The 53,480-nt window shown below is 53.5% G+C and carries 68 protein-coding genes, 1 tRNA gene, 3 rRNA genes and 1 pseudogene (2 of these 73 cut by a window edge); 12 read left to right on the top strand and 61 right to left on the bottom strand.

Annotated elements, in window-relative coordinates; genetic code table 11:
• From aceK to metA, 4 genes are all read right to left on the bottom strand, one after another.
• A protein-coding gene (gene aceK / locus AFK63_RS00640; protein ID WP_050568201.1) for a bifunctional isocitrate dehydrogenase kinase/phosphatase crosses the window boundary here: on the bottom strand, positions 1-441 show its start. It extends 1,398 nt beyond the left edge of the window; 441 of the gene's 1,839 nt are visible here — the first part of the coding sequence; the start codon lies at positions 439-441; its stop codon lies off the left edge, out of view.
• A gap of 146 nt (positions 442-587) precedes the next feature.
• Positions 588-1,895 carry an isocitrate lyase gene (aceA, locus tag AFK63_RS00635; RefSeq protein ID WP_038867264.1) on the bottom strand — a complete coding sequence of 436 codons (1,308 nt, stop codon included), beginning with the start codon at positions 1,893-1,895 and terminating at the stop codon, positions 588-590.
• Between the two features lie 31 nt (positions 1,896-1,926).
• Positions 1,927-3,525 (bottom strand): malate synthase A, encoded by a 1,599-nt coding sequence (gene aceB, locus AFK63_RS00630; protein ID WP_038867263.1) that lies wholly within the window; start codon positions 3,523-3,525, stop codon positions 1,927-1,929.
• A 272-nt stretch (positions 3,526-3,797) separates the two neighbouring features.
• A complete protein-coding gene (gene metA / locus AFK63_RS00625) occupies positions 3,798-4,727 on the bottom strand; it encodes a homoserine O-acetyltransferase MetA (RefSeq protein ID WP_038867261.1) in 930 nt (309 codons plus the stop codon).
• Between the two features lie 206 nt (positions 4,728-4,933).
• On the opposite strand from metA, the pseudogene AFK63_RS19960 reads away from it, so the two are divergent.
• Positions 4,934-5,089: pseudogene (locus tag AFK63_RS19960) on the top strand (amino acid ABC transporter ATP-binding protein); the annotation flags it as partial.
• 193 nt (positions 5,090-5,282) lie between these two features.
• Here AFK63_RS19960 and rrf read toward each other — a convergent pair.
• From rrf to AFK63_RS00605, 4 genes are all read right to left on the bottom strand, one after another.
• Positions 5,283-5,398 (bottom strand): 5S ribosomal RNA (rrf, locus tag AFK63_RS00620).
• A gap of 93 nt (positions 5,399-5,491) precedes the next feature.
• Positions 5,492-8,395: ribosomal RNA gene (locus tag AFK63_RS00615) — 23S ribosomal RNA — on the bottom strand.
• A 202-nt stretch (positions 8,396-8,597) separates the two neighbouring features.
• Positions 8,598-8,672: transfer RNA gene (locus tag AFK63_RS00610), tRNA-Glu, on the bottom strand.
• A gap of 86 nt (positions 8,673-8,758) precedes the next feature.
• Positions 8,759-10,301 (bottom strand): 16S ribosomal RNA (locus tag AFK63_RS00605).
• The 16S, 23S and 5S rRNA genes sit together here with 1 tRNA gene alongside, the layout of an rRNA operon.
• Positions 10,302-10,778: 477 nt before the next feature.
• Here AFK63_RS00605 and AFK63_RS00595 point away from each other — a divergent pair.
• A complete protein-coding gene (locus AFK63_RS00595; RefSeq protein ID WP_038867252.1) occupies positions 10,779-11,333 on the top strand; it encodes a gamma carbonic anhydrase family protein in 555 nt (184 codons plus the stop codon).
• Here the strand turns inward: AFK63_RS00595 and AFK63_RS00590 are convergent.
• Genes AFK63_RS00590 through dprA form a run of 6 tightly spaced genes read right to left on the bottom strand, consistent with a single transcriptional unit; the run spans position 11,309 to position 15,085 of the window.
• Positions 11,309-11,566 carry a DUF1488 family protein gene (locus tag AFK63_RS00590; RefSeq protein ID WP_038867250.1) on the bottom strand — a complete coding sequence of 86 codons (258 nt, stop codon included), beginning with the start codon at positions 11,564-11,566 and terminating at the stop codon, positions 11,309-11,311. The genes AFK63_RS00595 and AFK63_RS00590 overlap by 25 nt on opposite strands.
• Positions 11,563-12,381, bottom strand: coding sequence for a shikimate dehydrogenase (gene aroE / locus AFK63_RS00585; RefSeq protein WP_038867241.1), 819 nt, complete (start codon positions 12,379-12,381; stop codon positions 11,563-11,565). The genes AFK63_RS00590 and aroE overlap by 4 nt, the downstream gene beginning before the upstream one ends.
• A gap of 3 nt (positions 12,382-12,384) precedes the next feature.
• The gene (gene tsaC, locus AFK63_RS00580; RefSeq protein ID WP_038867239.1) at positions 12,385-12,957 is read right to left on the bottom strand and encodes an L-threonylcarbamoyladenylate synthase type 1 TsaC; all 573 of its coding nucleotides are present in this window, start codon (positions 12,955-12,957) and stop codon (positions 12,385-12,387) included.
• Positions 12,947-13,504, bottom strand: a complete 558-nt coding sequence (locus AFK63_RS19955) for a DNA topoisomerase family protein (protein ID WP_071603778.1) — start codon at positions 13,502-13,504, stop codon at positions 12,947-12,949. The genes tsaC and AFK63_RS19955 overlap by 11 nt, the downstream gene beginning before the upstream one ends.
• 23 nt (positions 13,505-13,527) lie before the next feature.
• A complete protein-coding gene (gene smg / locus AFK63_RS00570; protein WP_038867234.1) occupies positions 13,528-14,001 on the bottom strand; it encodes a DUF494 family protein Smg in 474 nt (157 codons plus the stop codon).
• Positions 13,973-15,085 (bottom strand): DNA-protecting protein DprA, encoded by a 1,113-nt coding sequence (gene dprA / locus AFK63_RS00565; protein ID WP_038867232.1) that lies wholly within the window; start codon positions 15,083-15,085, stop codon positions 13,973-13,975. The genes smg and dprA overlap by 29 nt, the downstream gene beginning before the upstream one ends.
• A 129-nt stretch (positions 15,086-15,214) precedes the next feature.
• On the opposite strand from dprA, the gene def reads away from it, so the two are divergent.
• The 5 genes from def (at position 15,215) to mscL (ending at position 20,029) form a co-directional block, all read left to right on the top strand.
• Positions 15,215-15,730, top strand: a complete 516-nt coding sequence (gene def / locus AFK63_RS00560) for a peptide deformylase (protein ID WP_038867230.1) — start codon at positions 15,215-15,217, stop codon at positions 15,728-15,730.
• 18 nt (positions 15,731-15,748) lie between these two features.
• Positions 15,749-16,696, top strand: a complete 948-nt coding sequence (gene fmt / locus AFK63_RS00555; protein WP_038867228.1) for a methionyl-tRNA formyltransferase — start codon at positions 15,749-15,751, stop codon at positions 16,694-16,696.
• A gap of 68 nt (positions 16,697-16,764) precedes the next feature.
• Positions 16,765-18,054 carry a 16S rRNA (cytosine(967)-C(5))-methyltransferase RsmB gene (gene rsmB, locus AFK63_RS00550; protein WP_038867226.1) on the top strand — a complete coding sequence of 430 codons (1,290 nt, stop codon included), beginning with the start codon at positions 16,765-16,767 and terminating at the stop codon, positions 18,052-18,054.
• A 40-nt stretch (positions 18,055-18,094) separates the two neighbouring features.
• Positions 18,095-19,471: a Trk system potassium transporter TrkA gene (gene trkA, locus AFK63_RS00545; protein ID WP_038867224.1), complete on the top strand. Its 1,377-nt coding sequence runs from the start codon at positions 18,095-18,097 to the stop codon at positions 19,469-19,471.
• Between the two features lie 153 nt (positions 19,472-19,624).
• Positions 19,625-20,029, top strand: coding sequence for a large-conductance mechanosensitive channel protein MscL (mscL, locus tag AFK63_RS00540; RefSeq protein ID WP_038867220.1), 405 nt, complete (start codon positions 19,625-19,627; stop codon positions 20,027-20,029).
• Here the strand turns inward: mscL and AFK63_RS00535 are convergent.
• The 31 genes from AFK63_RS00535 to rpsJ form a co-directional block, all read right to left on the bottom strand.
• A complete protein-coding gene (locus AFK63_RS00535; RefSeq protein ID WP_038867218.1) occupies positions 19,983-20,243 on the bottom strand; it encodes an alternative ribosome-rescue factor A in 261 nt (86 codons plus the stop codon). The two genes, mscL and AFK63_RS00535, sit on opposite strands and share 47 nt — an antisense overlap.
• 52 nt (positions 20,244-20,295) lie before the next feature.
• The gene (gene zntR, locus AFK63_RS00530) at positions 20,296-20,721 is read right to left on the bottom strand and encodes a Zn(2+)-responsive transcriptional regulator (protein ID WP_038867217.1); all 426 of its coding nucleotides are present in this window, start codon (positions 20,719-20,721) and stop codon (positions 20,296-20,298) included.
• Positions 20,722-20,723: 2 nt separating this feature from the next.
• Positions 20,724-21,089, bottom strand: a complete 366-nt coding sequence (locus AFK63_RS00525; protein WP_038867215.1) for a DnaJ family domain-containing protein — start codon at positions 21,087-21,089, stop codon at positions 20,724-20,726.
• Positions 21,090-21,199: 110 nt separating this feature from the next.
• The gene (rplQ, locus tag AFK63_RS00520; protein WP_004388624.1) at positions 21,200-21,586 is read right to left on the bottom strand and encodes a 50S ribosomal protein L17; all 387 of its coding nucleotides are present in this window, start codon (positions 21,584-21,586) and stop codon (positions 21,200-21,202) included.
• Between the two features lie 40 nt (positions 21,587-21,626).
• The gene (locus tag AFK63_RS00515) at positions 21,627-22,616 is read right to left on the bottom strand and encodes a DNA-directed RNA polymerase subunit alpha (RefSeq protein WP_004388623.1); all 990 of its coding nucleotides are present in this window, start codon (positions 22,614-22,616) and stop codon (positions 21,627-21,629) included.
• Positions 22,617-22,641: 25 nt separating this feature from the next.
• The gene (gene rpsD / locus AFK63_RS00510) at positions 22,642-23,262 is read right to left on the bottom strand and encodes a 30S ribosomal protein S4 (RefSeq protein WP_004388622.1); all 621 of its coding nucleotides are present in this window, start codon (positions 23,260-23,262) and stop codon (positions 22,642-22,644) included.
• Between the two features lie 31 nt (positions 23,263-23,293).
• Positions 23,294-23,683, bottom strand: coding sequence for a 30S ribosomal protein S11 (rpsK, locus tag AFK63_RS00505; protein WP_004388621.1), 390 nt, complete (start codon positions 23,681-23,683; stop codon positions 23,294-23,296).
• A 16-nt stretch (positions 23,684-23,699) separates the two neighbouring features.
• Positions 23,700-24,056, bottom strand: a complete 357-nt coding sequence (gene rpsM, locus AFK63_RS00500) for a 30S ribosomal protein S13 (RefSeq protein WP_004388620.1) — start codon at positions 24,054-24,056, stop codon at positions 23,700-23,702.
• 146 nt (positions 24,057-24,202) lie between these two features.
• Positions 24,203-24,319: a 50S ribosomal protein L36 gene (rpmJ, locus tag AFK63_RS19950; protein WP_000868187.1), complete on the bottom strand. Its 117-nt coding sequence runs from the start codon at positions 24,317-24,319 to the stop codon at positions 24,203-24,205.
• A 30-nt stretch (positions 24,320-24,349) separates the two neighbouring features.
• A complete protein-coding gene (gene secY / locus AFK63_RS00495) occupies positions 24,350-25,681 on the bottom strand; it encodes a preprotein translocase subunit SecY (protein WP_004388619.1) in 1,332 nt (443 codons plus the stop codon).
• Positions 25,682-25,688: 7 nt separating this feature from the next.
• Positions 25,689-26,123, bottom strand: a complete 435-nt coding sequence (rplO, locus tag AFK63_RS00490) for a 50S ribosomal protein L15 (protein ID WP_004388618.1) — start codon at positions 26,121-26,123, stop codon at positions 25,689-25,691.
• A 3-nt stretch (positions 26,124-26,126) separates the two neighbouring features.
• On the bottom strand, positions 26,127-26,306 hold the full coding sequence (rpmD, locus tag AFK63_RS00485) for a 50S ribosomal protein L30 (RefSeq protein ID WP_001140434.1): 180 nt from the start codon (positions 26,304-26,306) through the stop codon (positions 26,127-26,129).
• A gap of 6 nt (positions 26,307-26,312) precedes the next feature.
• Complete coding sequence (gene rpsE, locus AFK63_RS00480; protein ID WP_004388617.1) at positions 26,313-26,813, bottom strand: 30S ribosomal protein S5; 501 nt, start codon at positions 26,811-26,813, stop codon at positions 26,313-26,315.
• Positions 26,814-26,827: 14 nt separating this feature from the next.
• Complete coding sequence (gene rplR, locus AFK63_RS00475; protein WP_000358956.1) at positions 26,828-27,181, bottom strand: 50S ribosomal protein L18; 354 nt, start codon at positions 27,179-27,181, stop codon at positions 26,828-26,830.
• A 9-nt stretch (positions 27,182-27,190) separates the two neighbouring features.
• Complete coding sequence (gene rplF / locus AFK63_RS00470; protein ID WP_038867213.1) at positions 27,191-27,724, bottom strand: 50S ribosomal protein L6; 534 nt, start codon at positions 27,722-27,724, stop codon at positions 27,191-27,193.
• Between the two features lie 12 nt (positions 27,725-27,736).
• Entirely contained in the window at positions 27,737-28,129 is a 393-nt protein-coding gene (gene rpsH, locus AFK63_RS00465) for a 30S ribosomal protein S8 (protein ID WP_007702493.1), read from the bottom strand.
• 33 nt (positions 28,130-28,162) lie between these two features.
• Positions 28,163-28,468, bottom strand: a complete 306-nt coding sequence (gene rpsN, locus AFK63_RS00460) for a 30S ribosomal protein S14 (protein ID WP_004388614.1) — start codon at positions 28,466-28,468, stop codon at positions 28,163-28,165.
• Between the two features lie 14 nt (positions 28,469-28,482).
• Positions 28,483-29,022: a 50S ribosomal protein L5 gene (rplE, locus tag AFK63_RS00455; protein WP_007670001.1), complete on the bottom strand. Its 540-nt coding sequence runs from the start codon at positions 29,020-29,022 to the stop codon at positions 28,483-28,485.
• Between the two features lie 14 nt (positions 29,023-29,036).
• Entirely contained in the window at positions 29,037-29,351 is a 315-nt protein-coding gene (gene rplX / locus AFK63_RS00450) for a 50S ribosomal protein L24 (RefSeq protein WP_000729185.1), read from the bottom strand.
• Positions 29,352-29,361: 10 nt separating this feature from the next.
• Positions 29,362-29,733 carry a 50S ribosomal protein L14 gene (gene rplN, locus AFK63_RS00445; protein WP_004388611.1) on the bottom strand — a complete coding sequence of 124 codons (372 nt, stop codon included), beginning with the start codon at positions 29,731-29,733 and terminating at the stop codon, positions 29,362-29,364.
• 166 nt (positions 29,734-29,899) lie between these two features.
• Positions 29,900-30,154 carry a 30S ribosomal protein S17 gene (rpsQ, locus tag AFK63_RS00440; RefSeq protein ID WP_000130100.1) on the bottom strand — a complete coding sequence of 85 codons (255 nt, stop codon included), beginning with the start codon at positions 30,152-30,154 and terminating at the stop codon, positions 29,900-29,902.
• On the bottom strand, positions 30,154-30,345 hold the full coding sequence (gene rpmC / locus AFK63_RS00435; protein ID WP_004388609.1) for a 50S ribosomal protein L29: 192 nt from the start codon (positions 30,343-30,345) through the stop codon (positions 30,154-30,156). The genes rpsQ and rpmC overlap by 1 nt, the downstream gene beginning before the upstream one ends.
• The gene (rplP, locus tag AFK63_RS00430) at positions 30,345-30,755 is read right to left on the bottom strand and encodes a 50S ribosomal protein L16 (protein ID WP_004388608.1); all 411 of its coding nucleotides are present in this window, start codon (positions 30,753-30,755) and stop codon (positions 30,345-30,347) included. Before rplP ends, rpmC begins: the two co-directional genes overlap by 1 nt.
• 12 nt (positions 30,756-30,767) lie before the next feature.
• A complete protein-coding gene (gene rpsC, locus AFK63_RS00425) occupies positions 30,768-31,469 on the bottom strand; it encodes a 30S ribosomal protein S3 (RefSeq protein WP_004388607.1) in 702 nt (233 codons plus the stop codon).
• A 17-nt stretch (positions 31,470-31,486) separates the two neighbouring features.
• A complete protein-coding gene (rplV, locus tag AFK63_RS00420; protein ID WP_000447529.1) occupies positions 31,487-31,819 on the bottom strand; it encodes a 50S ribosomal protein L22 in 333 nt (110 codons plus the stop codon).
• A 13-nt stretch (positions 31,820-31,832) separates the two neighbouring features.
• On the bottom strand, positions 31,833-32,111 hold the full coding sequence (gene rpsS, locus AFK63_RS00415; RefSeq protein ID WP_001138115.1) for a 30S ribosomal protein S19: 279 nt from the start codon (positions 32,109-32,111) through the stop codon (positions 31,833-31,835).
• Positions 32,112-32,127: 16 nt separating this feature from the next.
• Complete coding sequence (gene rplB / locus AFK63_RS00410) at positions 32,128-32,949, bottom strand: 50S ribosomal protein L2 (protein WP_000301864.1); 822 nt, start codon at positions 32,947-32,949, stop codon at positions 32,128-32,130.
• Positions 32,950-32,966: 17 nt separating this feature from the next.
• Positions 32,967-33,269: a 50S ribosomal protein L23 gene (gene rplW / locus AFK63_RS00405; RefSeq protein ID WP_004388606.1), complete on the bottom strand. Its 303-nt coding sequence runs from the start codon at positions 33,267-33,269 to the stop codon at positions 32,967-32,969.
• On the bottom strand, positions 33,266-33,871 hold the full coding sequence (gene rplD / locus AFK63_RS00400; protein ID WP_000424395.1) for a 50S ribosomal protein L4: 606 nt from the start codon (positions 33,869-33,871) through the stop codon (positions 33,266-33,268). Before rplD ends, rplW begins: the two co-directional genes overlap by 4 nt.
• A gap of 10 nt (positions 33,872-33,881) precedes the next feature.
• A complete protein-coding gene (gene rplC, locus AFK63_RS00395; protein ID WP_007681261.1) occupies positions 33,882-34,511 on the bottom strand; it encodes a 50S ribosomal protein L3 in 630 nt (209 codons plus the stop codon).
• 32 nt (positions 34,512-34,543) lie between these two features.
• Complete coding sequence (rpsJ, locus tag AFK63_RS00390) at positions 34,544-34,855, bottom strand: 30S ribosomal protein S10 (RefSeq protein ID WP_001181005.1); 312 nt, start codon at positions 34,853-34,855, stop codon at positions 34,544-34,546.
• Between the two features lie 379 nt (positions 34,856-35,234).
• Here rpsJ and AFK63_RS00385 point away from each other — a divergent pair, with 379 nt between their 5' ends.
• A complete protein-coding gene (locus AFK63_RS00385; protein WP_038867211.1) occupies positions 35,235-35,702 on the top strand; it encodes a prepilin peptidase in 468 nt (155 codons plus the stop codon).
• Between the two features lie 3 nt (positions 35,703-35,705).
• On the opposite strand, the gene bfr is transcribed toward AFK63_RS00385, so the two are convergent.
• From bfr to fkpA, 11 genes are all read right to left on the bottom strand, one after another.
• Positions 35,706-36,182 carry a bacterioferritin gene (gene bfr, locus AFK63_RS00380; RefSeq protein WP_038867210.1) on the bottom strand — a complete coding sequence of 159 codons (477 nt, stop codon included), beginning with the start codon at positions 36,180-36,182 and terminating at the stop codon, positions 35,706-35,708.
• Between the two features lie 65 nt (positions 36,183-36,247).
• On the bottom strand, positions 36,248-36,442 hold the full coding sequence (gene bfd / locus AFK63_RS19945) for a bacterioferritin-associated ferredoxin (RefSeq protein ID WP_007702510.1): 195 nt from the start codon (positions 36,440-36,442) through the stop codon (positions 36,248-36,250).
• A 176-nt stretch (positions 36,443-36,618) separates the two neighbouring features.
• Complete coding sequence (tuf, locus tag AFK63_RS00370) at positions 36,619-37,803, bottom strand: elongation factor Tu (protein ID WP_038869252.1); 1,185 nt, start codon at positions 37,801-37,803, stop codon at positions 36,619-36,621.
• A 67-nt stretch (positions 37,804-37,870) separates the two neighbouring features.
• Entirely contained in the window at positions 37,871-39,985 is a 2,115-nt protein-coding gene (gene fusA / locus AFK63_RS00365; RefSeq protein WP_038867180.1) for an elongation factor G, read from the bottom strand.
• Between the two features lie 97 nt (positions 39,986-40,082).
• Positions 40,083-40,553 (bottom strand): 30S ribosomal protein S7, encoded by a 471-nt coding sequence (gene rpsG, locus AFK63_RS00360; protein WP_007720812.1) that lies wholly within the window; start codon positions 40,551-40,553, stop codon positions 40,083-40,085.
• 95 nt (positions 40,554-40,648) lie between these two features.
• Positions 40,649-41,023 carry a 30S ribosomal protein S12 gene (rpsL, locus tag AFK63_RS00355; RefSeq protein WP_002436309.1) on the bottom strand — a complete coding sequence of 125 codons (375 nt, stop codon included), beginning with the start codon at positions 41,021-41,023 and terminating at the stop codon, positions 40,649-40,651.
• A gap of 124 nt (positions 41,024-41,147) precedes the next feature.
• Entirely contained in the window at positions 41,148-41,435 is a 288-nt protein-coding gene (gene tusB, locus AFK63_RS00350) for a sulfurtransferase complex subunit TusB (protein WP_038867179.1), read from the bottom strand.
• 8 nt (positions 41,436-41,443) lie between these two features.
• A complete protein-coding gene (tusC, locus tag AFK63_RS00345) occupies positions 41,444-41,803 on the bottom strand; it encodes a sulfurtransferase complex subunit TusC (protein WP_038867178.1) in 360 nt (119 codons plus the stop codon).
• Positions 41,803-42,189 carry a sulfurtransferase complex subunit TusD gene (tusD, locus tag AFK63_RS00340; protein WP_038867177.1) on the bottom strand — a complete coding sequence of 129 codons (387 nt, stop codon included), beginning with the start codon at positions 42,187-42,189 and terminating at the stop codon, positions 41,803-41,805. The genes tusC and tusD overlap by 1 nt, the downstream gene beginning before the upstream one ends.
• A complete protein-coding gene (locus tag AFK63_RS00335; protein WP_038867175.1) occupies positions 42,189-42,911 on the bottom strand; it encodes a helix-turn-helix transcriptional regulator in 723 nt (240 codons plus the stop codon). The genes tusD and AFK63_RS00335 overlap by 1 nt, the downstream gene beginning before the upstream one ends.
• Positions 42,912-43,086: 175 nt before the next feature.
• Positions 43,087-43,914, bottom strand: a complete 828-nt coding sequence (gene fkpA, locus AFK63_RS00330) for an FKBP-type peptidyl-prolyl cis-trans isomerase (protein ID WP_038867174.1) — start codon at positions 43,912-43,914, stop codon at positions 43,087-43,089.
• A gap of 215 nt (positions 43,915-44,129) precedes the next feature.
• Here fkpA and AFK63_RS00325 point away from each other — a divergent pair, with 215 nt between their 5' ends.
• Positions 44,130-44,348 carry a SlyX family protein gene (locus tag AFK63_RS00325; RefSeq protein ID WP_007720801.1) on the top strand — a complete coding sequence of 73 codons (219 nt, stop codon included), beginning with the start codon at positions 44,130-44,132 and terminating at the stop codon, positions 44,346-44,348.
• 54 nt (positions 44,349-44,402) lie between these two features.
• On the opposite strand, the gene slyD is transcribed toward AFK63_RS00325, so the two are convergent.
• From slyD to kefG, 4 genes are all read right to left on the bottom strand, one after another.
• Positions 44,403-44,987, bottom strand: a complete 585-nt coding sequence (slyD, locus tag AFK63_RS00320; protein WP_038867172.1) for a peptidylprolyl isomerase — start codon at positions 44,985-44,987, stop codon at positions 44,403-44,405.
• Positions 44,988-45,081: 94 nt separating this feature from the next.
• Entirely contained in the window at positions 45,082-45,282 is a 201-nt protein-coding gene (locus tag AFK63_RS00315; protein WP_004386608.1) for a YheV family putative zinc ribbon protein, read from the bottom strand.
• Between the two features lie 10 nt (positions 45,283-45,292).
• The gene (gene kefB / locus AFK63_RS00310) at positions 45,293-47,098 is read right to left on the bottom strand and encodes a glutathione-regulated potassium-efflux system protein KefB (protein ID WP_038867170.1); all 1,806 of its coding nucleotides are present in this window, start codon (positions 47,096-47,098) and stop codon (positions 45,293-45,295) included.
• Entirely contained in the window at positions 47,098-47,652 is a 555-nt protein-coding gene (gene kefG, locus AFK63_RS00305) for a glutathione-regulated potassium-efflux system ancillary protein KefG (protein ID WP_071603777.1), read from the bottom strand. The genes kefB and kefG overlap by 1 nt, the downstream gene beginning before the upstream one ends.
• Before the next feature lie 124 nt (positions 47,653-47,776).
• Here kefG and AFK63_RS00300 point away from each other — a divergent pair, with 124 nt between their 5' ends.
• From AFK63_RS00300 to AFK63_RS00290, 3 genes are all read left to right on the top strand, one after another.
• On the top strand, positions 47,777-49,687 hold the full coding sequence (locus AFK63_RS00300) for an ABC transporter ATP-binding protein (RefSeq protein ID WP_038867168.1): 1,911 nt from the start codon (positions 47,777-47,779) through the stop codon (positions 49,685-49,687).
• Positions 49,688-50,098: 411 nt separating this feature from the next.
• Entirely contained in the window at positions 50,099-51,220 is a 1,122-nt protein-coding gene (locus AFK63_RS00295) for a toxic anion resistance protein (protein WP_038867166.1), read from the top strand.
• Positions 51,221-51,279: 59 nt separating this feature from the next.
• Positions 51,280-52,254 carry a 5-bromo-4-chloroindolyl phosphate hydrolysis family protein gene (locus tag AFK63_RS00290; protein ID WP_038867164.1) on the top strand — a complete coding sequence of 325 codons (975 nt, stop codon included), beginning with the start codon at positions 51,280-51,282 and terminating at the stop codon, positions 52,252-52,254.
• Between the two features lie 89 nt (positions 52,255-52,343).
• On the opposite strand, the gene AFK63_RS00285 is transcribed toward AFK63_RS00290, so the two are convergent.
• Positions 52,344-53,480: the 3' portion of a nicotinate phosphoribosyltransferase gene (locus tag AFK63_RS00285; protein ID WP_038867162.1), read on the bottom strand. Its footprint extends 354 nt past the window's final position; only the last 1,137 of its 1,491 coding nucleotides appear in the window; its start codon lies beyond the right edge, outside the window — the gene reads right to left on this strand; its stop codon occupies positions 52,344-52,346.

Here is a 53,480-nt window from a genome sequence, read left to right as displayed (position 1 = left end):
CTCCGGGAAAAACGTTTTGGCGAGCGGACGCGGAATGGTGCGAAAACGTCGCGCCGGCTGAGAGCTGAAAATAAACAGCCGCTCCGGTGTGAGCGAGCGGTGATCGTAAAGCCGGCAGTAAACCGAGTTGAAAAAGCTTTCGGCGATTTCAAAACGCGGGTAATCAGGGAGCAGCTCGGTGTAATGGCGCTTTACGCGCAGCAGAAAGTCCGCGTCGGTGGCCTTTCCTTCCATGATGCAGCGCAGTTGCTCCACTACCAGCCCGACGTGGTGGTCATAAAGGTGGATGCGGCTTTTCATCGCCTGCTGGACGGCATGCCAGTCGGCCTGCTCGAAGCGGTGCTGCGCGCCCGCAGTGATCTCCAGAAAGCGGCCATATTGCGCGTCAAAACCCTGCAGGATGGTTTGGGCGATAAGGAGTTCGAGTCCACGCGACGGCATAGGCAGGCTCCGTGTGTGAAAGGGGAAAGAGTGTCAGCCATTACGGTGGGGGCGCTTCGCTTACCCGCCCTACAGTGCTTCATGGCGATAACGCCTTACCGACAAACGTAGGGCGGGTAAGCTTAACGCCACCCGCCATAACGCCGTCAGAACTGCGCTTCTTCCGTCGACCCCGTCAGCGCCGTGACGGACGACGCGCCGCCCTGAATAATGGTCGTCACGTTGTCGAAATAGCCGGTGCCCACTTCCTGCTGGTGCGAGACGAAGGTATAGCCCTCTTTGCCTGCGGCAAACTCAGGCTGCTGCACTTTCTCGACGTAATGCTTCATCCCTTCGCCCTGCGCGTAGGCATGGGCGAGATCAAACATGTTGAACCACATGCTGTGGATGCCTGCGAGCGTGATGAACTGGTATTTGTAACCCATCGCCGACAGCTCCTCCTGGAAAGACGCGATGGTTTTGTCATCGAGTTTTTTCTTCCAGTTGAATGAGGGCGAGCAGTTATATGCCAGCAGCTTGCCGGGGAAACGCGCGTGGATAGCTTCGGCGAAGCGGCGTGCCTGGTCGAGGTCCGGCGTGGAGGTTTCACACCATACCAGATCCGCATAAGGCGCATAGGCGAGCCCGCGGCTGATGGCCTGCTCAACGCCCGCACGTGTGCGGAAGAAGCCTTCGCTGGTGCGCTCGCCGGTAATAAATTCACTGTCATAAGGATCGCAGTCGGAGGTGATGAGATCTGCCGCGTCGGCGTCGGTGCGCGCAATCAGCAGCGTCGGTACGCCCATGACATCCGCCGCCAGTCGTGCTGCCACCAGCTTCTGGATGGCCTCCTGCGTCGGCACCAGCACTTTACCGCCCATATGACCGCACTTTTTCACCGAGGCGAGCTGATCTTCAAAATGCACCGCCGCCGCCCCGGCTTCAATCATCGCTTTCATGAGTTCGAACGCATTAAGCACGCCGCCAAACCCCGCCTCGGCATCGGCCACGATCGGCAGGAAATAGTCGACATAGCGCGGATCGCCCGGCTCAATGCCCGCCGCCCACTGGATCTGATCGGCGCGACGAAACGTATTGTTGATCCGCTCAACGACCGCTGGCACGGAGTTGGCCGGATAGAGGGATTGATCCGGATACATGCTGGCCGCGAGGTTAGCGTCCGCCGCCACCTGCCAGCCGGAAAGATAGACCGCCTCAATCCCTGCCTTCGCCTGTTGCAGCGCCTGGCCGCCGGTCAGCGCGCCGAGGCTGTTGACGTAACCTTTTTTCGACTCGCCGTGCAGCAGGCGCCACATCCGGGCAGCGCCAAGCTTCGCCAGCGTACATTCCGGGTTAACCGACCCGCGTAATTTCACCACGTCCTGCGCGCTATAGGGACGGCGAATGCCTTCCCAGCGCGGGTGTGTCCATTCCTGCTCTAACTGCTGAATTTGTTGGGTACGTGTTGTCGTCATGGCAGATGCTCCATTTTGTTGTGGTGTAGGATCAGGCCAGCAGGCGATAGCCGGGCAGCGTCAGGAAGTCGATCAGTTCATCAGAGGTGGTGATTTGCTCCATCAGTCGAGCGGCCTCGTCAAAGCGGCCATGGCTGTAGCGCTGCTCGCCAAGCTCCTCCTGAATCACGCGCATCTCTTCAGCAAGCATCTGGCGGAACAGGTCTTTGGTCACCTGTTTGCCGTTGCTGAGCGTTTTCTGATGATGGATCCACTGCCAGATGGAGGTGCGCGAGATCTCCGCCGTCGCGGCATCTTCCATCAGGCCATAAATCGGCACGCAGCCGTTGCCGGAGATCCAGGCTTCAATGTATTGCACCGCCACGCGGATATTGGCGCGCATGCCCTCTTCAGTGCGCTCGCCGGGGCACGGCTCAAGGAGTTGTTCTGCGGTAATGGGCGCATCATCGTCGCGCAGCACATGGAGCTGGTTTTTATACTCGCCGAGCGCGCGGTCGAACACGGCCATCACCGTATCGCCGAGGCCCGGATGGGCAATCCAGGTGCCGTCATGACCGTTAGCGGCTTCAAGCTCTTTATCGGCTTTCACTTTGTTGAGCACCCAGGTGTTGCGCTCGCTCTCTTTACTGGGAATGAATGCCGCCATGCCGCCCATCGCGAAGGCGCCGCGGCGATGGCAGGTTTTAATCAGCAGACGGGAGTAGGCGTTCAGGAAAGGTTTATCCATCGTCACGGATTGTCTGTCCGGCAGGACGCGATCCGGATGGTTTTTAAGGGTTTTGATGTAGCTAAAGATGTAATCCCAGCGGCCACAGTTTAACCCGACGATATGATCACGCAGCGCGTGCAGGATTTCATCCATCTGGAAAACGGCGGGCAGCGTCTCGATAAGCAAGGTGGCTTTAATGGTGCCGCGTGGCAGGCTGAACCTGTCTTCCGCATAGCTGAACACGTCGCTCCACCAGGCGGCTTCGCGCCAGGACTGGGTTTTCGGCAGGTAGAAGTAAGGGCCGCTGCCCTTGGCCAGCAGATTTTTATGGTTATGGAAGAAGTAGAGCGCGAAATCAAACAGGCTGCCGGGAATGGGCTCGGCGCGCCAGGTAACATGTTTTTCGGGCAGATGCAGGCCGCGCACACGGCAAACCAGAACGGCCGGGTCGGGCTTGAGCTGATAAATTTTACCCGCTTCGTTGGTCCAGGTGATGGTGCCTTTTATCGCATCGCGCAGGTTTATCTGCCCCTCGATCACTTTGCTCCATGCGGGGGCCAGTGAATCCTCGAAATCTGCCATAAAAACTTTGACGTTCGCGTTGAGCGCGTTGATCACCATTTTGCGATCGACCGGGCCTGTTATCTCGACGCGCCTGTCGAGGAGATCGTCAGGAATACCGCGGATTTTCCATTCCCCATTTCTTATGGAAGCCGTTTCCGAAAGAAAGTCTGGCAGCTTCCCGCTGTCGATATCATGCTGCACCTGCTGGCGCGCCGCGAGCAGGCTGTTACGCTGCGGCGTAAAACGGGCCACCAGTTCAGTAAGAAACTCGACGGCTTCGGGCGTCAGGATCTGTCGTTCCTGTTCGCCAAATGGCTGACTAAAAGCCAGTTCTGCGGTAATGACCTGTTGATTCATAGCAGCGCTCCTCGGTTTTGATCCAAAAGATTCCTCATTGCTGCCGTACGCGATCTCTTACGTTCAGATTTCGTACAGTACCATTAAGACTACTCAATATAATTTCAAAATCAAAAACAATTTCCATTTTTATCATTTAATAGATGCAACCTTTTGAATTTGAATAAAATAAAGGGAAAGCGGAGAGTGAATTGATTTTCAAAAACAAAAAAGGCACCCGAGGGTGCCTTCTGAAGCGTGCTGAAACGCTTAAGGATCTTGTGCGTGGAATTTTATTCGAGCGTAGGGTTCATATGGCGCAGATCGTATGGAGTGATCTGGTACACGTAATAGTTGAGCCAGTTGGTGAAAAGCAGGTTGCCATGGCTCCGCCAGGTAGCGCGCGGCGTCCTGGTGGGATCGTCATTCGGGAAGTAGTTGTAGGGGACGCGTGGCGCAAGACCTGCTTCAACATCGCGAAAATATTCGCCTGCGAGCGTCAAAGCGTCATATTCCGGATGGCCGGTGACAAACGCGATACGCTTATCCTTACTGGCAAACAGGTAAGCATCGCCCTCTTCTGATTCGGCAAGAATATCAAGGTCGGTATAATCGCGGATCAACGCTGCCGGGAAATCGGCATAGCGTGAATGCGGCGCCAGGAAAGAGTCGTCAAAACCTTTAGTCAGCAACGCGTGTGGCTGCGTGATGTGATGCTCATAGACCCCGGAGATTTTCTCTTGTCGCGTCTGTTTAGGAATGCCATACAGGATATTCAGTGCAGCCTGCACAGCCCAACAGACAAAAAGCGTCGAGGTGACGTGCTCTTTCGCCCACTCAAGCACCTGCTTGATTTGCGGCCAGTAAGCGACATCATTGAACTCCACCAGGCCCAGCGGGGCGCCAGTAACGATTAAGCCGTCATAGTTCTCATTACAGATATCGTCGAAGTTGCAGTAGAAGTTATTGAGATGCTCCGCAGGCGTATTGCGCGATTCACGGCTGTCGATACGCAGCAAGCGGATATCGACCTGCAAAGGTGAGTTAGACAGGAGCCGCAGGAACTGATTTTCCGTTTCGATTTTCTTGGGCATCAGATTCAGGATCAGCACCTTAAGCGGACGGATCTCCTGAACGCTGGCGCGTGATGTTGTCATCACGAAGACATTTTCCTGACGCAGAAAGTTTACGGCTGGTAACTCATCAGGCACCCGAATCGGCATAACCTTTTCCTCACAACACACGTTTATACGTTTAGACATCCAGACAGCCAACAATAACCAGGAATAGCGTGAATGTCGAGCGTACCAGCATAAGGTGAAAATGTTTCACGGGAAGGGTGAATGCGGGGATCTTCAGTCAGGAAAGTGGGCTGGTATGGGGGACAGAGGATGGCGGGATGTGTCATAAAAGGTTACCGGAGAGATGCGGCATGGTCCGGCTGTGCGTGACGCACGAAATGGGGTTTGCGCGAACGGTTGCCGGCCGGGTTAGCTTTATGGATCGCGGCGAGAGTGTGGAAGCGGCGCCGCCACAGGAGTACTTTTTCAGCCCGCGTTCAGAACGTGCCCGCGCGTTTCTCTCTGGTTATTCACTGATAAGAACTCTTTTACCGATAAACCCCGCCTGCCTGAGCGCTTTTCCAGGCTCAGCACAGTACGAAAAGCAGGGCGCGGCAGCATGAAAGAAAGCGCCGGCGAGGGAAGTGATGCGGAGTGCTGGCGGGAGAAAACAAAAAAGCCCCATGCTTTCGCATGAGGCTTTTCTGTTTGTTTGATGCCTGGCAGTTCCCTACTCTCGCATGGGGAGGCCCCACACTACCATCGGCGCTACGGCGTTTCACTTCTGAGTTCGGCATGGGGTCAGGTGGGACCACCGCGCTACAGCCGCCAGGCAAATTCTGTCCGTTCACCGCATACCGCCATGAACGTTTATCCGTCACAAGCTGAATATCATCTCTCAACACGCCAGACTTCTTTGGCGTTGTAAGGTTAAGCCTCACGGTTCATTAGTACCGGTTAGCTCAACGCATCGCTGCGCTTACACACCCGGCCTATCAACGTCGTCGTCTTCAACGTTCCTTCAGGAGACTTAAAGTCTCAGGGAGAACTCATCTCGGGGCAAGTTTCGTGCTTAGATGCTTTCAGCACTTATCTCTTCCGCATTTAGCTACCGGGCAGTGCCATTGGCATGACAACCCGAACACCAGTGATGCGTCCACTCCGGTCCTCTCGTACTGGGAGCAGCCCCCCTCAATTCTCCAGCGCCCACGGCAGATAGGGACCGAACTGTCTCACGACGTTCTAAACCCAGCTCGCGTACCACTTTAAATGGCGAACAGCCATACCCTTGGGACCTACTTCAGCCCCAGGATGTGATGAGCCGACATCGAGGTGCCAAACACCGCCGTCGATATGAACTCTTGGGCGGTATCAGCCTGTTATCCCCGGAGTACCTTTTATCCGTTGAGCGATGGCCCTTCCATACAGAACCACCGGATCACTATGACCTGCTTTCGCACCTGCTCGAGCCGTCACTCTCGCAGTCAAGCCAGCTTATGCCATTGCACTAACCTCCTGATGTCCGACCAGGATTAGCTGACCTTCGTGCTCCTCCGTTACACTTTGGGAGGAGACCGCCCCAGTCAAACTACCCACCAGACACTGTCCCCACGCCAGATTATGGCGCCAGGTTAGAACATCAAACATTAAAGGGTGGTATTTCAAGGTTGGCTCCACGCAGACTGGCGTCCACGCTTCAAAGCCTCCCACCTATCCTACACATCAAGGCTCAATGTTCAGTGTCAAGCTGTAGTAAAGGTTCACGGGGTCTTTCCGTCTTGCCGCGGGTACACTGCATCTTCACAGCGAGTTCAATTTCACTGAGTCTCGGGTGGAGACAGCCTGGCCATCATTACGCCATTCGTGCAGGTCGGAACTTACCCGACAAGGAATTTCGCTACCTTAGGACCGTTATAGTTACGGCCGCCGTTTACCGGGGCTTCGATCAGGAGCTTCTCTTGCGATAACCCCATCAATTAACCTTCCGGCACCGGGCAGGCGTCACACCGTATACGTCCACTTTCGTGTTTGCACAGTGCTGTGTTTTTAATAAACAGTTGCAGCCAGCTGGTATCTTCGACTGACTTCAGCTCCACCCGCAGGGGCTTCACCTACATGTCAGCGTGCCTTCTCCCGAAGTTACGGCACCATTTTGCCTAGTTCCTTCACCCGAGTTCTCTCAAGCGCCTTGGTATTCTCTACCTGACCACCTGTGTCGGTTTGGGGTACGATTTCGTGTTACCTGATGCTTAGAGGCTTTTCCTGGAAGCAGGGCATTTATTGCTTCAGCACCGTAGTGCCTCGTCATCACGCCTCAGTGTTAAAGACAACCGGATTTGCCTGGTCATCACACCTACACGCTTAAACCGGGACAACCGTCGCCCGGCCAACATAGCCTTCTCCGTCCCCCCTTCGCAGTAACACCAAGTACAGGAATATTAACCTGTTTCCCATCGACTACGCCTTTCGGCCTCGCCTTAGGGGTCGACTCACCCTGCCCCGATTAACGTTGGACAGGAACCCTTGGTCTTCCGGCGAGCGGGCTTTTCACCCGCTTTATCGTTACTTATGTCAGCATTCGCACTTCTGATACCTCCAGCATGCCTCACAGCACACCTTCGCAGGCTTACAGAACGCTCCCCTACCCAACAACACATAGTGTCGCTGCCGCAGCTTCGGTGCATGGTTTAGCCCCGTTACATCTTCCGCGCAGGCCGACTCGACCAGTGAGCTATTACGCTTTCTTTAAATGATGGCTGCTTCTAAGCCAACATCCTGGCTGTCTGGGCCTTCCCACATCGTTTCCCACTTAACCATGACTTTGGGACCTTAGCTGGCGGTCTGGGTTGTTTCCCTCTTCACGACGGACGTTAGCACCCGCCGTGTGTCTCCCGTGATAACATTCTTCGGTATTCGCAGTTTGCATCGGGTTGGTAAGCCGGGATGGCCCCCTAGCCGAAACAGTGCTCTACCCCCGAAGATGAGTTCACGAGGCGCTACCTAAATAGCTTTCGGGGAGAACCAGCTATCTCCCGGTTTGATTGGCCTTTCACCCCCAGCCACAGGTCATCCGCTAATTTTTCAACATTAGTCGGTTCGGTCCTCCAGTTAGTGTTACCCAACCTTCAACCTGCCCATGGCTAGATCACCGGGTTTCGGGTCTATACCCTGCAACTTAACGCCCAATTAAGACTCGGTTTCCCTTCGGCTCCCCTATACGGTTAACCTTGCTACAGAATATAAGTCGCTGACCCATTATACAAAAGGTACGCAGTCACCCTCTTACGAAGGCTCCCACTGCTTGTACGTACACGGTTTCAGGTTCTGTTTCACTCCCCTCGCCGGGGTTCTTTTCGCCTTTCCCTCACGGTACTGGTTCACTATCGGTCAGTCAGGAGTATTTAGCCTTGGAGGATGGTCCCCCCATCTTCAGACAGGATATCACGTGTCCCGCCCTACTCATCGAGCTCACAGCCTGTGTGCCTTCGTGTACGGGGCTGTCACCCTGTATCGCCGGCCTTTCCAGACCGTTCCACTGACACACAAGCTGATTCAGGCTCTGGGCTGTTCCCCGTTCGCTCGCCGCTACTGGGGGAATCTCGGTTGATTTCTTTTCCTCGGGGTACTTAGATGTTTCAGTTCCCCCGGTTCGCCTCACAGCACTATGTATTCATGCTGAGATAGTGTGACGAATCACACTGGGTTTCCCCATTCGGACATCGCCGGTTATAACGGTTCATATCACCTTACCGGCGCTTTTCGCAGATTAGCACGTCCTTCATCGCCTCTGACTGCCAGGGCATCCACCGTGTACGCTTGTTCGCTTAACCTCACAACCCGAAGAAGTCTTCGTGCTGCGAGTTTGAGAGACTCTGACACACCGCGCATTCCCTGTTTACGGAAGAATGCAGCAGCATGTCTGTTTCAATTTTCAGCTTGTTCCGGATTGTTAAAGAGCAAATATCTCAAACGTGACTTAACAGTCAGTTTTGAGATATCGGTTGGTTGTGTCTTTCACCCACACCCAGCAAGTGGCGTCCCCTAGGGGATTCGAACCCCTGTTGCCGCCGTGAAAGGGCGGAGTCCTAACCGCTAGACGAAGGGGACACAGCGTGTCACGACTTCGCAGCCGTCTTGCTTCTTTACTTTCTATCAGACAATCTGTGTGAGCACGCGAGGTTGTATCTTGCAGGTAAGGAGGTGATCCAACCGCAGGTTCCCCTACGGTTACCTTGTTACGACTTCACCCCAGTCATGAATCACAAAGTGGTAAGCGCCCTCCCGAAGGTTAAGCTACCTACTTCTTTTGCAACCCACTCCCATGGTGTGACGGGCGGTGTGTACAAGGCCCGGGAACGTATTCACCGTGGCATTCTGATCCACGATTACTAGCGATTCCGACTTCATGGAGTCGAGTTGCAGACTCCAATCCGGACTACGACGCACTTTATGAGGTCCGCTTGCTCTCGCGAGGTCGCTTCTCTTTGTATGCGCCATTGTAGCACGTGTGTAGCCCTGGTCGTAAGGGCCATGATGACTTGACGTCATCCCCACCTTCCTCCGGTTTATCACCGGCAGTCTCCTTTGAGTTCCCACCATGATGTGCTGGCAACAAAGGATAAGGGTTGCGCTCGTTGCGGGACTTAACCCAACATTTCACAACACGAGCTGACGACAGCCATGCAGCACCTGTCTCAGAGTTCCCGAAGGCACTCCCGCATCTCTGCAGGATTCTCTGGATGTCAAGACCAGGTAAGGTTCTTCGCGTTGCATCGAATTAAACCACATGCTCCACCGCTTGTGCGGGCCCCCGTCAATTCATTTGAGTTTTAACCTTGCGGCCGTACTCCCCAGGCGGTCGACTTAACGCGTTAGCTCCGGAAGCCACGCCTCAAGGGCACAACCTCCAAGTCGACATCGTTTACGGCGTGGACTACCAGGGTATCTAATCCTGTTTGCTCCCCACGCTTTCGCACCTGAGCGTCAGTCTTCGTCCAGGGGGCCGCCTTCGCCACCGGTATTCCTCCAGATCTCTACGCATTTCACCGCTACACCTGGAATTCTACCCCCCTCTACGAGACTCAAGCCTGCCAGTTTCGGATGCAGTTCCCAGGTTGAGCCCGGGGATTTCACATCCGACTTGACAGACCGCCTGCGTGCGCTTTACGCCCAGTAATTCCGATTAACGCTTGCACCCTCCGTATTACCGCGGCTGCTGGCACGGAGTTAGCCGGTGCTTCTTCTGCGAGTAACGTCAATGGCCAAGGTTATTAACCTTAACCCCTTCCTCCTCGCTGAAAGTACTTTACAACCCGAAGGCCTTCTTCATACACGCGGCATGGCTGCATCAGGCTTGCGCCCATTGTGCAATATTCCCCACTGCTGCCTCCCGTAGGAGTCTGGACCGTGTCTCAGTTCCAGTGTGGCTGGTCATCCTCTCAGACCAGCTAGGGATCGTCGCCTAGGTGAGCCGTTACCCCACCTACTAGCTAATCCCATCTGGGCACATCTGATGGCATGAGGCCCGAAGGTCCCCCACTTTGGTCTTGCGACGTTATGCGGTATTAGCTACCGTTTCCAGTAGTTATCCCCCTCCATCAGGCAGTTTCCCAGACATTACTCACCCGTCCGCCACTCGTCAGCAAAGCAGCAAGCTGCTTCCTGTTACCGTTCGACTTGCATGTGTTAGGCCTGCCGCCAGCGTTCAATCTGAGCCATGATCAAACTCTTCAATTAAAAGTTTGATGCTCAAAGAATTAAACTGTTAGTTCGTAATGAATTAACTGTTGTTCACTTGAGACTTGATATTCATTTATCGTCCGAAGACGTTAAGATATCAGTGCCCCGAGTGCCCACACAGATTGTCTGATAAATTGTTAAAGAGCGGTGCGACGCGGCCTTCAGCCTGCTGTCGCGAGGTGGCGTATATTACGCTTTCCTCTTTCAGAGTCAACCCTTAATTTCAGGATTTTTCTCTCATCGCTTCGGCTATTTCGTGAAGTGCTTCACATTGCCGTCTCGATGGAGGCGCATTATAGGGATCTCAGTTTTCAGCACAACCCTTTTTTCGATCTTTTCTTTCAACTGCCGTTTTTTCACGCGCATTGCTGCGATCCCGCTCGATCTGCTCAACGAATACACGCATTTGCCCTTGCGCAGCGCCTTAAATCCAACCAAAGTCTTCATATCGATTGATACGAAACCGAGGCGATCATGTCTTCTGTATTGCGTTCTTATAAAAATACGTTCCCCCAAACCGGCCAGCGCGTAATGCTGGATAGCTCAAGCGTAGTGATTGGCGATGTGAGAATGGCTGATGATGTTGGCGTCTGGCCTCTGGTGGTTATCCGTGGCGATGTTAATTATGTCTCGATTGGCGCGCGCACCAATATTCAGGATGGCAGCATACTGCACGTCACGCATAAGTCTTCTTATAACCCTGAAGGTAATCCGCTGCGCATTGGCGAAGATGTTACCGTTGGGCATAAAGTTATGCTGCACGGCTGCACGATCGGTAATCGCGTGCTGGTTGGTATGGGATCGATCGTCCTCGACGGCGCCATTATAGAAGACGACGTGATGATAGGCGCCGGCAGCCTGGTGCCACAGAATAAACGACTGGAAAGCGGCTACCTGTATCTCGGCAGCCCGGTAAAACAGATTCGTCCTTTAAAAGACTCGGAGCGGGAAGGACTGCGCTATTCCGCCAATAATTATGTGAAGTGGAAAGATGAGTATCTGGCTCAGGAGAGCCAGACCCAACCCTGATCATCCTCTTGCTGGGCAGCGATAAGCTGCTCAGCTTCCTCTTCCAGATCCCATCGGTGCTGGCGGAACGCGGCTAACCACCCCTGCGGCGTATCAGCGGAGAAGCGGGCCGCCAGGGCAGTTTTATTGATAGCGCATGTTAACACCAGCCCATTCGCCAGCGCCGGAAAGCAAACGGCTTGCTGTTCCTCATCCCAGTATTCACGATCCGGGAACTGAATCGCCTGATTCATTGCGCCAGCTCCTCTTTAAGCTTTTCAATGACAGGCGCCACTTCCGGCAGTACGCCATGCCAGAGCAGAACCGCATGGGCCGCCTGTCCCACCAGCATACCTAATCCATCCGCCAGCTGGGTGGCGCCCTGCGTTGTGCACCAGGACAGGAACGGAGTCAGCCCTTTCTGGTAGAACATGTCGTAGCACGCCGTTTTCTCATTCACCAGCGAAGCCGGGAGCGGCGGGATCTCACCGCTAACACCACTTGAGGTGGCATTGATAATAAGATCGAATGCATGACCGTCCAGATCCTGGAGCGCAACGGCGCTGACACTACCGGTATGGCTGAACAGGTCCGCCAGCACCTGCGCACGCGCAAAAGTGCGGTTGGTTATTGTCACTGCGCAATCTAATGAAAGCAGCGGCAACAATACGCCTCTGGCTGCGCCCCCCGCCCCTACAAGAAGGATACGGTAACGCGGTTTGATCATACCGAGACGCTCAAGATCGCTCAGCAAGCCGATACCATCGGTATTATCGCCCAGTAAGCGTCCGTCTTCGAGCCGCTTCAGCGTGTTGACCGCCCCAGCCAGGGCCGCCCTTTCGGTCAATTCATCCGCACGGGCAAAAGCCGGTTCCTTGAACGGCATCGTAATATTGGCGCCTTTTCCCCCGGCACTGAAGAAGCCTTCCAGCGTCTCCAGGAACGAATCAAGCGGCGCCAGTACGCGTCCGTAGGGATGCTCAATCCTGAGCTGTGCTGCAAATTGCTGATGTATAAACGGCGATTTGCTGTGTGCGACAGGATTACCAAAAACGGCGTAAGTTTCCATGCATTAACCTTGTCGGAAAAGTTCACCTGTGAGCGCATCACGGATCTCGGAAGGATTTTGTCGCCCCCCCGTTGCGCCATGCAATACAGGGAAATCGTCGCCGAACTGCGCCAGCACTTCCTGCGCCGTACGGCACGGCTCCAGTCCGGAGAGATTTGCACTGGTCGATACCAGAGGCTTACCGAAGGCTTCGCACAGCGCAATAACCTGTGGGTGATTGGTCACGCGCACCGCCAGCGAATCAAAACGGCCGGTCAGCCAGCGGGGTGTTGACGGTTTCGCCGGGAAGACGAACGTTACCGGCCCGGGCCAGCAGGCAAACACCGCTTCACGCTGTTCAGGCGTCAGAGCCTTGTCATCTATATAAGGCTCCAGTTGTTCGAAATTCGCCGCAATCAGGATGAGCCCTTTTTCCATGGGCCGCTGCTTAAGTTCAAGCAGACGTTTTACAGCGGTTTCGCTATCCGGATCGCACCCCACGCCGAAAACGGCTTCTGTCGGGTAAGCGATGACATTTTCATTTTTAAGGACGTCGACGATATGCAATGTCGCGTCCGCAGGCTGGTTATTCTTCACGATCTGATTCCGCCGTTACCGGCTTTCCACATTGTTTACTGGCACAAAAACGTTTTACGCCTTGTGCGGTTTTCTTTTCTATAAGGAGGGGATAATGACATTCCGGACACTCGCCGGCTACCGGTTTGAAATTAATAACAAACTGGCATTCCGGATAGCGATCGCAGGAATAAAAGGTTTTGCCAAAGCGTGAACGCCGCTGCACCAGATGACCGGTGCTGCACTGCGGGCAGGCAAGCGCGGTATCGTCGGGCTTGTCGATCTGCTCGGTATGCTCACATTCAGGGTAGCGGCTACAGCCGATGAACATGCCGAAGCGCCCCTGCCGGAGCACCAGGGTCGCATCGCATGTCGGACACTGCTGCCCTTCAAGTACTTTGACAATATGACCATCCGCCTGCCCTTTCAGCGGCCGGACGTAATCACATTCAGGATAATGCGAACATCCCAGGAAAGGACCATGTTTCCCGGAACGAATAAGAAGTTCAGCCCCGCATTTTGGGCAGGGCTCGTGTTTGGGCACTGAAAAGAGTGCTGACCTTGCCATAATTCACCACTGCGCTGAAAATATCAGTGCAGCATACCGTCATTCACTTCAAAGAGCAGTTCTTCCATTTGTTGATAGGCATTTTCACATCCGGGAATGTTGAAAAGCACCATCAGGATGACCCATTTCAAATCTTCTAAATCAAACTCAGCGGTATCCAGCGCCATGACGCGCTCAATGACCATTTCACGAGTTTCGAGATTCAGCACCTGAATTTGTTCCAGAAACAGCAGGAACCCCCGACAGCTGGCGTCCAGCCGCTGACACTCTTCTGCGGTAAAAATTCGCATTGAGAGTGGATCCGACGCCAGTTGCATCGGTGCGGAAAGCCCTTCCTGATAATCCGCCAGCTTCTCCAGCCATAACAGCGCGTTAAAAATATCTTCCTGATCAAAACCCGCATCCGTCAGGTCCCGCGTCAGCTTATCCTGGTCAACGCGCATCTCAGCTTCGTTATGGATATAGGTTTCAAACAAATACATTAGTACGTCGAACATGGCCTGCCCTCCTCACTCGGACATAGCCGCCGGGTACAGCTGCGATCCATCCTGCTAACTCCAGTTCGAGTAGCTGGGCTACCGTCAATGGCACAGGTTGGCCGGCACGTTCAGCGACGACGTCAACAGGTGTAACCTCATCTCCTACGTTAGCCAACAGCCCGGGAAATGGCAATGCACCTTCCTCTTGATCCGGTGAATAATTCGTCGCGTTAAGCCAGGGCAGCTCGTTTTGTAAATAATCGATAATGTCCTGAGGGTGTGTAACGGCTATCGCGCCTTGCTGAATCAGCCAGTGCGGCCCTTCGCAGCCAGGATTGCCGACAGGGCCGGGAAGCGCGAACACCTCCCGCCCTTGCTCAAGCGCACACCGGGCGGTGACGAGTGAGCCGCTGCGTAATGCCGCCTCCACCACCAGCACGCCAATGCTTAGCCCGCTGATGATGCGATTACGTCTGGGGAAATTGGCCGGCCGGGGCTGTGCCTCAAAGGGGAATTCGGAAATGACCGCGCCGCCCCGCGTAATAATCTCTTCTGCCAGTTTACGGTGCCGAGCGGGATAAATCTGCGCCAGACCGTTGCCCAGTACTGCGACCGTTGTCCCTTGCGCGCGTAGCGCACTACGATGCGCCACGGCATCGATACCCAGCGCAAGGCCGCTGGTTAGCGTCAGACCGCTTTCCGCCAGCGCGTAACAGAGCTTGCTCCCCCAATGTTCGCCATACCAGGAATGATGGCGGCTACCGACGACAGCCAGCTGCGGCCGGGCCAGTGCCGCAGGGTCGCCTGCCACAAGCAGCGCACCGGGAAACCATTCGATCGCGCGCAGAAAATCTGGGTACGCAGGAGAGAGCGCCGTCAGCAGATGATGGCCTGGAATATCAAGCCAGCGCAGGGCCGCATCAAGCTTCGCGGCGGGATAACTGAAAAATAGCGTTCGCTGCTTCGCATTTAATCCGGCCAGACGCAACGCGTCAGCGGGATCCTCCTGCATGTTTTGCAGACGCTGAAAAGCCCGAACCATTATTTCACCGCTCAGGCTGTAAACCGCCATCAGGCGTAACCAAATCTCCGTTGGTGACATTGCGCTACCCCTCGCCAGACGCCGTTCTCTCATCCCTGTGATTCGTCGCTGATGCTGTCAATCAAAAGGGGATTTGTCTAGAATAGAGGATAAGATCCTTTCAACTCTTGAATACAGCTCTGGAAACTTATGTCAGTTTTGCAGGTATTACATATTCCGGACGAGCGGCTTCGCATCGTCGCTGAACCGGTTAAAGAAGTTAATGCAGATATTCAGCGTATCGTTGATGATATGTTCGACACGATGTACGCCGAAGAAGGCATTGGGCTCGCGGCGACCCAGGTGGACATTCATCAGCGCATTATCGTGATTGATGTCTCCGAAAACCGCGATGAGCGTCTCGTGCTTATCAACCCGGAGTTACTGGAACAATCCGGCGAGACCGGTATTGAAGAAGGTTGCCTGTCGATTCCGGAACAGCGCGCTTTTGTGCCGCGCGCCGAGAAAGTAAAAATTCGCGCGCTCGACCGCAACGGTAACTCTTTCGAACTGGAAGCTGACGGCCTGCTGGCTATTTGTATCCAGCACGAAATGGATCACCTGGTCGGTAAACTCTTTATCGATTATCTGTCGCCGATGAAGCGTCAGCGTATTCGTCAGAAAGTTGAAAAACTGGATCGCATGAAGGCGAAAGCCGCAGGTTAAATAAAGACAGGGAATAACGTGTCCGAGTCACTTCGCATTATTTTCGCCGGTACGCCGGATTTCGCAGCGCGTCATCTTGAGGCGCTGTTGTCCTCTTCCCATGAGATTGTCGGCGTGTTTACTCAGCCAGACCGCCCGGCAGGCCGCGGTAAGAAGCTAATGGCTGGGCCTGTGAAGGTGCTGGCTGAGGAAAACGGTCTGCCGATTTTCCAGCCAAAGTCTCTGCGCCCTGTTGAAAATCAGGAGCTCGTGGCTGCGCTGAATGCGGATGTGATGGTGGTTGTCGCCTACGGACTCATTCTTCCGGAAGCGGTGCTTGCCATGCCGCGTCTTGGCTGCATTAACGTCCACGGTTCGCTGCTGCCGCGCTGGCGCGGTGCGGCGCCTATCCAGCGTTCGCTCTGGGCGGGCGATACGCAAACCGGCGTGACTATCATGCAGATGGACAAAGGGCTTGATACGGGTGATATGCTGCGTAAGCTCACCTGCCCGATTACGGCAGAAGATACCAGCGCCTCGCTGTATGACAAGCTCGCGCAAATGGGCCCGCAGGGATTGCTCGCCACTCTGAGCGATCTCGCATCCGGCGCCGTGGTTCCTGAGAAGCAGGATGATGCCAAAGCGACTTATGCGGAAAAGCTCAGTAAAGAAGAAGCACGCCTCGACTGGATGCTTTCCGCAGTTCAACTGGAACGCTGTATCCGTGCGTTTAATCCATGGCCCGTCAGCTATTTCATGATTGACGACCAGCCCGTTAAAGTCTGGAAAGCGTCAGTGTTGGATCAGCAGAGCAAAGCAGCGCCCGGCACCGTGCTTGAAGCTGGTAAACAGGGCATCCAGATTGCGACAGCCGATGGCATACTAAACCTTGAAGATCTCCAGCCTGCGGGCAAAAAGCCGATGTCAGCGCAGGATCTTTTAAACTCCCGCCGGGAGTGGTTTACGCCAGGCAATATTCTTGCCTGAGCGACGGCATTAACAGCCCGGTTTTCCGGGCCTTTTTATTTTAAACGCAGGTTAACCTGCCCGTGGCTATGAAAAAATCCATTAATCTGCGCAGCATGGCGGCGCAGGCTATCGAACAGGTAGTCGAAAAAGGCCAGTCACTTAGTACCGTTCTGCCGCCCCTTCAGCACAAAGTCTCCGATAAAGATAAAGCCCTGCTTCAGGAGCTTTGTTTCGGCGTGCTTCGCACGTTCTCGCAGCTGGAATGGCTTATCAATAAGCTGATGTCACGTCCGATGACCGGCAAGCAGCGCACCATTCACTACCTGATAATGGTGGGTTTCTACCAGCTGCTATATACGCGCATTCCTCCACACGCCGCGCTGGCGGAAACTGTCGAAGGCGCGGTGGCGATCAAGCGCATGCAGTTTAAGGGCCTCATTAATGGCGTTTTGCGCCAGTTCCAGCGCCAGCAGGAGGAGTTGCTGGCCGAATTCGCGGGGCAGGATGCACGCTATCTACACCCGCTGTGGATCTTAAAACGCCTGCAGACAGCTTATCCGCAGCAGTGGCAGGCAATAGCAGAAGCCAATAACGAGCGTCCGCCGATGTGGCTGCGCGTTAATCGTCAGCATCATTCCCGTGACGAGTGGCTCAGGCTGCTGGAAGAAAACGGGATGACGGGCCATACCCATCCGCGATATCCGGACGCCGTACGTCTTGAAGCCCCGGCGCCGGTTAGCGCTCTTCCTGGTTTCGAAGAGGGCTGGGTCACGGTTCAGGACGCCTCGGCGCAGGGGTGCGTCGAGCTTCTGGCACCGCAAAACGGCGAGACCATTCTTGATCTCTGCGCGGCTCCTGGCGGAAAAACTACGCATATCCTCGAAGCCGCGCCGCAGGCCAGAGTGATGGCGGTGGACGTTGACGCGCAGCGTATCACTCGAGTCAACGACAACCTGAAACGTCTTAATATGAAGGCAGAAGTTAAAGTGGGCGATGGCCGTTTCCCGACGCAATGGTGCGGCGATACGCAGTTCGATCGTATTCTGCTGGATGCCCCCTGCTCAGCAACCGGCGTAATTCGCCGCCATCCGGATATCAAATGGCTGCGCCGTGATTCCGATATCGCCGAGCTGGCGCAATTGCAGTCCGAAATTCTGGACGCCATCTGGCCGCATCTGAAGCCAGGCGGTACGCTGCTGTATGCTACCTGCTCGATTTTGCCGGAAGAAAACAGCGAGCAGATCCGCGCATTTCTTGCAAGAACGCGGGATGCACAGCTTGATGGCACCGGATCGCAACAAATGCCCGGCATTCAGAATCTGCCCAGCGCGACAGAAGGCGACGGCTTCTTTTACGCTAAGCTAATCAAAAAGTGATCGGGCCCGCGAGGCGGCCCCGGATGGGTGAAGCAAAACGATGAAGATAATCATTCTGGGCGCCGGCCAGGTCGGCGGTACGCTGGCGGAAAACCTGGTAGGCGAAAACAACGATATTACCGTTGTCGATACCAACAGCGATCGTCTGCGCATACTTCAGGATAAGTTTGATTTGCGCGTCGTGCAGGGGCACGGCTCCCATCCACGCGTTCTGCGCGAGGCGGGCGCTGACGACGCTGATATGCTGGTTGCGGTCACCAGCTCTGATGAGACGAACATGATCGCCTGTCAGGTCGCGTATTCCCTGTTTAATACGCCTAATCGTATCGCGCGTATTCGCGCGCCAGATTATGTGCGTGATGCCGAACGCTTGTTTACACCTGAAGCGGTGCCAATCGATCATCTGATCGCACCGGAACAACTGGTGATTGATAATATCTACCGGCTTATTGAATATCCAGGCGCCTTGCAGGTGGTGAATTTCGCCGAAGGTAAAGTCAGTCTCGCCGTTGTGAAAGCCTATTATGGCGGTCCACTGGTCGGTAACGCGCTCTCGACAATGCGCGAACATATGCCGCATATTGACACACGTGTGGCCGCTATTTTCCGTCACGACAGACCTATCAGGCCGCAGGGTTCCACTATTGTGGAAGCGGGTGATGAAGTGTTTTTTATCGCGGCGTCACAGCATATCCGCGCTGTCATGAGCGAACTTCAGCGGCTCGAAAAACCTTATAAACGCATTATGCTGGTAGGCGGTGGGAATATCGGCGCGGGCCTCGCGCGCCGGCTGGAAAAGGATTACAGCGTTAAGCTTATTGAGCGCGATCAACAGCGCGCCGCAGAGCTCGCGGAGAAACTGCAGCATACGATCGTATTTTATGGCGATGCATCGGATCAAGAGCTGCTTGCAGAAGAGCATATCGATCAGGTGGATCTTTTTATTGCTGTCACTAATGATGACGAAGCTAATATCATGTCCGCCATGCTGGCCAAACGCATGGGCGCAAAAAAAGTGATGGTGCTGATTCAGCGCCGTGCCTATGTGGATCTGGTGCAAGGCAGCGTGATCGATATCGCTATTTCGCCTCAGCAGGCGACGATTTCTGCGCTGCTTGGACATGTGCGTAAAGCGGATATCGTCAGCGTCTCGTCGCTGCGTCGCGGCGTGGCTGAAGCCATCGAAGCCGTAGCGCATGGCGATGAGACGACATCCCGCGTTGTCGGACGCGTGATTGATGATATCAAGCTGCCGCCTGGTACCATTATCGGTGCGGTAGTGCGCGGTAATGATGTCATGATCGCCAATGACAATTTACGTATTGAGCAGGGGGATCATGTGATTATGTTCCTGACCGACAAAAAATACGTTACCGATGTCGAGCGACTCTTCCAGCCAAGCCCCTTCTTTTTATAAAATTCAGGCGGCTGCGGCCGCCTTTTTTATTGTCGCTGAATATATCCGCATGATCTTCAAGGATTAAAAGTAATTTTCTCTTAAGCGGTAAAATGGAAAATCATATTTCCTTTGTTAGACTTAGTTAGGTTTTAAAATCCAGGGAGTAGAACAATGAGCTTTTTTAAAGAGTTTCGTGAATTCGCAATGCGCGGAAACGTGGTGGATTTGGCAGTGGGTGTCATAATTGGTGCCGCATTCGGCAAGATTGTTTCTTCACTCGTGGCCGACATTATTATGCCACCGCTGGGCTTGTTAATTGGGGGAATCGATTTTAAACAGTTTGCTTTGACACTGCGACCTGCTGTCGGAGATACGCCCGCCGTCATCATGCACTATGGTGTTTTCATTCAGAACGTGTTTGATTTTGTGATTGTCGCTTTCGCTATTTTTCTGGCCATTAAGGTCATTAATAAATTGCACCAGAAAAAGCCAAAGGAAGCGCCGGGTCCAAGCAAAGAACAGGTTTTACTTACTGAAATCCGCGATTTGCTGAAAGAGCAAAATCGTCGCACATAAAGGCCCGCAAAAGCAGAAGGCCAGTGGTAAAAAAGCGATTTGCTTGTTTGCCACTGGCCTCCCAGTTACTCCGCTTGCCATGTTTTCCTTTACGCTGGTAGCTGCCTTTCCCTTTGAGGTTTTTTTCAACACGCTGGCGAAACAGAGGATCATGCAGCAGGGCTTCTATCGCGTTATCCTGGATTTGCCCTTTGGTATGTTTATAGCGACTCATCATTGCTCCTGTAGTTTATTCGACGCAAGTGTAGGCCTGAGAAGGTGAAAGATCAATGCGACCCGGTCTCTCCATTCGCGCCCTGCTCAAGTGTCTCCAGGATCGAGCAATAAACGCTGCTGTGCGCCGTGCCGCAACAGGCGTCATTCAGCTTCTGCAAAGAAACGCGCATGTTCTGCAATTCCTGAATACGGCTGTCAACTTCATGCAGTCGCGCCTGAACAATACTTTTCGACTCCTGGCAGGTGTGATGCTCCGGATCAATGCGAATCGATAGCAGTTCTCTGATGGACTCAAGGGTAAACCCTAACTGACGCGCATGGCGAATGAAGCGCAGACGTCGCAAATCGTTGTCAGTATAGAGTCGGAAGCCGCCTTCAGTACGGATTTCATGCTCCATCATTTGCTGTTTCTCGTAATAACGCACCGTGTCCGGCGTTACGCCTGCAAGGCGCGCAAGCTCTCCAATACGATACATCGTTATTCCTCCAGTTTGCTGGCGAGGGCGCTGGCGTAGCTGCCGCGCAGAAAATCAGTACTAAGCCCTGCCTGCTTCAATTTAAGCTCTAGCAAAGCCAGTCTTTTACAAACGGTCTGGTAATCAGGATGGTGATGATTAATTTCACTAAGGAGATCATTAAGCAGTAACGCTTCTTTGCGCGCCTCAAGCTCGGGTGGAAGGAAGCCCGCATTTTTCAACAACCGATAGCCGACACGCAGTTCAGGCGCGAGGTGCGAATCGTCCTCAAGCACCAGCGGCTCGCCAGAACCAGGTAGGTTGTCGAATTCACCTTTTTGCTGGGCCTCAAGGATATGGCGTTCGGCCCACTGATCCATTAACCACATTGCAGACTCCTTAAAGGGAATGAGAGCAGAAGTGAAGAATAGGCGATTGAACCCCAGAACGACAGGTATAAAAAAACCCGCCGAGGCGGGTTTTTTCACTACACTGCAAATTACTCTGCAGCTGCTTCTGCTTGCGGCTCGGCGCGATCAACCAGCTCGATGTATGCCATCGGAGCGTTGTCACCAGCACGGAAGCCACACTTCAGAATGCGAGTGTAACCACCGGCACGGCTCGCGAAACGCGGGCCCAGCTCGTTAAACAGTTTTGCCACGATCTCGTTATCACGAGTACGGGCGAATGCCAGACGACGATTAGCTACGCTGTCGGTCTTGGCAAGAGTAATCAGCGGCTCAACTACGCGACGCAGCTCTTTCGCTTTCGGCAGGGTCGTCTTGATGATTTCATGACGAACCAGGGAGCCGGCCATGTTGCGGAACATTGCCTGGCGATGGCTGCTGTTGCGGTTCAGTTGACGACCACTCTTACGATGGCGCATGACCTTATCCTTCTCAGTAAAACCTTAACCTGTGATCCGGTTACTCATCTGCAATGCTTGCCGGCGGCCAGTTTTCCAGGCGCATGCCCAGAGACAGACCACGGGAAGCCAGCACATCTTTAATCTCAGTAAGAGATTTCTTACCGAGGTTCGGCGTTTTCAGCAACTCAACCTCGGTACGTTGTACCAGATCACCGATGTAGTGGATAGCTTCTGCCTTAAGGCAGTTAGCAGAGCGGACAGTCAATTCCAGATCGTCAACAGGGCGCAGCAGGATCGGATCGAACTCTGGTTTCTCTTCTTTCACTTCCGGCTGACGAACATCACGTAAGTCAACGAAAGCTTCAAGTTGTTCTGCCAGGATGGTCGCCGCACGACGAATCGCCTCTTCAGGATCGATTGTGCCGTTGGTTTCCATTTCGATGACCAGCTTGTCCAGGTCGGTACGCTGTTCTACACGCGCTGCTTCAACATTGTAGGCAATACGTTCTACAGGGCTGTAGCAAGCGTCGACCAGCAGACGGCCGATTGGGCGCTCATCTTCTTCCGAATGAATTCGGGCAGACGCCGGCACATAACCACGACCGCGCTGAACTTTGATGCGCATGCTAATAGATGCGTTCTCATCGGTCAGGTGGCAGATCACATGCTGCGGCTTGACGATTTCGACATCACCGTCATGGGTGATGTCGGCTGCGGTTACAGGGCCAATGCCAGATTTATTCAGAGTAAGTACAACTTCATCTTTACCCTGAACTCTCACCGCCAGCCCTTTCAGGTTGAGCAGGATCTCCAGGATATCTTCCTGAACGCCTTCTTTGGTGCTGTACTCGTGCAGTACACCATCAATCTCAACCTCGGTCACCGCGCAACCCGGCATCGATGAAAGCAGAATACGGCGCAGTGCGTTACCCAGAGTATGGCCAAAGCCACGCTCTAAAGGCTCAAGGGTCACCTTGGCGTGCGTCGAACTCACTTGCTCGATATCTACCAGGCGCGGTTTTAGAAACTCTGTCACAGAACCCTGCATTGTGTCCTCTCTTTGGTACTAAGCTTTACTTGGAGTAAAGCTCGACGATCAGGTGTTCGTTAATGTCCGCAGACAGATCGGTGCGCTCAGGCTTACGCTTGAAGGTACCTTCCATCTTGCCAGCATCAACTTCCAGCCAGGTTGGCTTTTCACGCTGCTCAGCCAGCTCCAGAGCGGCTTTCACGCGAGACTGCTTTTTCGCTTTCTCACGAACGCTGACTACGTCGTTCGGACTAACCTGGTAAGAAGCGATGTTAACAACACGACCGTTTACCATAATCGCTTTGTGGCTAACCAGCTGACGTGCTTCTGCACGAGTGGCGCCAAAGCCCATACGGTATACAACGTTGTCCAGACGACCTTCCAGCAGAGCCAACAGGTTTTCACCGGTGTTGCCTTTCAGACGCGCGGCTTCTTTGTAGTAGTTACGGAACTGACGCTCCAGCACACCGTAGATACGGCGAACTTTTTGCTTTTCACGCAACTGCACACCATAGTCAGACAGACGCGGTTTACGTGCGCCGTGCTGGCCAGGAGCTTGTTCAATTTTACACTTGGTATCGATCGCGCGAACGCCAGACTTAAGGAACAGGTCTGTGCCCTCGCGACGGCTCAGCTTGAGCTTAGGACCCAAATATCTTGCCATTTTCTTTCTCCAACATTCCTAAAAACGGGCGTTATACGCGACGTTTTTTCGGCGGACGACAACCGTTGTGAGGGATCGGAGTCACATCAGTAATATTAGTGATGCGGAAACCAGCGGCGTTCAGAGCACGAATAGTAGATTCGCGGCCCGGACCCGGTCCCTTAACCATAACTTCCAGGTTCTTGATACCGTATTCTTTCACGGCTTCTGCGCAACGCTCTGCTGCAACCTGAGCTGCGAACGGAGTGGATTTGCGAGAACCACGGAAACCGGAACCACCGGCAGTTGCCCAACCCAGAGCGTTACCTTGACGATCAGTAATAGTAACGATGGTGTTGTTGAAAGAAGCATGGATATGAGCCACGCCGTCAGAGACTTGTTTTCTTACACGCTTACGTGCACGAACTGGTGCCTTTGCCATTATTCAATCACCCCGATTATTTCTTGATCGGTTTGCGCGGACCCTTACGGGTACGTGCGTTGGTCTTGGTACGCTGACCGCGAACCGGGAGACCACGACGATGACGCAAACCGCGATAGCAACCAAGATCCATCAGGCGCTTGATGCTCATACTCACTTCACGGCGCAGATCACCTTCAACGACAAATTTGGCAACTTCGTCACGCAGCGTGTCGATTTGTTCTTCAGACAGCTCACTGATCTTAACATCTTCAGCGAAACCCACCGCAGCCAGGATAGCTTTAGAACGGGTTTTGCCGATACCGTAGATCGAAGTTAATGCGATTACGGCATGCTTATGATCAGGAATGTTAATGCCTGCTATACGGGCCACTATGCACTCCTACTATATTGATTATGCGCCCCATGCTGAAAAGCCCGTTTTCAGGATACTCAAATGGAAACGCACAGACATACAAAAGATTGGCTGGCTAATCTAGCCAGCTCAACCCAACTTTGCAAGAAAAATATGCGAGATAATCAGCCTTGACGCTGTTTATGCTTCGGCTCGGCACTGCAAATCACGCGGATGACGCCATCACGCTTAACGATTTTGCAGTTACGGCATAATTTCTTGACGGAAGCACGAACTTTCATTTTTACTCTCCGTAACTTCTCAAGCGACCATTAACGGCCGTAGCCTTTGAGGTTCGCTTTCTTCAATGCAGACTCATACTGACTAGACATCATCAGAGTTTGCACTTGAGCCATAAAGTCCATGATGACAACGACAACGATAAGTAATGACGTTCCACCAAAATAGAACGGAACCTTCATTGCATCACGCATGAACTCCGGGATCAGGCAAATGAAAGTAATATACAGCGCGCCAACTAAAGTCAGGCGTGTCATTACTTTATCGATATACTTCGCCGTTTGTTCTCCCGGACGAATTCCTGGCACGAATGCACCGGACTTCTTCAGGTTATCTGCTGTTTCACGCGGGTTGAAAACCAACGCCGTGTAGAAGAAACAGAAGAAGATGATTGCAGACGCATAGAGTAACACATAAAGCGGTTGCCCAGGCTGCAAATACAGCGAAATTGTTGTCAGCCAGTTCCAACCAGTACCGCCCCCGAACCATGATGCGATGGTCGCCGGGAACAGAATAATACTGGAAGCGAAAATTGCCGGAATAACCCCAGCCATGTTCACTTTCAGCGGTAAATGTGTGCTCTGTGCAGCATAGACACGACGACCTTGCTGACGTTTTGCATAGTTCACGACGATACGGCGCTGACCACGCTCAACAAACACAACAAAGAAAGTCACTGCGAATACTAATACTGCAACCAACAGCAACAGAAGGAAGTGCAGGTCGCCTTGCCGCGCTTGCTCGATGGTATGGCCAATGGCCGGCGGAAGACCCGCAACGATACCAGCGAAGATTATGATAGAGATACCGTTGCCGATACCACGCTCAGTAATCTGTTCGCCCAGCCACATGAGGAACATTGTCCCGGTGACAAGACTCACAACAGCGGTGAAATAGAATGCAAAGCCCGGATTAATTACCAGGCCTTGCATACCAGGCATATTCGGCAGACCGGTAGCAATACCGATCGACTGGAATATTGCCAGCACCAGAGTGCCGTAACGGGTGTACTGGCTGATCTTACGTCGACCAGACTCCCCTTCTTTTTTCATTTCTGCCAATGTCGGGTGAACGACAGTTAGTAGCTGGATAATAATAGAGGCCGAAATATACGGCATAATACCCAGAGCGAAAATAGAAGCACGGCTGAGAGCACCACCAGAGAACATGTTAAACATTTCAATGATGGTGCCACGCTGTTGCTCAAGCAGTTTGGCAAGTACAGCGGCATCAATACCAGGGATTGGAATAAAAGAGCCAATTCGGAACACAATCAGCGCACCGATAACAAACAGCAGTCTGCGTTTCAGTTCGCCAAGGCCACCTTTGGCACTTTGAAAATCTAATCCCGGTTGTTTAGCCATCTGCTACTTATTCCTCGATTTTACCGCCAGCAGCTTCGATAGCAGCACGAGCGCCTTTAGTCACACGCAGGCCACGAACAGTTACCGGACGAGTAACTTCACCAGCCAGAATCACTTTCGCGAATTCAATCTGGATACCGATAATGTTTGCCGCTTTCAGCGTGTTCAGGTCTACCACGTCGCCTTCTACTTTAGCCAGATCAGACAGACGAACTTCTGCCGTGATCATTGCTTTACGAGAAGTGAAACCGAATTTCGGCAGACGACGGTACAGAGGCATCTGGCCGCCCTCGAAACCGCGACGTACGCCACCGCCAGAACGAGACTTCTGACCTTTGTGACCACGACCACCGGTTTTACCGAGGCCAGAACCGATACCACGACCCAGGCGTTTACCCGCCTTTTTGGAGCCTTCGGCCGGAGACAGAGTATTTAAACGCATCTCTTACTCCTCAACTTTAACCATGAAGGAAACCGCGTTGACCATACCGCGAACAGCAGGAGTATCCTCGCGCTCTACGGTGTGGCCAATACGACGCAGACCCAGGCCAAGCAGCGTTGCCTTATGTTTCGGCAGACGACCGATTGCACTGCGGGTTTGAGTGATTTTAATAGTCTTTGCCATGGTCAATTACCCCAGAATTTCTTCAACGGATTTACCACGCTTGGCAGCGACCATTTCCGGGGATTTCATGTTGGCCAGGCCATCAATAGTTGCACGAACCACGTTGATCGGGTTGGTGGAACCATAGGCTTTAGCCAGAACGTTATGAACCCCAGCGACTTCCAGAACGGCGCGCATTGCACCACCGGCGATGATACCGGTACCTTCGGAAGCCGGCTGCATGAATACACGAGAACCCGTGTGAGCACCTTTAACCGGGTGCTGCAGGGTGCCGTGGTTCAGCGCGACGTTAATCATATTGCGACGGGCTTTTTCCATCGCTTTCTGGATCGCTGCCGGAACTTCGCGTGCTTTACCGTAACCAAAACCAACGCGGCCGTTGCCATCACCCACTACAGTCAGAGCGGTGAAGCTAAAAATACGACCACCTTTTACGGTTTTAGATACGCGGTTTACCGCGATCAGCTTTTCCTGCAGTTCGCCAGCTTGTTTTTCGATGTGAGCCATCTTACACCTCTACCTTAGAACTGAAGGCCAGCTTCACGGGCAGCATCTGCCAGTGCCTGGACACGACCATGATATTGGAAACCAGAGCGGTCAAAGGAAACATCTTTGATGCCTTTTTCCAGCGCGCGCTCAGCAACAGCTTTACCAACTGCTGCAGCGGCGTCTTTGTTTCCAGTGTACTTCAGTTGCTCAGCAATAGCTTTTTCTACAGTAGAAGCGGCTACCAGAACTTCAGAACCGTTCGGGGCGATTACCTGTGCGTAAATATGACGCGGGGTACGATGTACCACCAGGCGGGTCGCACCAAGCTCTTTGAGCTTGCGACGTGCGCGGGTCGCACGACGGATACGAGCAGATTTCTTATCCATAGTGTTACCTTACTTCTTCTTAGCCTCTTTGGTACGCACGACTTCGTCGGCGTAACGAACACCCTTGCCTTTGTAAGGCTCAGGACGACGGTAGGCGCGCAGGTCAGCAGCAACCTGGCCGATCAGCTGTTTATCAGCGCCTTTCAGCACGATTTCAGTCTGAGACGGACATTCTGCAGTGATACCCGCAGGCAGCTGATGATCAACAGGGTGGGAGAAACCCAGAGACAGGTTTACTACGTTCCCTTTGATCGCTGCACGATAACCTACACCAACCAGCTGCAGCTTCTTAGTGAAGCCTTCGGTAACACCGATAACCATTGAATTCAGCAGGGCACGCGCGGTACCAGCCTGAGCCCAACCGTCCGCAAAACCATCACGCGGACCGAAAGTCAGAGCATTATCTGCATGTTTAACTTCAACAGCATCGTTGAGAGTACGAGTCAGCTCGCCGTTTTTACCTTTGATCGTGATAACCTGACCGTTGAGTTTTACATCAACGCCGGCAGGAATAACGACCGGTGCTTTAGCAACACGAGACATTTTTTCCTCCGATTAGGCTACGTAGCAGATAATTTCGCCACCAAGACCAGCCTGGCGCGCTGCACGATCAGTCATAACACCTTTAGAGGTAGAAATAACCGCAATACCAAGGCCAGCCATAACTTTCGGCAGCTCATCTTTTTTCTTATAGATGCGCAGACCTGGGCGGCTGACACGCTGAATGCTTTCTACAACAGCTTTACCCTGGAAGTACTTAAGAGTTACTTCCAGTTCCGGCTTGGTGTCGCCTTCAACTTTAAAATCTTCAATAAAACCTTCTTCCTTCAGCACGTTGGCGATTGCCACTTTCAGCTTGGAGGAAGGCATGGTGACCGCAGCTTTGTTCGCGGCCTGACCGTTACGGATACGGGTCAGCATATCCGCGATCGGATCTTGCATGCTCATCTGTCTTTACTCCCGTGATTCAATTGGTGACAATTACCAGCTAGCCTTTTTCAGACCCGGGATTTCACCGCGCATAGCGGCTTCACGGACCTTAATACGGCTCAACCCGAACTTCCGCAGGAAAGCGTGCGGACGACCAGTTTGACGGCAGCGGTTACGCTGACGAGACGGGCTGGAATCACGCGGCAGAGTCTGCAGCTTCAGAACAGCGTTCCAACGATCTTCGTCGGAAGCGTTCACATCAGAAATGATCGCTTTCAGTTCAGCGCGTTTAGCGAAGTATTTTTCAGCTAAAGCTACGCGCTTTACTTCGCGTGCTTTCATTGATTGCTTAGCCATGAAGTAACCCTACCTTACTTGCGGAACGGGAAGTCAAAGGCAGCCAGCAGAGCACGGCCTTCTTCATCAGATTTCGCAGTAGTGGTAATGGTAATATCCAAACCACGAACGCGATCGACTTTGTCATAGTCGATTTCCGGGAAGATGATCTGCTCACGGACACCCATGCTGTAATTGCCACGACCGTCGAAAGACTTAGCGGACAGGCCGCGGAAGTCACGAATACGCGGTACAGCAATAGTGATCAGGCGCTCAAAGAACTCCCACATGCGTTCGCCACGCAGAGTTACTTTACAGCCGATCGGATAGCCCTGACGGATTTTGAAGCCTGCAACAGATTTGCGTGCTTTGGTGATCAGCGGTTTTTGACCGGAGATTGCTGCCAGGTCAGCTGCTGCGTTATCCAGCAGTTTCTTGTCAGCGATCGCTTCACCAACACCCATGTTCAGGGTGATCTTCTCGACCCGAGGGACTTGCATGACAGAATTGTAGTTGAACTGAGTCATCAGTTTATTAACTACTTCGTCTTTGTAGTAATCATGCAGTTTCGCCATCGTACTACTCCAAATTACTTGATAGTTTCGCTGTTAGATTTGAAGAAACGGACTTTTTTGCCATCTTCGAATCTAAAGCCTACACGGTCAGCCTTGCCGGTTGCCGCATTGAAGATTGCAACGTTAGAAACCTGAATTGCAGCTTCTTTTTCAACGATGCCACCCGGTTGGTTCAGGGCCGGAACCGGCTTCTGATGTTTCTTAACCAGGTTGATACCTTCAACAATGACCTTGCCGGAAGACAGGACATTCTTAACTTTACCGCGCTTACCTTTATCTTTACCGGTTAACACGATAACTTCGTCATCACGACGGATTTTCGCTGCCATGATTCGCTCCTTAGAGTACTTCTGGTGCCAGAGAGATGATTTTCATAAACTTCTCAGAACGAAGTTCACGAGTTACCGGCCCAAAAATACGCGTACCGATAGGCTGCTCGCTGTTGTTGTTCAGAAGAACACAAGCATTGCCATCGAAGCGAACGACAGAACCGTCAGGGCGACGAACACCCTTCTTGGTGCGCACCACTACCGCCTTCAGCACATCACCTTTCTTAACTTTACCGCGAGGAATTGCTTCCTTGATGGTAATTTTGATGATATCGCCGACGCCTGCGTAGCGACGGTGCGAGCCACCCAGAACCTTGATACACATTACGCGACGCGCGCCGGAGTTGTCGGCGACGTTCAGCATAGTCTGTTCTTGGATCATTTCAGTGCTCCGCTAATGTCAACTACTACTTCGGGACCTAAATATCAGGTCGTTAAAAATCCCCATAATCGAGGGCGCGGCATTATAACACCGCTCACAGGATATGGGTAGAAAAAATAAACGGCTCATCGCTGAGCCGTTTATTCTGTTAGAGAGCGCTACTCTATTACAGAACCGCTTTCTCTACAACGCGAACCAGCGTCCAGGACTTAGTCTTGGACAGCGGACGGCATTCGCGGATTTCAACCACGTCACCGATACCGCATTCGTTGTTCTCGTCATGTACGTGCAGTTTGGTCGTACGCTTGATGAATTTACCGTAGATCGGGTGTTTCACAAAACGCTCGATGGCAACAACAATGGATTTCTCCATTTTGTCGCTAACAACGCGACCTTGCAGAGTACGGATTTTATCGGTCATTACGCACCCGCCTTCTCAGTCAGTAAAGTCTTAACGCGTGCGACATCACGACGCACTTGCTTCAACAGGTGAGTCTGTTGCAGCTGGCCACTTGCAGCCTGCATACGCAGGTTGAACTGCTCGCGCAGCAGGTTAAGCAGCTCGGTGTTCAGCTCTTCAACACTCTTCTCACGCAGCTCTTTTGCTTTCATTACATCACCGTCTTAGTTACAAAGGTGGTTTTAATCGGCAGTTTCGCTGCTGCCAGCTTGAATGCTTCACGGGCCAGCTCTTCCGGCACACCGTCCATTTCGTACAGGACTTTACCCGGCTGAATCAAGGCAACCCAATACTCCACGTTACCTTTACCTTTACCCATACGCACTTCCAGCGGCTTTTCGGTGATCGGTTTGTCCGGGAATACACGGATCCAGATCTTACCCTGACGCTTAACTGCACGGGTCATTGCACGACGTGCTGCTTCGATCTGACGGGCAGTCAGACGACCACGGCCAACAGCTTTAAGACCGTAAGTGCCGAAGCTAACATCCGTACCCTGCGCCAGACCACGGTTGCGGCCTTTGTGCACTTTACGGAATTTTGTACGCTTTGGTTGTAACATCAGCGACGCTCCTTATTTACGGCCTTTACGCTGCTGCTTTTTCGGTTGAGCAGCCGGTTTTTCCGGTTGTTCAACAGCAGCCATACCACCAAGGATCTCACCTTTGAAGATCCACACTTTAACGCCGATTACACCGTAAGTGGTGTGCGCTTCGGAGGTGTTGTAGTCGATGTCAGCGCGCAGAGTGTGCAGCGGAACGCGACCTTCACGATACCACTCGGTACGTGCGATCTCAGCGCCGCCCAGACGGCCGCTAACTTCAACTTTGATACCTTTAGCGCCCAGACGCATGGCGTTCTGTACAGCACGCTTCATAGCACGACGGAACATAACGCGACGTTCCAGCTGAGAAGTGATGCTGTCAGCAACCAATTTTGCGTCCAGTTCAGGTTTACGAACTTCGGCGATATTGATCTGTGCAGGCACGCCAGCGATGTCCGCTACGCCCTTACGCAGTTTTTCAACGTCTTCACCTTTCTTACCGATAACGATACCCGGGCGAGCAGTGTGAATGGTCACACGGATGCTTTTAGCCGGACGCTCGATAACGATACGAGATACAGACGCTTTAGCCAGTTCCTTATTCAGGTACTGACGAACTTTAAAGTCGCTGTCCAGGTTGTCAGCGAATTCTTTGGTGTTCGCGAACCAGGTAGAGTTCCATGGTTTTACAATACCCAGGCGAATACCATTAGGATGTACTTTCTGACCCATTGCTAGTCTCCAGAGTCTCAGCGATCGGACACAACCACAGTGATGTGGCTGGTGCGCTTCAGAATGCGATCTGCACGACCTTTCGCACGCGGCATAATGCGTTTCATGCTCGGGCCTTCGTCTACGAAAATTTTCGTGACTTTCAGATCGTCAATGTCAGCGCCATCGTTGTGTTCAGCGTTAGCAATGGCAGATTCCAGGACTTTCTTAACCAATACAGCCGCTTTCTTATTGGTGTAGGTCAGAATATCCAGAGCCTGCGACACTTTCTTACCGCGAATCAGGTCAGCCACCAGGCGAACCTTCTGAGCAGAAGAACGAGCATGGCGATGTTTAGCGATAGTTTCCATCTCTTCCTCCTACTTATTTCTTCTTGGCTTTTTTATCAGCCGCGTGACCGCGATAAGTACGGGTCGGTGCGAATTCACCCAGTTTGTGACCGACCATTTCATCGGAAACGAATACTGGAACGTGCTGACGACCATTATGGACAGCGATGGTCAAACCGATCATGTTTGGAAAGATCGTTGAACGACGGGACCAAGTGCGCAGGGGCTTCTTGTCACCGCTTTCCACCGCTTTCTCTACCTTCTTCAGCAAGTGCAGGTCAATAAAAGGACCTTTCTTGAGAGAACGTGGCATGGCTTATCCTCTAAAATTATTTGCTACGGCGACGTACGATGAATTTATCAGTACGCTTGTTGCTGCGGGTCTTCTTACCTTTGGTCTGAACGCCCCACGGAGTTACCGGGTGCTTACCAAAGTTACGACCTTCACCACCACCATGTGGGTGATCCACCGGGTTCATCGCCGTACCGCGAACGGTAGGACGAACACCACGCCAGCGTGCAGCACCTGCTTTACCCAGAACGCGCAGCATATGCTCAGCGTTACCAACTTCGCCCAGAGTAGCGCGGCAGTCAGCTTCCACTTTACGCATTTCGCCAGAACGCAGACGCAGGGTGACATAAGCACCGTCACGAGCAACGATCTGAACATAGGTACCAGCAGAACGTGCCAGCTGACCGCCTTTACCTGGTTTCATTTCTACGTTATGAACAGTAGAACCAACCGGGATGTTGCGCATCGGCAGGGTGTTACCTGGTTTGATTGCAGCATCAACGCCAGACTGAATCTGGTCGCCAGCTTTCAGGCCTTTAGGGGCCAGGATGTAACGGCGCTCGCCATCTTTGTACAGAACCAGCGCGATGTTCGCGGAGCGGTTCGGATCGTACTCAAGACGTTCAACAACTGCCGGGATACCGTCTTTGTTGCGTTTGAAGTCAACAATACGGTAGGCCTGTTTGTGACCACCACCGATGTGACGAGTGGTGATACGGCCATTGTTGTTACGACCACCGGATTTGCTGTTTTTTTCCAGCAACGGAGCAAAAGGTTTGCCCTTGTGCAGCTCAGGGTTAACCACTTTAACAACGTGGCGACGACCCGGAGATGTCGGTTTACATTTAACAACTGCCATTGTATTACTCCTCCGACTTACTCAGCGCCGCCGATGAAGTCCAGATTCTGGCCTTCTTTCAGGGTGACGTAAGCTTTTTTCCAGTCGCTACGACGACCGATACGCTGTCCGTGACGTTTAACTTTCCCTTTAACAACCAGGGTGTTAACGACTTCGACTTCGACTTCAAACAGTTTCTGCACAGCAGCTTTGATTTCTGCTTTAGTCGCGTCTTTAGCAACTTTGAGAACGATGGTGTTGGTTTTTTCCATCGCAGTAGACGCTTTTTCAGAAACGTGCGGTGCGCGCAGCACCTTCAGCAGACGTTCTTCACGAATCATGCCAGCATCTCCTCAACTTGCTTAACAGCATCAGCAGTCATTACGACTTTGTCGAAGGCGATCAGGCTAACCGGGTCGATACCTGTAGCATCGCGTACGTCAACCTTGTGCAGGTTACGTGCGGCCAGGAACAGGTTTTCGTCCAGTTCACCGGTGATGATCAGCACATCTTCCAGAGCCATGTCTTTCAGTTTCTGTGCCAGCAGCTTGGTTTTCGGCGCTTCAACAGAGAACTTCTCGACAACGATCAGACGATCCTGACGTACCAGTTCGGACAGGATGCTTTTCAGCGCGCCGCGGTACATCTTTTTGTTAACTTTTTGACTGTGGTCCTGCGGACGCGCAGCGAAGGTTACGCCACCAGAACGCCAAATCGGGCTCTTGATGGAACCAGAACGCGCACGGCCAGTACCTTTCTGGCGCCACGGTTTTTTACCGGAGCCAGTTACTTCAGCACGGGTCTTCTGAGCACGAGTACCCTGACGAGCACCAGCTGCGTAAGCAACTACAACCTGGTGTACCAGCGCTTCGTTGAAATCACGACCGAAGGTAGTTTCGGAAACAGTCAGCGCGCTCTGCGCGTCTTTCAGTACTAATTCCATTGCTATCTCCTCACGCCTTCACAGCTGGTTTAACGATCAGGTCGCTACCGGTCGCACCCGGGACAGCACCTTTAACCAGCAGCAGGTTGCGCTCAGCGTCAACACGTACTACGTCCAGGCTCTGAACGGTTACACGCTCGTTACCCAGCTGACCTGCCATTTTCTTGCCTTTGAACACTTTGCCCGGAGTCTGGTTCTGACCGATAGAACCCGGAACGCGGTGGGACAAGGAGTTACCGTGAGTAGCGTCCTGGGTACGGAAGTTCCAGCGCTTAACGGTACCGGCGAAACCTTTACCTTTAGAGGTGCCAGTTACGTCAACTTTTTTAACTTCAGCAAACAGCTCAACGCTAATGCTCTGACCTACGGTGTATTCTTCGCCATCAGCGAGACGGAATTCCCACAGACCACGGCCAGCTTCTACGCCAGCTTTAGCGAAGTGACCCGCTTCCGGCTTGGTTACGCGGTTAGCTTTTTTAGCACCGGTGGTAACCTGCACAGCGCGGTAGCCGTCGTTAGCCAGGTCTTTAACCTGAGTAACGCGGTTTGCTTCAACTTCGATTACGGTTACTGGGATAGAAACGCCTTCTTCAGTGAAGATGCGGGTCATACCCACTTTTTTACCGACTAAACCAATCATTGTTTCAACCTCTCAATCGCTCAATGACCTGATTAACCCAGGCTGATCTGCACGTCTACACCGGCAGCCAGATCCAGACGCATCAGAGCATCAACGGTTTTCTCGGTTGGCTCAACGATGTCAACCAGACGCTTGTGAGTGCGGATTTCGTACTGATCACGCGCGTCTTTGTTAACGTGCGGGGAGATCAGAACGGTAAAGCGCTCTTTGCGGGTCGGCAGCGGGATCGGACCACGGACTTGCGCACCAGTGCGCTTAGCAGTCTCGACGATTTCCGCGGTTGATTGATCGATCAGACGATGATCAAACGCTTTCAGGCGGATACGGATTCTTTGGTTCTGCATGAGACCAGAGCTCCAATTATTTTATAGACGAAAATGATTACTCCTCGAACCCATTACGATTGATGGGAGAGTGTAATCGTTCTTACGTAGCTCCCCGATTGGGAGCATTGTAGATAGCCAAACCGCAGCTATCAGGGTTCATATTGAACCCGCCGTCATTAATGACAAGCCCGCGCATTATACGTAAATCTGGCGCCGACGCAAGCTCTGATTAGAAATTAAACATTCTTCCGTACCGCCTCGCAGTCTACTGCAACATGTACGTCCGCGGCTAAATTGGCTGGAATGTATCGCGTATCACTGAAAGAACGCCATTCGCTTCGCCGCACACAGATTGTATTTTTACGGCGTTATGAATGGCTCACCAGAAGGTGGTGATATGATTACGTTATGGTTATTGGGGTATATATTGCTGAACGCAGGGCTAGTGCTGAAAGATCTTCGTTATGGCCTGCTACCCAACAGCCTGACTTGTCCCCTCCTTTGGCTGGGTTTGTCTTACCATCTCATTTTTCAGTCACGCTTCCTCGCTGATGCGGTAGCGGGCGCACTCATTGGCTACCTATCCTTGTCGTTGCTTTACTGGGCTTACCGATGGTTACGTAATTCTGAAGGGCTGGGATATGGCGATGTTAAATATCTCGGCGCGCTTGGCGCCTGGCATGGATGGCAGATGTTGGGCCTGTTGCTTTTAACTGCCGCTTTGCTCGGGCTAATGATGTCGTTTTTCCTGTACCGTAAAAAAGAGCAGATGCATTTACGAAAAACCCCGCTACCTTTTGGTCCATTTCTGGCGGCAGCGGGGTTGCTTTGCAGTATCTCTACTTTCCAGATACTGGATGTATAAATGTTAGCTCTGTTCTTTAATCTGGGACTGAATGTAATTCTGCAGGCCAATTTTGCTAATAAGATCCAGCTCGGTTTCAAGCCAGTCGATATGGTGCTCTTCGTCCTCAAGGATTTTGATCATGATATCCCTGCTGACGTAATCATGAATAGAATCTGCATAGGCGATAGCCTCACGCAAATCTTTCGCGCCTTCCATCTCAAGAGTGAGATCGGAGCGCAGCATTTCTTCTACATCTTCGCCGATATGCAGTTTACCCAGGTCCTGAAGGTTGGGGATGCCCTCAAGAAATAAAATACGTTCGATATAAATATCGGCGTGTTTCATTTCATCAATAGACTCATGGTATTCGACATCGTTGAGGCGCATCAGGCCCCAGTTTTTGAACATTCTCGCATGGAGAAAGTACTGATTGATTGCAACAAGCTCATTTCCCAATAATTTATTGAGATAGTTTATTATCTTAATATCACCTTGCATTTTGCTTCCCTCCGCTTCCACTACATGAAGCGTAGATGGGCTGGCGTGGAAGTCAAAATCTGCGGTCAGGCAATTTCCTGATACTCAGGGATCTGCATCAGCTCGTCCTGCATTATTTCGCGGGCAGCGCGAACGCATTTACCACACTGATTGCCAATCGGCATAAATTTACGAAGCTGCTGGAAGGACTGGGGATGATGCTGACGTACCGCCTGCCGTATTTTTTTATCGCTGATACCATTACACAAACAAACGTACATGATAACTCCCGTTCAGTTTATGCACAAAGTGTAAATGAGAATGGTTATGATTACAACGAGGCAGGGACAGACTTTTAATGAGGGATGAGTGTCTTTAGAAAGTGTATAAACCTTTAGAACAACTTTTCCTTATAAAACAAAAGGGCGCCGAAGCGCCCTTTTCAATTCTGAGTTAATTAGCCCAGAACTTTAGCAACCACGCCAGCGCCTACGGTACGGCCGCCTTCGCGGATTGCGAAACGCAGACCGTCGTCCATTGCGATCGGGTGGATCAGGGTGACAACCATTTTGATGTTGTCGCCCGGCATTACCATCTCAACGCCTTCCGGCAGTTCGATGGTACCGGTCACGTCAGTGGTACGGAAGTAGAACTGCGGACGGTAGCCTTTGAAGAACGGAGTGTGACGGCCGCCTTCGTCTTTGGACAGAATGTACACTTCAGATTCGAACTTGGTGTGCGGCTTGATGGAGCCCGGCTTAGCCAGTACCTGACCACGTTCGATTTCTTCACGTTTGATACCACGCAGCAGAACACCTACGTTCTCGCCCGCGCGGCCTTCGTCCAGCAGTTTGCGGAACATTTCAACGCCGGTACAGGTAGATTTCGCGGTGTCTTTGATACCAACGATTTCCACTTCTTCACCAACTTTGATGATACCGCGCTCTACACGACCGGTAACAACGGTACCACGACCGGAGATGGAGAATACGTCTTCGATCGGCAGCAGGAACGGCTTGTCAATCGCGCGCTCCGGTTCCGGGATGTAAGAATCCAGGTGACCTGCCAGCTCGATGATTTTCTCTTCCCATTCAGCTTCGCCTTCCAGCGCTTTCAGCGCGGAACCGCGAACGATCGGGGTGTCATCGCCCGGGAAGTCGTACTGAGACAGCAGCTCACGCACTTCCATCTCAACCAGTTCCAGCAGCTCTTCGTCATCAACCATGTCGCATTTGTTCAGGAACACGATGATGTACGGAACGCCTACCTGACGACCCAGCAGGATGTGCTCACGGGTCTGCGGCATCGGGCCGTCAGTCGCAGCAACAACCAGGATAGCGCCGTCCATCTGAGCAGCACCGGTGATCATGTTTTTCACGTAGTCGGCGTGGCCCGGGCAGTCAACGTGCGCGTAGTGGCGAGTCGGGGTGTCATATTCAACGTGAGAGGTGTTGATGGTGATACCACGAGCTTTTTCTTCCGGCGCGTTATCGATCTGATCGAATGCACGAGCAGAACCACCGTAGGTTTTAGCCAGAACGGTAGTGATGGCAGCGGTCAGGGTAGTTTTACCATGGTCAACGTGGCCGATAGTACCGACGTTAACGTGCGGTTTTGTACGTTCAAATTTTTCTTTAGACACGGCTATATTCCTTACTATAGTGCCCCCTCGCCGAGAGGGCACGGGACTTTGGTTTTAACCCTGAGGCTTATTTGCCACGGGCTTCGATAACGGCCTGAGCGACGTTGTTCGGCGCATCATCATACTTCAGGAATTCCATAGTGTATGATGCACGACCTTTGGTCAGAGAACGCAGCTGAGTTGCATATCCGAACATTTCAGACAGCGGAACTTCAGCGTGGATCTTCACGCCAGTCACTTCGGATTCCTGACCACGCAGCATACCGCGACGACGGCTCAAGTCACCGATAACGTCACCAGTGTTCTCTTCCGGAGTTTCTACTTCAACCTTCATGATCGGCTCAAGCAGAACTGGTTTTGCTTTCTTAAAGCCTTCTTTAAAGGCGATAGAAGCTGCCAGTTTAAACGCCAGTTCAGAGGAGTCAACGTCGTGGTAAGAACCGAAGTGCAGACGAATACCGATGTCTACTACCGGGTAACCTGCCAGCGGACCAGACTTCAGCTGCTCCTGGATGCCTTTATCAACGGCCGGGATGTATTCGCCAGGAATTACACCACCTTTGATGTCGTTGATGAACTCGTAACCTTTCGGGTTAGAGCCCGGCTCCAGCGGGTACATGTCGATCACAACGTGACCGTACTGACCGCGACCACCAGACTGCTTAGCATGTTTACCTTCAATGTCGGTAACCTTGGTGCGAATCGCTTCGCGGTAAGCAACCTGAGGTTTACCTACGTTCGCTTCAACGTTGAATTCACGCTTCATACGGTCAACGATGATGTCGAGGTGCAGCTCACCCATACCAGCGATGATGGTCTGGTTAGATTCTTCGTCAGTCCATACGCGGAAAGACGGGTCTTCTTTAGCCAGACGGCCCAGAGCCAGACCCATTTTTTCCTGGTCAGCTTTGGTTTTCGGTTCAACCGCGATAGAGATTACCGGCTCAGGGAATTCCATGCGCTCCAGAATGATCGGGTGATCCGGGTTACACAGGGTGTCACCGGTGGTCACGTCTTTCAGACCGATAGCTGCAGCGATATCGCCCGCGCGAACTTCTTTGATCTCTTCACGCTTGTTAGCGTGCATCTGTACGATACGACCGAAACGCTCACGTGCGGATTTCACGGAGTTCAGGATGGTATCGCCAGAGTTAACCACGCCAGAGTACACGCGGAAGAACGTCAGGTTACCCACGAACGGGTCGGTAGCGATTTTGAACGCCAGAGCAGAGAACGGCTCTTCATCGCTCGCATGACGCTCAGCCGGAGTATCTTTACCGTCGTCCAGGATACCGTTGATCGCAGGTACGTCAACCGGGGATGGCAGGTAATCAATTACCGCATCCAGCATCGCCTGAACACCTTTGTTCTTGAACGCAGAACCACAGGTTACCAGGATGATTTCGTTGTTCAGAACGCGCTGACGCAGAGCCTTTTTGATCTCTTCTTCAGTCAGTTCTTCACCACCCAGGTATTTCTCCATCAGCTCTTCAGAAGCTTCAGCAGCGGATTCGATCAGGTTCTGGTGCCATTCGTCAGCCAGGTCCTGCATGTCAGCCGGGATATCTTCGTATTCGAAGGTTACGCCCTGGTCTGCATCGTTCCAGTTGATGGCTTTCATTTTCACCAGGTCAACAACACCAGTGAAGCCGTCTTCAGCACCAATTGCCAGCTGCAGCGGAACCGGGTTCGCGCCCAGGCGGGTTTTGATCTGACCAACAACTTTCAGGAAGTTCGCGCCCATGCGGTCCATTTTGTTAACGAACGCGATACGCGGAACTTTGTATTTGTTAGCCTGACGCCATACGGTTTCAGACTGCGGCTGAACACCACCAACTGCGCAGTAAACCATTACCGCACCGTCAAGAACACGCATAGAACGTTCTACTTCGATGGTGAAGTCAACGTGCCCCGGGGTGTCGATGATGTTGATACGGTGCGGCTCATACTGCTTAGCCATACCAGACCAGAATGCGGTAGTCGCAGCGGAGGTAATGGTGATACCACGCTCCTGCTCCTGCTCCATCCAGTCCATAGTAGCGGCGCCGTCATGAACTTCACCGATTTTGTGGTTTACACCGGTGTAGAACAGAATACGTTCGGTAGTAGTGGTTTTACCGGCGTCGATGTGCGCACTGATACCGATGTTACGATAGCGTGCGATGGGTGTTGTACGAGCCATTTGATTCCTCGTTTGTTTCTTTAGGCGCTCAAATTAAGTTGCCCAGGACGGGCGACTCACTTGAAGCGCCCGTCTGGTGACTAACATGCCGAAGGGATTACCAACGGTAGTGTGCGAACGCCTTGTTGGCTTCTGCCATACGGTGAACGTCTTCACGTTTCTTAACTGCAGTACCTTTGTTGTCTGCAGCATCAGAAAGTTCGTTCGCCAGGCGCAGAGCCATGGATTTATCACCGCGTTTACGAGCAGCTTCAACGATCCAACGCATTGCCAGGGCATTACGACGGACCGGACGGACTTCAACTGGAACCTGATAAGTAGAACCACCTACGCGGCGGGACTTAACTTCGACAGTCGGACGAACGTTGTCCAGCGCGACTTCGAAAGCTTCCAGTTCAGATTTACCAGAGCGCTGAGCCAGGGTCTCAAGAGCACTGTATACGATTGCTTCTGCAGTAGATTTTTTACCATCTACCATCAGGATATTTACAAATTTAGCCAGCAGTTCTGATCCGAACTTCGGATCCGGCAGAATTTTACGCTGACCAATGACGCGACGACGTGGCATGGAAATACTCCGTTGTTAATTCAGGATTGTCCAAAACTCTATGAGTTTAGTTTGACAGTAATATAAAACGTTTGGCCTTACTTAACGGAGAACCATTAAGCCTTAGGACGCTTCACGCCGTACTTGGAGCGAGCCTGCTTACGGTCTTTAACGCCAGAGCAGTCAAGCGCACCACGAACGGTGTGGTAACGAACACCCGGGAGGTCTTTTACACGACCGCCACGGATCAGGATCACGGAGTGCTCCTGCAGGTTGTGACCTTCACCACCGATGTAGGAAGTCACTTCAAAACCGTTAGTCAGACGAACACGGCACACTTTACGCAGTGCGGAGTTCGGTTTTTTCGGGGTGGTGGTATATACGCGAGTACATACGCCACGTTTTTGCGGGCATGCTTCCAGCGCCGGCACGTTGCTTTTTGCAACTTTGCGAGAGCGTGGTTTGCGTACCAGCTGGTTAACTGTTGCCATTAAATAGCTCCTGGTTTTAGCTTTTGCTTCGTAAACACGTAATAAATCGTCCCCATATAATATGAGGACGCGGAATTTTAGGGCTGTGCTTAAAGGGTGTCAAGAAATATACAGCGTTCGGGCGTTACCAGGCCATCTGGCTCGCGTGTTTTACTGTGAGTTTGACGAAATCAGTATAGCTAATCGTTTCGACATTGCTCGAAATTTGAGCGACCAATCCTCTGGCTTCAATGTCGTTTTCTAAGGCGCACACCCGGGCGGGTGAGGCCAGCAGCGCAGTCAGAAAGCGGCTGTGGTTAAGCGCGGCGACCACGCCGTCCTGCATCAGCAGAATATCGTCGCTGGCGCGTACCAGACGCAGCAGGGCCTCAAGATCGGTCTGCCAGGGCGAGCGAGAAAGCGTATACAGCATGGCGTTCCTTAAAAAGTCAGCACGACATCGTAGCCATCAAGACGCTCGCGCAGGGCACCGGCGTCGAGCATTTCGACATCAATAACAAACGTCTGTTCCTCACTCAGCCCGCGCTCGCGAAGTGATTCAAGGCACACATAGCAGCGCTCGATATCATACAGCGGCAATACTTTGAACGTGGCGATATAGTCGCGGGCGAGAATCGCCTGCGGCACCTGTCCTGGCAGGATCTGAAAAACGCCGTCGCTTATGAAAAAGACGCCGATCTCCTCCGTTAAGGCTGACATCGCCAGCAACGCATCAAGTCCTTCACGCCCGGATGCGGTGCCATGCGGCGCGTGAGTAAAGACAAAGGCTACCTGTTTCATTAAAATTCTACCACTCTGTCACAGGTCAGCGCGGCTTCCGCCAGCGCGCCGAGGCCGCTCAACACAAACCCTGGCTGGAGATTCGCGCCCGCAAGCCCCTGCTGGCGCGCCTCTTTTTCATCCGTCACGCCGCGGCGCAGCGCTGCCGCGACGCAGATGTGCAACGCCACGCCGTTTTCGTTATGAAGCTGTTCCCAGGCGCGTACCAGATCGAACTCATCACTCGCGGGCGCCGTCAGCTGGTTTGCGTTATACACCCCTTCGCGGTAGAAAAAGACGCTCTCAAGGCTGTGGCCTTCCGCCAACAGCGCTTTGGCAAACTGCAACGCGCTGCTCGCCTGCTGGGTGCCATACGCGGGCCCGGTCACCATCAGGGCAAAACGCATCAGCGATCCTGCCCCTGAAAATCCCCGTTTTTGAACTGGCGGATATAAAGGTAAACCGTGTGTTTGGAGATATTAAGCCGGTCGGCCACCTGGTTGATGGCGTCTTTAATATCGAAGATGCCTTTCTCATAGAGGTTAAGGACAATCTGACGGTTCTTGGCGTTGTTAGAGACGTTTCGGTCGGCGTTCACTTCTTCAATGGTGAACTCCAGCGTCTGGGTGACGAGGTCTTCAACGGACGACGCGAAGTTTACAGACGACGGCACTTCCTGAGTTTCCGGCGGCACAAACGTGCTCATTATCTGCGAGAACGGCACATCCAGATTCATATTAATGCACAGCAGACCAATCACGCGGTGCTCCCGGTTACGGATGGCGATAGTGACCGATTTCATCAGGACGCCGCTTTTCGCGCGGGTGAAATAGCACTTAGACACGCTGCTGTCTGCGCCCGTCATATCATGCAGCATACGCAACGCGAGATCGGTAATCGGCGAGCCGATTTTCCGGCCCGTATGTTCGCCATTGGCAATACGGATCGCCGAGCATTTCAGATCCTGCAGGGAATGCAGCACAATTTCACAGTGGGAGCCGATGAGCATCGCTAACCCGTCCACGACCGCTTCGTAGGAGCGCAGGATATCAAAATCGGTCTGATCGAAGGGACGCTGATCCAGCAGATCGAGTTCGCTGGCCTCATTGGTTAATAGCGAATTGGACATGAAAACATACCACCCTTTACAGCGAGCCTGTCGTCTCTCAAGGTCTGGGCAGACTCATCATTCAGTTGTTACGTAACTCGCTAAAGTAATACAGCGGGTGCAACACTAGCCAGCTTTTATTATACGTGGCTGGGATAAAAAAAACCGCCGCCCTGAGGCGGCGGTCTGCGAAACGTTACTTCGCTTTGGCTGCATCGTCCGCTTTATCACCCGCGGCGGCCTTCGGGGCAGCATCGGCTTTCGCCGCCGGATTGATATCCAGCAGTTCTACGTCAAATACCAGCGTGGAGTTAGCCGGAATGCCCGGAACGCCGTTTTTGCCGTAAGCCAGCTCAGGCGGGATAACCAGCTTGATTTTGCCGCCTTTCTTGATGTTTTTCAGGCCTTCGGTCCAGCCCGGGATCACGCCGTCAAGACGGAAGGACAGCGGCTCGCCGCGCTTGTAGGAGTTGTCGAACTCCTGACCGTCGATAAGCGTGCCTTTATAGTTAACGACAACGGTGTCGCTCTCTTTCGGCGCAGCGCCAGTGCCTTCTTTCTCGACTTTATACAGCAGGCCGGTAGAAGAGGTCTTCACGCCTTTTTCTTTAGCGAATTTTTCACGGTAGGCTTTGCCTTTAGCTTCGTTTTCCGTCGCGTCTTTCTCGACTTTCGCCTGAGCGGCGCCTTTCACGCGGGTTTCGAAAGCCTGCAGGGTCTGCTCAATTTCCTGATCGGAGAGTTTGCTCTTATCAGCAAAAGCGTCCTGGACACCGGCGATCAGCTGGTTTTTATCCAGTTTGATGCCCAGTTTTTCCTGTTCCTTCAGGGAGTTTTCCATGTAACGGCCCAGCGAAGCACCCAGCGCGTAAGCAGATTTCTGATCGTCGTTCTGGAATGCGGCTTTGCTGTCAGCGGCGGCAGTGTTCTGCTGCTGTGCGGCTGGCGCAGCAAAAGTCAGGGGAGCGTTAAACGCCACAGCCATCGTGGTCGCCAGCAGCGTTACTTTAAACAGTGATTTCATCCATTATCTCCAGGGTTGGGGCCTCTCACCCCAGGGGTTATCTTTAAAAACGAAAGTCGTACTATAAAACGTCGCCACGGAAATCAACATAACGACTTTTCCGTTTCGGGCGTTATTTCAGACTTAATTTGTTTAAATAAGTTTCTTTCTGTTGAAGCAACCCGGCAGAATCCGGAAAAGTTGCGTAGAATCGCGACGCAAAGGGGAGAGACATCATGCAAAACGAATCGACAGAGCATCGCATCGCTGAGCTGGAAAGCCGACTGGCGTTCCAGGAAATCACCATTGACGCGTTAAACCAGTCTGTTACCGCACATGAGCTGGAACTCGCGAAACTGCGGGAACAGCTCAAAATCATGGTGGAGAAAATCAAAGCCTCGCAGACGTCGATGATCGCGTCACAGGCGGAAGAAACGCCGCCGCCGCATTATTGACTGACCGAGGCGGGCAGTAAAAAGGGGCGCCGGAGCGCCCCTTTTTTATCTGGCTTAGTGGCAACCACAGCCGCCGTTGCCGCAACCACCTTTACCGTGGTCGTGATCGTGGCTGTGGCCGTGACCGCCGCAGCAACCATCATGGTCGTGATCGTGGTCATGGTGATGACCGTTCGCGCCGTGAACGTGGCCATGAGCCAGTTCTTCTTCGGTCGCTTCACGAATAGCCACAACTTCAACGTTGAAGTTCAGGTTCTGGCCCGCCAGCATATGGTTACCGTCAACCACGACATGGTCGTCGCCCACTTCGGTGATCTCAACCGGCACCGGACCCTGATCGGTTTCCGCCAGGAAACGCATGCCAACCTGCAGCTCGTCAACGCCCATGAAGACGTCTTTCGGTACGCGCTGTACCAGGTTTTCGTCATACTGGCCGTAAGCGTCGTTAGCGCCTACGTTCACATCGAATTTATCGCCAACATCGTGACCTTCCAGCGCAGCTTCCAGGCCGGAGATCAGGGAGCCGTGACCATGCAGGTAGTCCAGCGGCGCACTCACCGGAGACTCATCAACCAATACACCGTCTTCTGTACGTACCTGATAGGCCAGGCTGACCACCAGGTCTTTTGCTACTTTCATGATATCTCCTGAGTGAGGAAAAAAGACTGGCGCCGATTGTAGCCCAAATCGACGCCTGTGTACCCTTTAGCTTAAAGAAACCTGCGGCATCTCGCTAGTCGGGATGAAAAATCCCTATGACTTGCTCATCTTTGCGAACCTTCTCGCGCACTTCTTTATCTGCCTCGCGCATCTGGTGCCCGCACTTCACGCACTCAACAATATCGACCTGATTCTCCCGCCACATCGCGAGAGAATCCTGCGCCTGACATTTCGGGCAGACGGCCCCGGCAATAAAACGTTTACGCACCGCCATAGCTCAACCTCTATTCAAACTCGTCCCAGCCATCCAGCTGGCGTCGTTCCTGTTGCATCTCGCGATGAAAAATTTCTTCCAGTTCACGCCGCGCCTCGCGCACGCGGGAGATTTGCGCGTTATCGGTATGCACCGGCATTAACTCACGCAGCATCCGCATATCGAGCCGGCGGAAATGCAACTGCGCGCGCTGCGCCTGATGCGGATGCATCCCAAGCGAAATCAGCGTCTTGCGCCCCAGCTCCAGCGCGCTGGAAAATGTCTCGCGCGAAAACTGCTTCACGCCGGCCTGCAACAGCTCATGGGCTTCCACGCGTCCACGCGCTCGCGCCAGGATCTCCAGTTGCGGAAAGTGCTGCTGGCAGAGATGCACGATGCGCATCGTGTCTTCCGGATCGTTGCAGGTGACGACGATCGACTGCGCCGATTCCGCGCCTGCGGCGCGCAGCAGCTCAAGCTCTGTCGCGTCGCCATAGTAAACTTTATAGCCATATTTACGCATCAGGTTGACCGCGCTGATATCGCGTTCAAGCACCGTGATCCGCATTTTATTCGCCATCAGCAGACGGCCAATGACCTGACCGAAACGCCCGAAACCGACAATAATCACCTGCGGTTTATCATCTTCCACATACGGCGTCTCGTCATGCTCATCCTGCGCGTTGAAGTGGCGCGCCAGCAGCCGGTCGATGCCTTTCATCACCAGCGGCGTGGTCATCATCGAGAGTGTCACCGTCACCAGCAGCAGCGCCATCTGGTCGTTATGAAATAGCTTCTGCGACGATGCGCTGGAAAAGAGCACAAACGCGAATTCCCCGCCCTGGCTCAGTACGCCAGCAAACTGCAAACGCTCAGTACGACGCAGCCCCTGAAAACGCCCGAGGCCGTACAGCACCGCCATCTTGACGCCTACCAGTACCGCCACGCTCATCACCACCCACAAAATATGGGTATAGAGGACGCCCAGGTTTAACGCCATGCCGACTGAGATAAAAAACAGCCCCAGCAGCAGGCCTTTAAACGGTTCAATGGCGATTTCCAGCTCGTGGCGATATTCGCTCTCCGCCAGCAGGATCCCGGCGATGAATGTGCCAAGCGCCATCGACAGGCCCAGTAAATCCATAAACAGCGCCGAGCCCAGTACCAGCAGCAGCGCAGCGGCGGTAAACACCTCGCGTACGCCGGAGCCGGCGATAAAGCGAAACACCGGACGCAGCAAATAACGCCCGCCGATCAGCATCCCGGCGAACGCCAGCACTTTCATACCGATCTTCAGCCAGTCAGGGTGTTCATCGCCATTGCCCGCCAGCAGCGGCACCAGCGCCAGCGCGGGGATCACCGCCAGATCCTGGAACAATAGTACGGAGAACCCTAACTGCCCGCCTTCGGTGCGGTTCATGCCTTTATCGCGCATCAGCTGCAACGCCATCGCGGTTGACGACATCGCAAGACCGATCCCCCCGACAATCGCCGCCTGCCAGGCGAAATCGGTCAGCATCAGCAGCCCTGCCAGCACCACCGCGCTTAACAGCACCTGCGCCGCGCCGATGCCGAAGATAGAGCGCCGCAGTTTCCAGAGTTTCGAGGGGTTCAGCTCAAGCCCTATCAGGAACATCAGGAAAACAACGCCAAGCTCCGAGAAGTGCAGAATTTCTTCGACGTCGCTGATAAAGCCGAGGCCCCACGGGCCAATCGCTATGCCGGCGAGCAGATACCCCAGCACCGCGCCGATGCCAAGCCGTGCCGCTATCGGCACCGCCACTACCGCGGCGAAAAGAAACAGAATGCCTGCCAGCAGCAGGTCCGAGCCTTCCATCAGAAGCCCCCCGGCGTTAACGGCGCGGTCAGCCAGCGTTCATACGCGTGGCCCTGTGCCGCCAGTTCAGAAAGCGACTGACGACGCGCCCAGTAAATAATCAGCGGCGTCATCCAGTGCATACGGCACATGGCGGCCGTCAGTTCGAAGGGCCTTAAAATGTCGCTCAGGGCATAGCGGTTAAAACCATCGGGACGATAGGCCGTTTCCGGCTCGCCGGTGGTAATGACGCAGCGCCAGTATTTCCCGGCGAGCTGATTGCCGCCCACGCCGCTGGCGAAACCGCGGCTTAACACGCGGTCGAACCACTCTTTTAACAGCGCCGGACAGCTATAGGTATAAAGCGGGAACTGAAAAACGATCACGTCGTGATCGCGCAGTAGCGCCTGCTCATGGCTGATATCGATAAAGAAATCGGGATAGTGGGCATAGAGGTCATGCACCGTGACATTGGGTAATTGCAGAGCCGGCTTAAGCAAAACCCGGTTGGCCACCGAGTCCTGAGATTCCGGATGGGCATACAGCAGCAAAACTTTCGCTGTCTGTGACATCATTCCCCTCCAGGGCGTCGTCATTGTTACTATTTTGGGCTACCATGGCGGCCCCACGCGGTGCCCTAAAGCATCACGTTACATGAATATAATGACAATTTAACATAGTCTGAATCTACGGCGCCTTATGATTGTTTTCTCCTCGTTACAAATTCGTCGCGGCACCCGCGTACTGCTGGACAATGCCACCGCCACCATTAACCCGGGCCAGAAAGTGGGCCTGGTGGGCAAAAACGGCTGCGGCAAATCCACGCTGCTGTCGCTGCTGAAAAACGAGATAAGCGCCGACGGCGGCAGCTTCACGTATCCGGGCACCTGGCAACTTGCCTGGGTGAATCAGGAAACGCCCGCGCTGCCGCAGCCCGCGCTGGAATATGTGATTGACGGCGATCGCGAATATCGCGCGTTCGAGCGCGAGCTTAACGAGGCGACCGAGCGCAACGACGGCCACGCCATCGCCACGGCGCATGGCAAGCTCGACGCCATCGACGCCTGGACCATCCGTTCGCGCGCTGCGAGTCTCCTGCACGGCCTGGGGTTCAGCAATGAACAGCTTACCCGCCCGGTGAGCGATTTCTCCGGCGGCTGGCGTATGCGTCTTAACCTCGCGCAGGCGCTAATCTGCCGCTCTGACCTGCTGCTGCTTGACGAGCCGACCAACCACCTCGATCTCGACGCGGTCATCTGGCTGGAAAAATGGCTGAAAAGCTATAACGGCACGCTGATCCTTATCTCGCATGACCGCGATTTCTTAGATCCGGTGGTGGATAAAATCATCCATATCGAACAGCAAAATATGTTCGAGTACACCGGCAACTACAGCTCGTTTGAGCGCCAGCGCGCCACGCGTCTCGCCCAGCAGCAGGCGACCTACGAAAGCCAGCAGCAGCGTGTCGCGCATCTGCAAAGCTTTATCGATCGCTTTAAAGCCAAAGCGTCCAAGGCGAAGCAGGCCCAGAGCCGTATTAAAATGCTGGAACGTATGGAGCTGATTGCGCCTGCGCATGTGGATAATCCGTTCCACTTCAGCTTCCGTGCACCGGAAAGCCTGCCCAACCCCCTGCTGAAAATGGAAAAAGTCAGCGCCGGTTATGGCGAGCGCATTATTCTGAACTCCATCAAGCTCAACCTGGTGCCCGGCTCGCGTATCGGCCTGCTGGGGCGTAACGGCGCGGGTAAATCAACGCTGATTAAACTGCTGGCGGGCGAACTGGCCCCGATCAGCGGCGATATCGGGCTCGCCAAAGGCATCAAGCTGGGCTACTTCGCGCAGCATCAGCTGGAGTTTTTACGCGCCGACGAGTCGCCGCTGCAACACCTGGCGCGCATTGCGCCGCGTGAAACCGAACAGCAGTTGCGCGACTACCTCGGCGGCTTCGGCTTCCAGGGCGATAAAGTCACAGAAATCACCGAGCGGTTCTCCGGCGGCGAGAAGGCGCGCCTGGTGCTGGCGCTCATCGTCTGGCAGCGCCCTAACCTGCTGCTACTCGATGAGCCGACCAACCACCTCGACCTCGATATGCGTCAGGCGCTGACCGACGCGCTGATTGAGTTCGAAGGCGCGCTGGTCGTGGTCTCGCACGACCGTCACCTGATTCGCTCCACGACTGACGATCTCTACCTGGTGCATGATGGCAAAGTCGAACCGTTCGACGGCGATCTCGATGATTACCAGCAGTGGCTGAGCGACGTGCAGAAGCAGGAGAGTCAGAGCGACGACGCCAGCCGCGAGAAAGACAACGGCAACAGCGCCCAGGCGCGCAAAGATCAGAAGCGCCGTGAAGCCGAGCTGCGCACCCAGACGCAGCCGCTGCGTAAAGAGATAACCCGTCTGGAAAAAGAGATGGAAAAGCTCAACGCCACGCTCGCGAGTGTTGAAGAGAAGCTCGCCGACAGCGCCATTTACGATCCGGCACGTAAGGCCGAAATGAATGAGTGTCTGCAAACGCAGGCGAAGACCAAAGCGGCGCTGGAAGAATGCGAAATGGCATGGCTGGACGCCCAGGAGCAGTTGGAAGCGATGCTAAATCAGCCTTAATGTTCTACGCTGGCAGGCCGTCTGCTGGCGTGGCATCGACGACGGTCTTTCCGCGTCGTTGTCGGGCCCGCGGCCGCCCTGCTGGTGGTCTGCTCGCCATCGTGATTCTGTCTCCAGAGGCAGCCAGCCTGCGCGCTGCGGGTCGCTGTCCCGCTACGTTAAAACGCATCGGTTTCATCCCCGGAGAGGGATAGCAACGGTCAGGTAATACCCGTTCAAAATCATTGAAACAAAAATCATCTTTGCTTACTCTCCAGGCTCTCTACACACAGAAAACACGCGTTATATAGCGCGGAACTCTCAGCCCACATATAAAAATAGTCGCTCTGTCTGATGACTCCCCCACTTGAATAAGGCGTCAGGACAAGATGGCCACAGCCGTGGCTACAATAAAAACTGAGGAAATAGTTAATGACAGATACGACCTCCGTCGCCGCTCCGTCGTCCCTGCCCGCAGCGATGAAAGATATTTTACCCGCCGGCGAAGCGTTAACTCCTGCGGAACAACAGGACGTTGAAAAGCTAATGAACCAGATAGACATTACCGACCCTGTAATGTCGCTTTCGTGGGGTGCCAAAACCATGGGAGAAATCTCTCGGTTTTCTGATGCCTTGCTGGAGCAGGTGCAGGCGAAAGATGCCGGCGTGGTGGGCGAGCAACTGACAGACTTACTGAGTAAGGTTAAAGAGGTGGATTTAACCTCGTTTAGCGAAAAGCCGGGCTTTCTGGCTTCCGTCCCTCTTGTCGGCAAGCTGTTTAACCGCCTCGAACGCACGTTATTAACGTATCAGACGCTGGCGCGTCAGGTTGAGAATATCTCCGCCAGGCTTGAAGAAGCGATGGTTGATTTACTACGCAATATTTCCACGCTTGAGCAACTATTCATTCGCAATCGCGACTACTATCAGCAAATCAATCTGCATATTATTGCCGGCAAGCTAAAAATCGCCCAGCTGCAGAACATCGATATGCCCCTTGCCCAGCAGCACGCCGCTGATGACGCACTGAAGATGCAGACCGCCCGGGACCTGGAAGCCAACATTCAACGTTTTGAACGTCGCCTTCATGACCTGATGCTGTCCCGCACTATCGCCATCCAGACGGCGCCCCAGATTCGCCTGATGCAAGGCAACAGCCAGTCACTGGCGGAGAAGATCCAGAGTAGCCTGCTCACAACCATCCCGGTGTGGAAAACCCAGCTGGTGCTGGCGCTATCGCTACACACTCAGCGCCAGGCAACGAAACTGCAAAAAGACGTATCAGATACCACTAATGATATGCTGCGCCGCAACGCGGAGCTGCTACAGACCGGCACGGTCGAGACGGCTCGTGAAGTGGAACGTTCGGTGGTGGATATCGACACCCTGCGCGATGTCCATGCGCGTCTGTTAACGACCATTGAAGAATCTGTCGCCATCGCCAGCAATGCGCGCGCGAGCCGTCAGAGCGTGGAAAAAGAGCTGTCGGTTATGGAAGACGAATTGCGCACGCGTCTTTCAGCTATCGCCAGCGGAACCGCGCATCAGGCATAAACACTTAACCAGCCGGGCGCGGCGGATGATGCCGCGTCACGCATGTTATGAGAACAGGAATGGCTACTTTTTTAGAAACGCTTCATAACAAGCGCTGGAAGCGTGTCCTTATCCAGCTGTGTATTATGCTATTTTCGGTCAGTTTCGATAATGCCCTGTTGCAGGATACCCTTGCCCATACCCATACATCCCCTGACGCCTTAAGAGGGCCATTAGCCGTATCCTGCTGGGTGGGGTTCATCCTTCTTGCCCGCGCCCTGTTTTACGACCGCGTGGCATTCACGGTCGGTATTCTTGCCGGGCTATTCTGGCCAGGGGCGAATGCCGGCTTCGCATTTTGGGCAGGCGGCGTGGCGCTGGTGACGTATATCCTGCGCAATCTGAAGCCATTTCTAAAAATCTACATCTGGTATCTCATCCTGGGCTGGCTGGCCTGTCTGGCTTACTTAGACGCCTTTGGCACACAGTCATTGTCGGCAGGATATGTCAGCTTCGCTGGTATTCTTATCGCCATTGGGAGCGGCTGGACGCCGCTTTCCATCGCCCTTCGCCGCCTTTTGACAACATTAAAAAATAAGCGGCTCGGGAAAAAAGCGAAGCCCGTTGCCGAACCGCTCCCGGCCGGGCAGGAGACAACAACCGATTTCGACGCTGAACGTGAGGTCCGTTATTTAACGTCCCTGCAAGGGCTGGCGCCGGCGCTTCAGACGGAAATCGATGGCATTATCAATTATACGAACCTGATAATGCTCTGTATTAAAACCGATCCTAAAGATGTGGAGCCGGGAACAAAATTCCTGCAGCGCTATCTGCCCGCGGTAAGAGACATCACGACAAGAAGCCATCGCCTTGTAGAGCAACAAGCGGAGAATAGCAGCGTCGATGAAATTAACGCTCGCAGCGCCGCCATGCTCAAAACGCTGCATTCCGCGTTCAGCCAGCAGCATGCCCGCCTGTTAGAAAATGATAAGACCGAACTCGCTATTGAAATGAGCACGCTCGATAAGATGCTCAAGACGGACGGTTACGTATAATTCGATGAAAGTGCGCCTGCAAACGCAGACGCAGTTGGAAGCGATGCTGCGAAACGACTAACCGGGCCCGCAGGCCCGGTCTGTGACGATTAACGCTGCGCCGCCAGCCGCTGGCGCAGGGTTTCCAGATGTTCCACGCCGTGCAGTTTGCCATCCAGGAAGCGGGTTTTCAGTTCGCCCTGCTGTTCCTGCTCCAGCGTCTGCTCGTCAAACAGCTGATAATCGCCGTTCTCGTCACGCTCCACCCGCAGCAGCCCGCGTGCTGAACGTTTCAGTCCGTTGTCGGTTTTCGGCTCTTTGAAAATCATGCGGCCCACGCCGTTCACTTCACCGTAGGTGGCTTTCATCGCAAAGCCGAAGGTGTCGCGGGTGTTGTACTGGTAGGTGAAAGAGCCCACGCCAAACACCACGTTCGAACTGGCAAAGCCTTTCGCCGCCAGACGGCGCAGGATCTCTTCGGCGCGATCGAGCGTGATGGAATCGCCGTAAATCAGGCCAACATGTGGATCGAGCACTTTATAGCCTTTCTCATTCACGGTGCCGCCGAAGATTTCCCACAGCACTTCCACCGAGCCCTTCTCTTCCGGCGTGCGGTCGGCGCGGGTATCGTCATCGGCGCCGGTGCCGCAGAGGATCTCCACCGGGTCGCCGCTGTCCGGGCGGAACACCACGCGGCCTTCACGCGCCATAATCTGCGCTTTCAGCTCGCGGGTATATTCGGTGATAACGCGCCAGTAATCCCAGGTGTCGGACACAATCGAGACAAAGCCGTTCGGGTAGAGAGAGCAAATCAGGCGGCGGAACGTCTCAATTTCGCTCTCTTTCTCGCCCATGCACATCACGCTGTGCTCGGTCGCCGGAATAGACGCGGCGATAAAACAGTCCTGCCCCTGTGTGTAGTAATCGCGGGCGTAGAGCATCGACGGAATATTATCGGTGCCTTTAAAGCTCATCAGATGGCCGCTACCCGCCTGCGCGGTATCCTGCAAGCCTGACATCCCGCGAAAAGAGAAGTCGTGGCACTGGAAATCCAGGTGGCTCACATCAGAGCAGGTTTTCTCTGCCCAGCGCTCGCAGATTTTACGGTAGTGGTGCGCGATGGTGGCGTTAGTGGAGGATTTCCACAGCTCCGCCGAGAGCACGGTTTCCAGATAGTTCACCAGCCAGAAGAAGTCCGGGAGCGTATTGGTAATGGTCAGCACCGGCACTTTCATCGCCACTTTGCT

This window comes from Cronobacter muytjensii ATCC 51329 (assembly GCF_001277195.1).
GTDB classification, from domain to species: Bacteria; Pseudomonadota; Gammaproteobacteria; order Enterobacterales; family Enterobacteriaceae; genus Cronobacter; species Cronobacter muytjensii.
This window is presented reverse-complemented; position numbering and strand designations above follow the sequence as displayed.

What these genes read in the sequence shown, in the direction of transcription:
- rplW (WP_004388606.1), bottom strand. Translation starts at nt 33,269, where the DNA reads ATGATTCGTGAAGAACGTCTGCTGAAGGTGCTGCGCGCACCGCACGTT.
- AFK63_RS00315 (WP_004386608.1), bottom strand. Translation starts at nt 45,282, where the DNA reads ATGGCGGTGCGTAAACGTTTTATTGCCGGGGCCGTCTGCCCGAAATGT.
- rpmC (WP_004388609.1), bottom strand. Translation starts at nt 30,345, where the DNA reads ATGAAAGCAAAAGAGCTGCGTGAGAAGAGTGTTGAAGAGCTGAACACC.
- rpsS (WP_001138115.1), bottom strand. Translation starts at nt 32,111, where the DNA reads ATGCCACGTTCTCTCAAGAAAGGTCCTTTTATTGACCTGCACTTGCTG.
- rplQ (WP_004388624.1), bottom strand. Translation starts at nt 21,586, where the DNA reads ATGCGCCATCGTAAGAGTGGTCGTCAACTGAACCGCAACAGCAGCCAT.
- secY (WP_004388619.1), bottom strand. Translation starts at nt 25,681, where the DNA reads ATGGCTAAACAACCGGGATTAGATTTTCAAAGTGCCAAAGGTGGCCTT.
- aceA (WP_038867264.1), bottom strand. Translation starts at nt 1,895, where the DNA reads ATGACGACAACACGTACCCAACAAATTCAGCAGTTAGAGCAGGAATGG.
- tusD (WP_038867177.1), bottom strand. Translation starts at nt 42,189, where the DNA reads ATGCGTTTTGCCCTGATGGTGACCGGGCCCGCGTATGGCACCCAGCAG.
- AFK63_RS00535 (WP_038867218.1), bottom strand. Translation starts at nt 20,243, where the DNA reads ATGAGTCGCTATAAACATACCAAAGGGCAAATCCAGGATAACGCGATA.
- aroE (WP_038867241.1), bottom strand. Translation starts at nt 12,381, where the DNA reads ATGGAAACTTACGCCGTTTTTGGTAATCCTGTCGCACACAGCAAATCG.
- rplE (WP_007670001.1), bottom strand. Translation starts at nt 29,022, where the DNA reads ATGGCGAAACTGCATGATTACTACAAAGACGAAGTAGTTAATAAACTG.
- dprA (WP_038867232.1), bottom strand. Translation starts at nt 15,085, where the DNA reads ATGTCACCAACGGAGATTTGGTTACGCCTGATGGCGGTTTACAGCCTG.
- rpmJ (WP_000868187.1), bottom strand. Translation starts at nt 24,319, where the DNA reads ATGAAAGTTCGTGCTTCCGTCAAGAAATTATGCCGTAACTGCAAAATC.
- rplO (WP_004388618.1), bottom strand. Translation starts at nt 26,123, where the DNA reads ATGCGTTTAAATACTCTGTCTCCGGCCGAAGGCTCCAAAAAGGCGGGT.
- AFK63_RS00290 (WP_038867164.1), top strand. Translation starts at nt 51,280, where the DNA reads ATGGCTACTTTTTTAGAAACGCTTCATAACAAGCGCTGGAAGCGTGTC.
- rplV (WP_000447529.1), bottom strand. Translation starts at nt 31,819, where the DNA reads ATGGAAACTATCGCTAAACATCGCCATGCTCGTTCTTCTGCTCAGAAG.
- mscL (WP_038867220.1), top strand. Translation starts at nt 19,625, where the DNA reads ATGAGCTTTTTTAAAGAGTTTCGTGAATTCGCAATGCGCGGAAACGTG.
- AFK63_RS00595 (WP_038867252.1), top strand. Translation starts at nt 10,779, where the DNA reads ATGTCTTCTGTATTGCGTTCTTATAAAAATACGTTCCCCCAAACCGGC.
- AFK63_RS00335 (WP_038867175.1), bottom strand. Translation starts at nt 42,911, where the DNA reads ATGTCCAATTCGCTATTAACCAATGAGGCCAGCGAACTCGATCTGCTG.
- rpsD (WP_004388622.1), bottom strand. Translation starts at nt 23,262, where the DNA reads ATGGCAAGATATTTGGGTCCTAAGCTCAAGCTGAGCCGTCGCGAGGGC.
- AFK63_RS00325 (WP_007720801.1), top strand. Translation starts at nt 44,130, where the DNA reads ATGCAAAACGAATCGACAGAGCATCGCATCGCTGAGCTGGAAAGCCGA.
- rpsQ (WP_000130100.1), bottom strand. Translation starts at nt 30,154, where the DNA reads ATGACCGATAAAATCCGTACTCTGCAAGGTCGCGTTGTTAGCGACAAA.
- bfd (WP_007702510.1), bottom strand. Translation starts at nt 36,442, where the DNA reads ATGTACGTTTGTTTGTGTAATGGTATCAGCGATAAAAAAATACGGCAG.
- rplP (WP_004388608.1), bottom strand. Translation starts at nt 30,755, where the DNA reads ATGTTACAACCAAAGCGTACAAAATTCCGTAAAGTGCACAAAGGCCGC.
- aceB (WP_038867263.1), bottom strand. Translation starts at nt 3,525, where the DNA reads ATGAATCAACAGGTCATTACCGCAGAACTGGCTTTTAGTCAGCCATTT.
- rplR (WP_000358956.1), bottom strand. Translation starts at nt 27,181, where the DNA reads ATGGATAAGAAATCTGCTCGTATCCGTCGTGCGACCCGCGCACGTCGC.
- AFK63_RS00295 (WP_038867166.1), top strand. Translation starts at nt 50,099, where the DNA reads ATGACAGATACGACCTCCGTCGCCGCTCCGTCGTCCCTGCCCGCAGCG.
- AFK63_RS00385 (WP_038867211.1), top strand. Translation starts at nt 35,235, where the DNA reads ATGATTACGTTATGGTTATTGGGGTATATATTGCTGAACGCAGGGCTA.
- def (WP_038867230.1), top strand. Translation starts at nt 15,215, where the DNA reads ATGTCAGTTTTGCAGGTATTACATATTCCGGACGAGCGGCTTCGCATC.
- AFK63_RS00515 (WP_004388623.1), bottom strand. Translation starts at nt 22,616, where the DNA reads ATGCAGGGTTCTGTGACAGAGTTTCTAAAACCGCGCCTGGTAGATATC.
- rpsL (WP_002436309.1), bottom strand. Translation starts at nt 41,023, where the DNA reads ATGGCAACAGTTAACCAGCTGGTACGCAAACCACGCTCTCGCAAAGTT.
- rpsG (WP_007720812.1), bottom strand. Translation starts at nt 40,553, where the DNA reads ATGCCACGTCGTCGCGTCATTGGTCAGCGTAAAATTCTGCCGGATCCG.
- rplN (WP_004388611.1), bottom strand. Translation starts at nt 29,733, where the DNA reads ATGATCCAAGAACAGACTATGCTGAACGTCGCCGACAACTCCGGCGCG.
- bfr (WP_038867210.1), bottom strand. Translation starts at nt 36,182, where the DNA reads ATGCAAGGTGATATTAAGATAATAAACTATCTCAATAAATTATTGGGA.
- rplX (WP_000729185.1), bottom strand. Translation starts at nt 29,351, where the DNA reads ATGGCAGCGAAAATCCGTCGTGATGACGAAGTTATCGTGTTAACCGGT.
- metA (WP_038867261.1), bottom strand. Translation starts at nt 4,727, where the DNA reads ATGCCGATTCGGGTGCCTGATGAGTTACCAGCCGTAAACTTTCTGCGT.
- kefG (WP_071603777.1), bottom strand. Translation starts at nt 47,652, where the DNA reads ATGATGTCACAGACAGCGAAAGTTTTGCTGCTGTATGCCCATCCGGAA.
- rpsK (WP_004388621.1), bottom strand. Translation starts at nt 23,683, where the DNA reads ATGGCAAAGGCACCAGTTCGTGCACGTAAGCGTGTAAGAAAACAAGTC.
- AFK63_RS00300 (WP_038867168.1), top strand. Translation starts at nt 47,777, where the DNA reads ATGATTGTTTTCTCCTCGTTACAAATTCGTCGCGGCACCCGCGTACTG.
- smg (WP_038867234.1), bottom strand. Translation starts at nt 14,001, where the DNA reads ATGTTCGACGTACTAATGTATTTGTTTGAAACCTATATCCATAACGAA.
- tusB (WP_038867179.1), bottom strand. Translation starts at nt 41,435, where the DNA reads ATGCTGTATACGCTTTCTCGCTCGCCCTGGCAGACCGATCTTGAGGCC.
- fusA (WP_038867180.1), bottom strand. Translation starts at nt 39,985, where the DNA reads ATGGCTCGTACAACACCCATCGCACGCTATCGTAACATCGGTATCAGT.
- fkpA (WP_038867174.1), bottom strand. Translation starts at nt 43,914, where the DNA reads ATGAAATCACTGTTTAAAGTAACGCTGCTGGCGACCACGATGGCTGTG.
- rpsE (WP_004388617.1), bottom strand. Translation starts at nt 26,813, where the DNA reads ATGGCTCACATCGAAAAACAAGCTGGCGAACTGCAGGAAAAGCTGATC.
- zntR (WP_038867217.1), bottom strand. Translation starts at nt 20,721, where the DNA reads ATGTATCGTATTGGAGAGCTTGCGCGCCTTGCAGGCGTAACGCCGGAC.
- rplB (WP_000301864.1), bottom strand. Translation starts at nt 32,949, where the DNA reads ATGGCAGTTGTTAAATGTAAACCGACATCTCCGGGTCGTCGCCACGTT.
- rplF (WP_038867213.1), bottom strand. Translation starts at nt 27,724, where the DNA reads ATGTCTCGTGTTGCTAAAGCACCGGTCGTTATTCCTGCCGGCGTTGAT.
- rpsN (WP_004388614.1), bottom strand. Translation starts at nt 28,468, where the DNA reads ATGGCTAAGCAATCAATGAAAGCACGCGAAGTAAAGCGCGTAGCTTTA.
- rsmB (WP_038867226.1), top strand. Translation starts at nt 16,765, where the DNA reads ATGAAAAAATCCATTAATCTGCGCAGCATGGCGGCGCAGGCTATCGAA.
- AFK63_RS00525 (WP_038867215.1), bottom strand. Translation starts at nt 21,089, where the DNA reads ATGTGGTTAATGGATCAGTGGGCCGAACGCCATATCCTTGAGGCCCAG.
- kefB (WP_038867170.1), bottom strand. Translation starts at nt 47,098, where the DNA reads ATGGAAGGCTCGGACCTGCTGCTGGCAGGCATTCTGTTTCTTTTCGCC.
- rpsH (WP_007702493.1), bottom strand. Translation starts at nt 28,129, where the DNA reads ATGAGCATGCAAGATCCGATCGCGGATATGCTGACCCGTATCCGTAAC.
- tusC (WP_038867178.1), bottom strand. Translation starts at nt 41,803, where the DNA reads ATGAAACAGGTAGCCTTTGTCTTTACTCACGCGCCGCATGGCACCGCA.
- rpsJ (WP_001181005.1), bottom strand. Translation starts at nt 34,855, where the DNA reads ATGCAGAACCAAAGAATCCGTATCCGCCTGAAAGCGTTTGATCATCGT.
- rplD (WP_000424395.1), bottom strand. Translation starts at nt 33,871, where the DNA reads ATGGAATTAGTACTGAAAGACGCGCAGAGCGCGCTGACTGTTTCCGAA.
- slyD (WP_038867172.1), bottom strand. Translation starts at nt 44,987, where the DNA reads ATGAAAGTAGCAAAAGACCTGGTGGTCAGCCTGGCCTATCAGGTACGT.
- rplC (WP_007681261.1), bottom strand. Translation starts at nt 34,511, where the DNA reads ATGATTGGTTTAGTCGGTAAAAAAGTGGGTATGACCCGCATCTTCACT.
- rpsC (WP_004388607.1), bottom strand. Translation starts at nt 31,469, where the DNA reads ATGGGTCAGAAAGTACATCCTAATGGTATTCGCCTGGGTATTGTAAAA.
- trkA (WP_038867224.1), top strand. Translation starts at nt 18,095, where the DNA reads ATGAAGATAATCATTCTGGGCGCCGGCCAGGTCGGCGGTACGCTGGCG.
- AFK63_RS19955 (WP_071603778.1), bottom strand. Translation starts at nt 13,504, where the DNA reads ATGGCAAGGTCAGCACTCTTTTCAGTGCCCAAACACGAGCCCTGCCCA.
- AFK63_RS00590 (WP_038867250.1), bottom strand. Translation starts at nt 11,566, where the DNA reads ATGAATCAGGCGATTCAGTTCCCGGATCGTGAATACTGGGATGAGGAA.
- rpmD (WP_001140434.1), bottom strand. Translation starts at nt 26,306, where the DNA reads ATGGCAAAGACTATTAAAATCACTCAAACCCGCAGTGCAATCGGTCGT.